Source organism: Burkholderia sp. BCC1988, assembly GCF_905339895.1.
In the GTDB taxonomy this organism is placed as follows: domain Bacteria; phylum Pseudomonadota; class Gammaproteobacteria; order Burkholderiales; family Burkholderiaceae; genus Burkholderia.
In genome coordinates this window covers 171,333-227,931 of sequence record NZ_CAJPHA010000013.1, presented here as the reverse complement: position 1 = coordinate 227,931, position 56,599 = coordinate 171,333, and the positions used below count along the sequence as shown (strand labels likewise).

51 protein-coding genes and 1 other RNA gene (1 of these 52 running past the window's edge) are annotated in these 56,599 nt (G+C 67.1%); 12 read left to right on the top strand and 40 right to left on the bottom strand.

Translation table 11 applies throughout. The features are described from left to right. Positions 1-132: 132 nt before the first annotated feature. The 4 genes from phaC to U4012_RS20335 all read right to left on the bottom strand — a co-directional run bounded on the left by phaC (position 133) and on the right by U4012_RS20335 (position 4,451). The gene (gene phaC / locus U4012_RS20350; protein WP_044848892.1) at positions 133-2,007 is read right to left on the bottom strand and encodes a class I poly(R)-hydroxyalkanoic acid synthase; all 1,875 of its coding nucleotides are present in this window, start codon (positions 2,005-2,007) and stop codon (positions 133-135) included. Positions 2,008-2,139: 132 nt separating this feature from the next. Further along, a complete protein-coding gene (locus U4012_RS20345; RefSeq protein WP_321801033.1) occupies positions 2,140-2,388 on the bottom strand; it encodes a hypothetical protein in 249 nt (82 codons plus the stop codon). After that, positions 2,385-3,224, bottom strand: a complete 840-nt coding sequence (pgeF, locus tag U4012_RS20340; RefSeq protein ID WP_321801031.1) for a peptidoglycan editing factor PgeF — start codon at positions 3,222-3,224, stop codon at positions 2,385-2,387. Before pgeF ends, U4012_RS20345 begins: the two co-directional genes overlap by 4 nt. A gap of 6 nt (positions 3,225-3,230) precedes the next feature. Continuing rightward, a complete protein-coding gene (locus U4012_RS20335; RefSeq protein ID WP_124486310.1) occupies positions 3,231-4,451 on the bottom strand; it encodes an RluA family pseudouridine synthase in 1,221 nt (406 codons plus the stop codon). A 41-nt stretch (positions 4,452-4,492) separates the two neighbouring features. On the opposite strand from U4012_RS20335, the gene U4012_RS20330 reads away from it, so the two are divergent. Continuing rightward, entirely contained in the window at positions 4,493-5,317 is an 825-nt protein-coding gene (locus U4012_RS20330) for an outer membrane protein assembly factor BamD (protein WP_044848889.1), read from the top strand. Positions 5,318-5,398: 81 nt separating this feature from the next. On the opposite strand, the gene U4012_RS20325 is transcribed toward U4012_RS20330, so the two are convergent. The 3 genes from U4012_RS20325 to U4012_RS20315 form a co-directional block, all read right to left on the bottom strand. Continuing rightward, positions 5,399-7,636, bottom strand: a complete 2,238-nt coding sequence (locus U4012_RS20325; protein WP_321801027.1) for an ATP-dependent DNA helicase — start codon at positions 7,634-7,636, stop codon at positions 5,399-5,401. A 55-nt stretch (positions 7,637-7,691) separates the two neighbouring features. Next, positions 7,692-7,907, bottom strand: a complete 216-nt coding sequence (locus U4012_RS20320; protein WP_006755091.1) for a YdcH family protein — start codon at positions 7,905-7,907, stop codon at positions 7,692-7,694. A 77-nt stretch (positions 7,908-7,984) separates the two neighbouring features. Continuing rightward, entirely contained in the window at positions 7,985-8,737 is a 753-nt protein-coding gene (locus U4012_RS20315) for a hypothetical protein (protein ID WP_044848887.1), read from the bottom strand. Between the two features lie 158 nt (positions 8,738-8,895). On the opposite strand from U4012_RS20315, the gene U4012_RS20310 reads away from it, so the two are divergent. Then, entirely contained in the window at positions 8,896-11,223 is a 2,328-nt protein-coding gene (locus tag U4012_RS20310; RefSeq protein WP_321801024.1) for a Tex family protein, read from the top strand. Between the two features lie 115 nt (positions 11,224-11,338). Here the strand turns inward: U4012_RS20310 and U4012_RS20305 are convergent, their stop codons facing one another. The 17 genes from U4012_RS20305 to ndk form a co-directional block, all read right to left on the bottom strand. After that, positions 11,339-13,252: a potassium transporter Kup gene (locus tag U4012_RS20305; RefSeq protein ID WP_321801022.1), complete on the bottom strand. Its 1,914-nt coding sequence runs from the start codon at positions 13,250-13,252 to the stop codon at positions 11,339-11,341. A 273-nt stretch (positions 13,253-13,525) separates the two neighbouring features. Beyond that, complete coding sequence (locus U4012_RS20300) at positions 13,526-14,122, bottom strand: phosphoribosyltransferase (protein ID WP_044848884.1); 597 nt, start codon at positions 14,120-14,122, stop codon at positions 13,526-13,528. Positions 14,123-14,130: 8 nt separating this feature from the next. Next, a complete protein-coding gene (locus U4012_RS20295) occupies positions 14,131-15,477 on the bottom strand; it encodes an adenylosuccinate synthase (RefSeq protein WP_044848883.1) in 1,347 nt (448 codons plus the stop codon). 113 nt (positions 15,478-15,590) lie between these two features. Continuing rightward, positions 15,591-16,739 carry an ATP phosphoribosyltransferase regulatory subunit gene (locus U4012_RS20290; RefSeq protein WP_124486305.1) on the bottom strand — a complete coding sequence of 383 codons (1,149 nt, stop codon included), beginning with the start codon at positions 16,737-16,739 and terminating at the stop codon, positions 15,591-15,593. Between the two features lie 101 nt (positions 16,740-16,840). Beyond that, positions 16,841-17,032, bottom strand: a complete 192-nt coding sequence (locus tag U4012_RS20285; protein ID WP_009687995.1) for a DUF2065 domain-containing protein — start codon at positions 17,030-17,032, stop codon at positions 16,841-16,843. Positions 17,033-17,068: 36 nt separating this feature from the next. After that, positions 17,069-17,968 (bottom strand): protease modulator HflC, encoded by a 900-nt coding sequence (gene hflC, locus U4012_RS20280; protein ID WP_044848881.1) that lies wholly within the window; start codon positions 17,966-17,968, stop codon positions 17,069-17,071. Between the two features lie 15 nt (positions 17,969-17,983). Then, the gene (hflK, locus tag U4012_RS20275) at positions 17,984-19,342 is read right to left on the bottom strand and encodes an FtsH protease activity modulator HflK (protein WP_321801017.1); all 1,359 of its coding nucleotides are present in this window, start codon (positions 19,340-19,342) and stop codon (positions 17,984-17,986) included. A 47-nt stretch (positions 19,343-19,389) separates the two neighbouring features. Beyond that, complete coding sequence (hflX, locus tag U4012_RS20270; protein WP_185500398.1) at positions 19,390-20,565, bottom strand: GTPase HflX; 1,176 nt, start codon at positions 20,563-20,565, stop codon at positions 19,390-19,392. A gap of 72 nt (positions 20,566-20,637) precedes the next feature. After that, entirely contained in the window at positions 20,638-20,877 is a 240-nt protein-coding gene (gene hfq, locus U4012_RS20265) for an RNA chaperone Hfq (protein ID WP_006399927.1), read from the bottom strand. Positions 20,878-21,018: 141 nt separating this feature from the next. After that, a complete protein-coding gene (gene der / locus U4012_RS20260; RefSeq protein WP_044848985.1) occupies positions 21,019-22,356 on the bottom strand; it encodes a ribosome biogenesis GTPase Der in 1,338 nt (445 codons plus the stop codon). Between the two features lie 247 nt (positions 22,357-22,603). Then, a complete protein-coding gene (bamB, locus tag U4012_RS20255; protein WP_044848984.1) occupies positions 22,604-23,749 on the bottom strand; it encodes an outer membrane protein assembly factor BamB in 1,146 nt (381 codons plus the stop codon). Between the two features lie 40 nt (positions 23,750-23,789). Continuing rightward, entirely contained in the window at positions 23,790-24,419 is a 630-nt protein-coding gene (locus tag U4012_RS20250; protein WP_044848983.1) for a tetratricopeptide repeat protein, read from the bottom strand. Positions 24,420-24,474: 55 nt separating this feature from the next. Next, positions 24,475-25,815, bottom strand: coding sequence for a histidine--tRNA ligase (hisS, locus tag U4012_RS20245; RefSeq protein ID WP_044848982.1), 1,341 nt, complete (start codon positions 25,813-25,815; stop codon positions 24,475-24,477). 21 nt (positions 25,816-25,836) lie between these two features. Then, on the bottom strand, positions 25,837-27,141 hold the full coding sequence (gene ispG, locus U4012_RS20240) for a flavodoxin-dependent (E)-4-hydroxy-3-methylbut-2-enyl-diphosphate synthase (RefSeq protein WP_027787235.1): 1,305 nt from the start codon (positions 27,139-27,141) through the stop codon (positions 25,837-25,839). A 106-nt stretch (positions 27,142-27,247) separates the two neighbouring features. Then, positions 27,248-28,309 (bottom strand): helix-turn-helix domain-containing protein, encoded by a 1,062-nt coding sequence (locus U4012_RS20235; RefSeq protein ID WP_321801013.1) that lies wholly within the window; start codon positions 28,307-28,309, stop codon positions 27,248-27,250. A 163-nt stretch (positions 28,310-28,472) separates the two neighbouring features. Continuing rightward, positions 28,473-29,612 (bottom strand): 23S rRNA (adenine(2503)-C(2))-methyltransferase RlmN, encoded by a 1,140-nt coding sequence (gene rlmN, locus U4012_RS20230; protein WP_044848980.1) that lies wholly within the window; start codon positions 29,610-29,612, stop codon positions 28,473-28,475. Between the two features lie 55 nt (positions 29,613-29,667). After that, on the bottom strand, positions 29,668-30,093 hold the full coding sequence (gene ndk, locus U4012_RS20225; RefSeq protein ID WP_006478674.1) for a nucleoside-diphosphate kinase: 426 nt from the start codon (positions 30,091-30,093) through the stop codon (positions 29,668-29,670). 250 nt (positions 30,094-30,343) lie between these two features. On the opposite strand from ndk, the gene U4012_RS20220 reads away from it, so the two are divergent. Beyond that, on the top strand, positions 30,344-31,042 hold the full coding sequence (locus U4012_RS20220; protein WP_006761414.1) for a Bax inhibitor-1/YccA family protein: 699 nt from the start codon (positions 30,344-30,346) through the stop codon (positions 31,040-31,042). 62 nt (positions 31,043-31,104) lie between these two features. On the opposite strand, the gene rlmD is transcribed toward U4012_RS20220, so the two are convergent. Further along, entirely contained in the window at positions 31,105-32,502 is a 1,398-nt protein-coding gene (rlmD, locus tag U4012_RS20215) for a 23S rRNA (uracil(1939)-C(5))-methyltransferase RlmD (protein WP_321801009.1), read from the bottom strand. A gap of 228 nt (positions 32,503-32,730) precedes the next feature. Here rlmD and U4012_RS20210 point away from each other — a divergent pair, with 228 nt between their 5' ends. After that, the gene (locus U4012_RS20210; protein ID WP_321801007.1) at positions 32,731-33,591 is read left to right on the top strand and encodes an endonuclease/exonuclease/phosphatase family protein; all 861 of its coding nucleotides are present in this window, start codon (positions 32,731-32,733) and stop codon (positions 33,589-33,591) included. A gap of 27 nt (positions 33,592-33,618) precedes the next feature. Here U4012_RS20210 and U4012_RS20205 read toward each other — a convergent pair whose 3' ends face one another. From U4012_RS20205 to ffs, 10 genes are all read right to left on the bottom strand, one after another. Further along, positions 33,619-34,395, bottom strand: a complete 777-nt coding sequence (locus U4012_RS20205; protein WP_044848977.1) for a 3'-5' exonuclease — start codon at positions 34,393-34,395, stop codon at positions 33,619-33,621. A 3-nt stretch (positions 34,396-34,398) separates the two neighbouring features. Further along, positions 34,399-35,484 (bottom strand): RNA polymerase sigma factor RpoS, encoded by a 1,086-nt coding sequence (gene rpoS / locus U4012_RS20200; protein WP_040144287.1) that lies wholly within the window; start codon positions 35,482-35,484, stop codon positions 34,399-34,401. Between the two features lie 11 nt (positions 35,485-35,495). Then, positions 35,496-36,377: a peptidoglycan DD-metalloendopeptidase family protein gene (locus U4012_RS20195; protein ID WP_044848976.1), complete on the bottom strand. Its 882-nt coding sequence runs from the start codon at positions 36,375-36,377 to the stop codon at positions 35,496-35,498. A gap of 5 nt (positions 36,378-36,382) precedes the next feature. Then, on the bottom strand, positions 36,383-37,312 hold the full coding sequence (locus tag U4012_RS20190) for a protein-L-isoaspartate(D-aspartate) O-methyltransferase (protein WP_044848975.1): 930 nt from the start codon (positions 37,310-37,312) through the stop codon (positions 36,383-36,385). Beyond that, positions 37,309-38,070 (bottom strand): 5'/3'-nucleotidase SurE, encoded by a 762-nt coding sequence (gene surE, locus U4012_RS20185; protein ID WP_124486298.1) that lies wholly within the window; start codon positions 38,068-38,070, stop codon positions 37,309-37,311. Before surE ends, U4012_RS20190 begins: the two co-directional genes overlap by 4 nt. A 217-nt stretch (positions 38,071-38,287) precedes the next feature. Further along, positions 38,288-39,493, bottom strand: a complete 1,206-nt coding sequence (locus U4012_RS20180) for a CaiB/BaiF CoA transferase family protein (RefSeq protein WP_044847272.1) — start codon at positions 39,491-39,493, stop codon at positions 38,288-38,290. 48 nt (positions 39,494-39,541) lie between these two features. Beyond that, the gene (recR, locus tag U4012_RS20175; RefSeq protein ID WP_044847271.1) at positions 39,542-40,138 is read right to left on the bottom strand and encodes a recombination mediator RecR; all 597 of its coding nucleotides are present in this window, start codon (positions 40,136-40,138) and stop codon (positions 39,542-39,544) included. 31 nt (positions 40,139-40,169) lie between these two features. After that, entirely contained in the window at positions 40,170-40,496 is a 327-nt protein-coding gene (locus U4012_RS20170) for a YbaB/EbfC family nucleoid-associated protein (protein ID WP_006755698.1), read from the bottom strand. 94 nt (positions 40,497-40,590) lie between these two features. Then, entirely contained in the window at positions 40,591-42,966 is a 2,376-nt protein-coding gene (locus tag U4012_RS20165) for a DNA polymerase III subunit gamma/tau (protein ID WP_321800999.1), read from the bottom strand. A 127-nt stretch (positions 42,967-43,093) separates the two neighbouring features. Then, positions 43,094-43,192: signal recognition particle sRNA small type (ffs, locus tag U4012_RS20160), an RNA gene on the bottom strand. A 425-nt stretch (positions 43,193-43,617) separates the two neighbouring features. Between ffs and trxA the strand changes: the two genes are divergently transcribed. The 8 genes from trxA to U4012_RS20120 all read left to right on the top strand — a co-directional run bounded on the left by trxA (position 43,618) and on the right by U4012_RS20120 (position 52,223). After that, entirely contained in the window at positions 43,618-43,944 is a 327-nt protein-coding gene (gene trxA, locus U4012_RS20155) for a thioredoxin TrxA (RefSeq protein ID WP_006402348.1), read from the top strand. A 195-nt stretch (positions 43,945-44,139) separates the two neighbouring features. After that, positions 44,140-45,402, top strand: coding sequence for a transcription termination factor Rho (rho, locus tag U4012_RS20150; RefSeq protein ID WP_006478662.1), 1,263 nt, complete (start codon positions 44,140-44,142; stop codon positions 45,400-45,402). A 133-nt stretch (positions 45,403-45,535) separates the two neighbouring features. After that, positions 45,536-46,036 carry a MerR family transcriptional regulator gene (locus tag U4012_RS20145; protein WP_321800997.1) on the top strand — a complete coding sequence of 167 codons (501 nt, stop codon included), beginning with the start codon at positions 45,536-45,538 and terminating at the stop codon, positions 46,034-46,036. Continuing rightward, positions 46,033-47,589 carry an MFS transporter gene (locus U4012_RS20140; RefSeq protein WP_321800995.1) on the top strand — a complete coding sequence of 519 codons (1,557 nt, stop codon included), beginning with the start codon at positions 46,033-46,035 and terminating at the stop codon, positions 47,587-47,589. Before U4012_RS20145 ends, U4012_RS20140 begins: the two co-directional genes overlap by 4 nt. A gap of 38 nt (positions 47,590-47,627) precedes the next feature. After that, a complete protein-coding gene (locus U4012_RS20135; protein ID WP_321800993.1) occupies positions 47,628-48,458 on the top strand; it encodes a M90 family metallopeptidase in 831 nt (276 codons plus the stop codon). A gap of 161 nt (positions 48,459-48,619) precedes the next feature. Next, a complete protein-coding gene (locus tag U4012_RS20130; RefSeq protein ID WP_044847266.1) occupies positions 48,620-48,880 on the top strand; it encodes a type B 50S ribosomal protein L31 in 261 nt (86 codons plus the stop codon). A gap of 218 nt (positions 48,881-49,098) precedes the next feature. Next, a complete protein-coding gene (locus tag U4012_RS20125; RefSeq protein WP_321800991.1) occupies positions 49,099-50,856 on the top strand; it encodes a glycosyltransferase family 39 protein in 1,758 nt (585 codons plus the stop codon). A 2-nt stretch (positions 50,857-50,858) separates the two neighbouring features. Further along, entirely contained in the window at positions 50,859-52,223 is a 1,365-nt protein-coding gene (locus U4012_RS20120) for an MATE family efflux transporter (RefSeq protein WP_321800989.1), read from the top strand. A 15-nt stretch (positions 52,224-52,238) separates the two neighbouring features. On the opposite strand, the gene lipA is transcribed toward U4012_RS20120, so the two are convergent. The 5 genes from lipA to U4012_RS20095 all read right to left on the bottom strand — a co-directional run. After that, the gene (gene lipA / locus U4012_RS20115; protein WP_321800987.1) at positions 52,239-53,204 is read right to left on the bottom strand and encodes a lipoyl synthase; all 966 of its coding nucleotides are present in this window, start codon (positions 53,202-53,204) and stop codon (positions 52,239-52,241) included. A 2-nt stretch (positions 53,205-53,206) separates the two neighbouring features. Then, positions 53,207-54,322 (bottom strand): acetoin dehydrogenase dihydrolipoyllysine-residue acetyltransferase subunit, encoded by a 1,116-nt coding sequence (locus U4012_RS20110; RefSeq protein WP_044847262.1) that lies wholly within the window; start codon positions 54,320-54,322, stop codon positions 53,207-53,209. A gap of 4 nt (positions 54,323-54,326) precedes the next feature. After that, on the bottom strand, positions 54,327-55,331 hold the full coding sequence (locus U4012_RS20105) for an alpha-ketoacid dehydrogenase subunit beta (RefSeq protein WP_044847261.1): 1,005 nt from the start codon (positions 55,329-55,331) through the stop codon (positions 54,327-54,329). Positions 55,332-55,401: 70 nt separating this feature from the next. Next, positions 55,402-56,385, bottom strand: a complete 984-nt coding sequence (locus U4012_RS20100; RefSeq protein ID WP_321800984.1) for a thiamine pyrophosphate-dependent dehydrogenase E1 component subunit alpha — start codon at positions 56,383-56,385, stop codon at positions 55,402-55,404. A gap of 76 nt (positions 56,386-56,461) precedes the next feature. Continuing rightward, on the bottom strand, positions 56,462-56,599 hold the 3' portion of the coding sequence (locus tag U4012_RS20095) for an SDR family NAD(P)-dependent oxidoreductase (RefSeq protein WP_321800982.1). It continues 639 nt past the right edge of the window; 138 of the gene's 777 nt are visible here — the last part of the coding sequence; its start codon lies beyond the right edge, outside the window; its stop codon occupies positions 56,462-56,464.

Sequence of the window (56,599 nt, the reverse complement as noted above, 5' to 3'; positions counted from 1 at the left end):
TCGCGCGGCCGATACGATCACTACGTCCGTCATTTCCGTTTCCTCCGGGCCCGCACGACACGGCGCATCGCTACCGGCCCTGTTAAAAAAACTGCGGTGCATCGGACAGCGTGCGCCGCTGTCCGGTTTTCGTCAATCGCGCTGCAATACGTAGCGACCCGGCGCCGGCTCGATCACCGGGAACTGCTCGCTCCCGGGCTTGGCGGGCGGCGCGACCTTGCGGCCGCCGTACTGGTCGAGCCACTCGACCCAGGTCGTCCACCAGCTGCCCGGCTGCTCGGTCGCACCGGCAAACCAGTCGTCCGCCGATGCGGGCAGGTCGCTGTCGTTGACCCAGTAGCTGCGCTTCTTCTTCGCCGGCGGATTGATCACGCCCGCGATGTGACCCGACGCGCCGAGCACGAACTTCAGCGGGCCCGTCAGGATCGACGTCGATGCGTAGGCCGTCTGCCACGGCACGATGTGATCCTCGCGCGACCCGTAGATGAAGGTCGGCACGTCGATGCGCGACAGGTCGACGGATTCGCCGCACACCGTCAGCGCACCCGGCACGCGGAGCTTGTTCTCGAGATAGGTATTGCGCAGGTACCACGCGTACATCGGCCCCGGCAGGCTCGTCGAGTCGCTGTTCCAGTACAGCAGGTCGAACGCGGCGGGCGTGCGGCCCTTCAGGTAGTTGTCGACGACGTAGTTCCACACGAGGTCGTTCGGCCGCAGGAACGAGAACGTGTTCGCGAACTCGACGCCGCGCATCAGCCCCGGCGCGGCGCCGTTCTTGCCGCCGATGGTCTGCTCGCGCATCTGCACGTGCGCCTCGTCGACGAACACGTCGAGGATGCCGGTGTCGGTGAAGTCGAGCATCGCGGTCAGCAGCGTCATCGACGCGGCCGGATGTTCGCCGCGCGCGGCGAGCACCGACAGCGCGGTCGCGAGCATCGTGCCGCCGACGCAGAAGCCGAGCGTGTTGATCTGCTCGCGGCCGCTGACCTGCTGCACGGCGTCGATCGCCGCGAGCAGCCCTTCGTTCATGTAGTCGTCCCACGTCTTGTGCGCGACCGACGCATCGGCGTTGCGCCACGACACGAGGAACACCTGATGACCGCTCGACAGCGCATGCGCGACGAGCGAATTCTCGGGCTGCAGGTCGAGGATGTAGAACTTGTTGATGCACGGCGGCACGATCAGGAGCGGCCGTTCGAACACCTTGTCCGTCTTCGGCGCGTACTGGATCAGCTGGATCAGGTCGTTCTCGTAGACGACCGCGCCTTCGGTACACCCGAGGTTCTTGCCGACCACGAACTGCGATTCGTCGGTCTGCGAAATTTTGCCGCGCTGCAGGTCGCCGAGCAGGTTCATCATCCCCTGCCGCAGGCTTTCGCCCTGCGTCTCGAGGATCGATTTCTGTGCGTCGGGATTGAGGGCGAGGAAGTTGCTCGGCGCCGCGGCGGCCGTCCATTGCTGAACGGAGAAACGGATGCGTTCGCGCGTCTTCGGGTCGGTCTCGAGCGCGTCGGCCAGCTCCTGCAGGTAGCGCGCGTTGAGCAGGTACCACGCGGCCGCGAATGCATGCGCGGGCGACGCCTTCCAGGCATCCCCGCTGAAGCGGCGGTCCTTCAGTTCAGGCGACTCGAGCTTCGCGGCGGCGGCCTGCTGCATCAGCGTCATGCAGTCGCGCGCATAGTCGGCCTGCAACTTCTGGAGCCGTTCGGGCGGGATCGCGGCTACCGGCAGCTTCAGCCCCGCGAACGGCGATGCCAGGCCGCCGAAGGCGCCCAGATCGGGCATCGACGGCATCTGGAACGGCACCGATGTCGGGAACTGGAATGCGGCGAATGGATTCGCGCTGGTCGACGCCGTTGCGGCGCGCGCAGGATCGGCGAAACCGCGCCACGCGTTCAGCCATGCCTCGAACATCTGCTGCATCGGCTGGGCAGCCTGGCCGAATCCGGTGCTGCCCGTGGAAGTGCCCGCCTGAGCGGACGTCGACGAATTTTTCGATGCTGTCATTACCTGCCTTACCGGTGATTCGTGAGCGTCAATCGTGAAATCCTGCTCGCGCGCGGCGTGCCGGTTGCGAGCCGGGCCGTCATGCTCTGGAGAGGCGTCTCCAGATTCTGCCGCAGTGCGGTATTTTTATCATTATCGTTTTCCCCATGTGAAGCGCTGCATCAAACCGCTGAACATTTCTGCTCGAAGATAATCCGCGCGCAACAGGCGGGACAAGGCTTCCGGCGAAACATAAAACATTTTGATTGACTTGACTTCGCGATTATTCATTCGGTTGTCCATGCAACGCCGCATTGCCGCGCCAATATCAAGATAACCCGATTTTGCAACGCAGCAAACCGAGCACGCAAGCACGCGCGGCGGGCCGCGGTCAATCGTCAATCGGCCAGCCAGATCGCCGCCGCCATGCGGCCCGTCACGCGATCGCGCCGGTACGAATAGAAGCGCGCGGGTTCAGTGACCGTGCACGCGCGCCGGCCGCTCACGTGCGCCACGCCTGCGCGCGCGAGACGCAGGCGCGCGAGCGCATGGAGATCGGCGAGGTACTTGCCGGGCGCGCCGTCGATCGCGACGAACGCTCGCCGCGTCTCATCATGCTCCGACTGCGGAGCGGTGTCGAGAAACGCCTCGCGCACGTCGGCGCCGACTTCGAACGCCTGCGGGCCGATCGCGGGCCCGAGGTACGCATGCAGCGCATCCGTCGCGCCGCCGGCGAGCGCCGCGACGCGCGCCGCGGTCTGCTCGACGATGCCGGCCGCGAGCCCGCGCCAGCCTGCGTGCGCGGCGCCCACCGCCCGGCCCTGCGCATCGCACAGCAGCACCGGCAGGCAATCCGCGACCATCACGACGCAGACCGCCCCCGTGCGGTCGGTCACGCTCGCGTCGGCCTGCACGGGCGCCGAGGCAGCCGGCGCGGCCTCGATCACCTCGTCCGCACGCACGACCTGCGCGCCGTGAACCTGCTCGAGCCATGCCGCGCGCGCCTGCCCCGCCAGCGCGAGCAGGCGCGCGCGATTCGCCGCGACATGGGCCGGATCGTCACCGGTATGCAGGCCGAGGTTCATCCCGCCCGGCAACGCGGCGCCGTCCTGCCAGCGCCCGTACGGGCCTTCGCTCACGCCGCCGTCGCGCGTCGTGATCAGCGCACGCACGCGCGGCGCCACCTGCCAGTCGGGCTGCACGCAGTCCTGCCACGTCAACGGCGCCAGGTTCGTCATCGGCACTCACTCCTCCTCATCGTCGTAATCGTCGTCGTGATCCTCGTCGTGATCCCGATAATCGCCGGCGAAATCGTCATCGTCGTAGACACCGTCTTCATCGTCGAATTCCTCGTCGCCCTGCCCGAAGCCCAGCGCCGCGACGAGCGCGTTCATGTCGTCCGGCAACGGACAGCGCCACTGCATCGTCTTGCCCGTGACCGGATGCACGAGGCCGAGCCGCCATGCGTGAAGCGCCTGCCGCGCGAACCCGTCCGGCAGCGGCGCGACCGAGCGCTTGCCGCGCGCGCGCCCGTACACCGGATCGCCGAGCAGCGGATGCCCGACATGCGAGCAATGCACGCGGATCTGATGCGTGCGGCCGGTTTCGAGGTCGCACTGGATCGCGGACACCGGCTGACGTTGCCACATGCATGTGTCAACCGTGCGGAAATGCGTGCGCGCGGGCTTGCCCGACGCGCCGGTGACGACGGCCATGCGCGTGCGCTCGCGCGGATCGCGGCCGATCGGCGCGTCGATCGTGCCGTCCTCGGGCATCGTGCCCCACACGAGCGCGAAATAGCGGCGCTTCACCGTACGCGCCTGCAGCTGGCGCACGAGGTCGGTCTGCGCGGCGAGTGTGCGCGCAACCACCATCAGGCCGGACGTCTCCTTGTCGAGCCGGTGCACGATGCCCGCGCGCGGCAGGCCGGCCGCCGCGTCGCCGTAGCGGTGCAGCAGGCCGTTGAGGATCGTGCCGCTCCAGTTGCCGGCGGCCGGGTGGACGACGAGGCCCGCCGGCTTGTTGATGACGACGAGCGCGTCGTCCTCGTAGATCACGTCGAGCGGCACCGGTTCCGGCGTGAACGCCAGCTGCTCCGGCAGCAGGTCGGGCACGAGCTCGATCCTGGCGCCGAGCGGCACCGGCTGGCGGATCTTCGCCGGCGCGCCGTCGACCAGCACGCGTTGCGCCTCGATCCAGCTCTGCAGGCGGCTGCGGGAGAATTCGGGGAACAGTTGGGCGAGCGCCTTGTCGAGGCGTTCACCCGCCAGCGACAGCGGCACTTCGACGACGCGCGGCGCCTCGTCGGCCGCCGCGGACGGCACCACAGGCGGCTGCATCGCGCCTGCAGCCAGATCGTCATCGGGGGAATCCCCCGAGGCAGCGTCGGCGGGCCGATCGCTTGGGCTATAATCTTCGCGATTTGACTTGCCCCGCGGGGCATTCTGCGAACTTGAACGGGTCATTTAGACTGGGTCACCGAGACTTGAAGCTAGGACATGCGAGCATGATGAATTCGACCAAACGTACGGCCAAAACCGTCGCCGCCCGAGCTGCGGTGGTAGCGGCCGCGGCCCTCATCGCCGGCTGCCACGGCTTGCCGCAGAAGCAGGACGAGACGGCTACCTGGTCGAACAACAAATTATACTCAGAGGCCCAGGACGCACTGTCCGGCGGCGACTGGGGCAAGTGCGCGAAATATTTCGAATCGCTGCAAGGCCGCGATCCGTTCGGCCATTTCGCGCAACAGGCGCAGATCAACGTCGCGTACTGCAACTGGAAGGACAACGAAGCGGCAGCCGCCGACCAGGCCGTCGACCGCTTCATCCAGCTGCACCCGGATCACCCGGATATCCCGTACGCGTACTACCTGAAGGGGATGATCCACTTCAACGACGATCTCGGCCTGTTCGGCCGCTTCTCCGGCCAGGACATGAGCGAGCGCGATCCGCAGGCACTGCGCGAATCGTACGACGCGTTCAAGGTCGTCGTCGACCGCTACCCGAAGAGCAAGTACGCGCCGGACGCCGCCGCCCGGATGCGCTACATCGTCAACGCGCTCGCGTCGCACGAAGTGCACGCGGCCGACTACTACTATCGGCGCGGCGCCTATGTCGCGGCGATCAACCGCGCGCAGCTCGCGATCAAGGACTACAAGGGCGCGCCGGCGATCGAGGACGCGCTGCACATCATGATCCTGTCGTACGGCAAGCTGAACCAGCCGGAGCTCGCGGAAGACACGAAGCGCGTGCTCGCGGGGACTTTCCCGGACAGCCCGTACATCACCGGCCACTCGCGCCCCGGCACGAAGAAGTCGTGGTGGCAATTCTGAGCGACGCCCGTGCATCAATAAAAAACCCGGCCATCGAGCCGGGTTTTTTATTGGTGCCGCCCGTAGCAGGCGGCGGTGCGGTCATGCGCGTTTTTCCGCGCGGTGCTCGTCGAAAAAGTCCTGCACGACCGCGATCTCGCGGGTGCGCTTGAACGGCGGCAGGCTCTGCCAGATCCGGCGGCCGTAAGGCTTGTCGACGAGCCGCGTGTCGCAGATCATCAGCACGCCGCGATCGGTCTCCGCGCGAATCAGGCGGCCCGCACCCTGCTTCAGCGTGATCACGGCCTGCGGCAGCTGGTGAACCGCGAACGGGCTCAAGCCCTTCTTGGTCAGCGCGTCGAGCCGCGCGGCCAGCACCGGATCGTCGGGCGGCGCGAACGGCAGCTTGTCGATCACGACGAGCGACAGCGCGTCGCCGCGCACGTCCACGCCTTCCCAGAAGCTCTGGCTGCCGACGAGGATCGCATTGCCGTACGAACGGAAGCGGTCGAGCAGCTCGGTGCGGCTGGCGTCGCCCTGCACCAGCAGCGGCATGTTCCAGCCACGCGACTCGATCACGTCGCGCAGCTTCGACGCGATCCGGTCGACCGCGCGCAGCGTCGTGCACAGCATGAAGACACCACCGCCCGATGCCTCGATCGCCAGCAGCGCGGCATCGAACACGGCGTCGGTAAACGCCGGCGACGACGGCTGCGGCAGGTTGCGCGGCACGTACAGCAGGCCCTGCGTCTGATAGTCGAACGGGCTCGCGAGCGTCATCGAGCGCCGCGAGCTGAGCCCCATCTGGGCCGCGTAGTGCGTGAAGTCGCCGCGCACCGACAACGTCGCCGACGTAAAGACCCACGCGCGCGGCACGCCGGCGCGCTGCTTCGCGAAAATCGGCGCGACCGACAGCGGCGTTTCGTGCAGCTGGACGGTATGCGCGAACACCTCGACCCAGCGCACCTTCTCGTTCGGGTCGTCGGCGCCCGCCTTGTCGCCTGCTGCGGCGGCGTGGGCCTTCGCGGCCGCTTCCGCCGCACCGGGCGCGACCCAACCCGCGAGCAGGTCCTGCAGCTCGCGGGCGCGCCGCAGGCACGCGCCGAGCGATTCCGCCCGTTCGGCCTGGCTCGCAAGCGCCGAGGCAAGCGCATCGAGCGCCACTTCGAGCGCATCGAGCGCGCCGAACATCGGATGATCGTCACCCAGTTGCGCGAGCGACATGCGCACGATCTGGTCATTCGCGAACGCGAGGCGCAGGTCGCGCGCCGCACGTTCGAGATCGCCGCCGAGCTTCACCCACTCGACCGCATCGCGCGCATGGCTCAGGCCCTCGGCGACCGTGTCGCGCGCGAGTTCGAGGATTTGCGTGGTCGACAGCGTCTCGCCGAAGAACAGCGTGGCCGTTTCCGGCAGCTGGTGCGCTTCGTCGAAGATCACCGTGTTCGCGTTCGGCAGCAGTTCGGCCATCCCGGTGTCGCGCAGCATGATGTCCGCGAAGAACAGGTGATGGTTGACGACGACGACGTCGGCCTGCTGCGCCTCGCGCCGCGCCTGCATCACGAAGCATTCCTTGTAATGCGGGCACTCCTGGCCGAGGCAGTTGTCGCGCGTCGACGTAACCATCGACCACACGGGCGCCGTCTCCGGCACGCTCGCGAGTTCGGCCTTGTCGCCGCTCTTCGTGATCTTCGCGAAGCGGACGATTTCCTGCAGGTACGCGGTGTCCTGCCGCGACGGCAGGCGGCCGTTGTCGGCCGTGCGCTGCAGGTAGTAATGGCACAGATAGTTCGAGCGGCCCTTGAGCATCGCGACCGTCACCGGCACCGCGAGCGCGTTGCGCACCGTCGGGATGTCGCGCTGGAACAGCTGGTCCTGCAGGTGCTTCGTGCCGGTCGACACGATCACCTTGCCGCCCCACAGCATTGCGGGCACCAGGTATGCATAGGTCTTGCCGGTACCGGTGCCGGCCTCGACGATCAGCGTGTTGTCGCCGGCGTCGGTGTCGGCGGCTGCGCCGTCCGCGGCGGACTCGGCCGCCTGGTCGCCTTCGCCGAGGCGCCGCGCCGGCCGCTTGCGGGTCTCGAAGATTTCCGGCTCGGGCATCCGGCGCGCGGACGCCTCCATCGCGGACGCGACCGCGCGCGCCATTTCGATCTGCGACTGGCGCGGGTGATAGCCGTCCAGCGCGCGCGCAAGCAGTCCGCCTTCGCCGAAAATCGTGTCGAGTTCGTCGACGCGCTTGCGGCTCAGCTCGAAGGTGCCTTCGGGCGCACGAACGCGCCCGGCGGACGACGCGTCACGCCGGGCATCGGGGTTGGCTTCAAGCGGTGAATTCAAGGCAAGCGTTCCTGTGTCCAGCGCCCGGGCGGCGCCGGCGCTTGCCAGGCCGCGCTCAGGCGCGCTTATCCGGTTCCAGCTGCGATTGCAGCAAAATGATTTTGTCCTTGGCCGCCAGCTTTTCCTTCTTCAGCCGGTGCAGCGTGATGTCGTCGATGTCGGAGTGTCCTTCCTTCAGCTCGATCTCCCGAGCGAGCTGCTGGTGCTGCTCCTGCAATGCTGCCAAACGGTTGTGCAATTCCTGCTGCTGTTCCGTGGGACGGTTTTGCATATGCGCCTCCTCATCGAAGCAGCGCGCCGACTGGCGTGCCGGCACGCACGAGACTGACTCCGGATCAATCCAACACGTTACTGCCCCTGCTGTTGCTGCTGCTTGGCCTTGTCGGCCGCTTCCTGCTGACGCCGTTCGACATCGGCCTTGTGCTGGGCGGCTTCCTTCTGCTTCTGCTCGTAGCGCGCGGCGTTGTCCGCCCGCTCCTGCGCCTTCTGCGCGCCCTGCTGGCGCGCCTGGTCGAGCTTGTGCTGAAAATCCGCCTGCTTCTGGTCGTATGCCTGCTTGTTCGCGGCGCGCTGCGGCCCTTCCGCGCCACGCTGCGCCCGCTTCAGTGCATTCTGCTCCTGCTTGTCGCGGAACGCAGCCGCGTTCGCCGCATCGTTCGCCGCGCGCTGCGGCGCTTCCGCCGCATTCTGCGCCTGCTTCAACGCCTGCTGCTGGTCGCGTTGCTGCGCCCGCACCGCGCGCTGCTCGTCGTCGAGCGCGAGCTGCTCCTGACGGATGCTCGCCCGCTCCTCGCGCATCCGGTCGCGCGCCACGCCGAGACAGTGATTGACGAAGAACTTGCTGTAGCAATCGTGCTCCGCCACGGCATAACGATAATCGTTTTCCGCGGAACGTTGATTGAGCACTTTTTGGCGGGCGTCAAAATCCTGCGTGGCGGAGGCTGCAACGGGCGCGGCGACGGCGGCGTCCGGCGCGGTTGCGCCCGATGCCTGTGCGTACGCGACGGTGGACCCGGCGGACAAAGCCGCGGCAAGCGCTGCGCCGAGCGCGACGAGAGAAATGCGGGAAGTTGGCAACGTCGTAGGAAAGCTGCGGGACATGTGTCAAATTCTATCACCCCCGGCTGGACGCTCCGCCATTTATGGCAAAATGCCCCGCTTCACTCACCCGCGGCATCTGGTCCGGCGGGCCCGTCTCGCAGCCCGCCGCGCGGTCTGCCGGCCCGCGCCGCGATTTCAGCAGGCAGATCATCCACGACATGACGGAAACCGTAGCACTCAAGATCGTACAGCGCATCGCCACCGAACTGTCCGTCCAGCCGCGCCAGGTCGCGGCGGCAGTGCAACTCCTCGACGAAGGCTCGACCGTTCCGTTCATTGCCCGGTACCGCAAGGAAGTGACCGGCAACCTGGACGACACGCAGCTGCGCCAGCTCGAGGAACGCCTCCTGTATCTGCGCGAGCTCGAGGATCGCCGCGCGGCGATCCTGTCGAGCATCGACGAACAGGGCAAGCTGACCGACGAACTGCGCGCCGCGATCGACGCGGCCGACAGCAAGCAGGTGCTCGAAGACCTTTATCTGCCGTACAAGCCGAAGCGCCGCACGCGCGCGCAGATCGCCCGCGAAGCCGGCCTCGAGCCGCTCGCGCAGGCGCTGCTCGCGAATCCGCTGCTCGACCCGCAGACGGAAGCCGCCGCCTACGTCGATGCCGACAAGGGCGTCGCCGACGTGAAGGCCGCGCTCGACGGCGCGCGCGACATCCTGTCGGAACAATTCGGCGAAACCGCCGAACTGCTCGGCAAGCTGCGCGACTACCTGCACAGCCAGGGCGTCGTGTCGTCGGCGGTCGTCGAAGGCAAGGAAAACGAGGAAGGCGAGAAGTTCCGCGACTACTACGACTATGCGGAAACGATCCGGACCGTGCCGTCGCACCGCGCGCTCGCGCTGTTCCGCGGCCGCAACGCCGGCGTGCTGACCGTCAAGCTCGGCCTCGGCGAGGAACTCGACGCGCAGGTCCCGCATCCCGGCGAAGCGATGATCGCGCGCCATTTCGGGATCGCGAACCAGGGCCGCCCGGCCGACAAGTGGCTGTCCGACGTGTGCCGCTGGTGCTGGCGCGTGAAGGTGCAGCCGCACATCGAGAACGAACTGCTCACGCAACTGCGCGAAACGGCGGAAGCCGAAGCGATCCGCGTGTTCGCCCGCAACCTGAAGGACCTGCTGCTGGCCGCGCCGGCCGGCCCGAAGGCCGTGATCGGTCTCGACCCCGGCCTGCGCACGGGCGTGAAGGTCGCCGTGGTCGACCGCACCGGCAAGCTGCTCGCGACCGATACGATCTACCCGCACGAGCCGCGCCGCGACTGGGACGGCTCGCTCGCGAAGCTCGCGCGCATCGCCGCGCAGACGCAGGCCGAGCTGATCAGCATCGGCAACGGCACCGCTTCGCGCGAAACCGACAAGCTCGCAAGCGAGCTGATCTCGAAGCACCCCGAACTGCGGCTGCAGAAGATCGTCGTGTCGGAGGCCGGCGCGTCGGTCTACTCGGCGTCCGAGCTGGCCGCGAAGGAATTCCCGGAACTCGACGTGTCGCTGCGCGGCGCCGTGTCGATCGCCCGCCGCCTGCAGGATCCGCTCGCCGAGCTCGTGAAGATCGAGCCGAAAGCGATCGGCGTCGGCCAGTACCAGCACGACGTGAACCAGCGCGAACTCGCCCGCTCGCTCGACACGGTGGTCGAGGATTGCGTGAACGCGGTCGGCGTCGACGCGAACACCGCGTCGGTCGCGCTGCTCGCGCGCGTCTCGGGCCTGAACGCCACGCTCGCCCGCAACATCGTCGACTATCGCGACGCGAACGGGCCGTTCCCGTCGCGCGACCACCTGCGCAAGGTGCCGCGCCTCGGCGACAAGACCTTCGAACAGGCAGCCGGCTTCCTGCGCATCAACGGCGGCGAGAATCCGCTCGATCGCTCGTCGGTCCACCCGGAGGCCTACCCGGTCGTCGAACGCATCCTCGCGAAGATCAGCAAGCGGATCGACGACGTGCTCGGCAGCCGCGACGCGCTGGCCGGCCTGTCGCCGACCGAATTTGTTGACGAACGTTTCGGCCTGCCGACCGTGCGCGACATCCTGTCCGAACTCGAAAAACCGGGTCGTGACCCGCGCCCCGAATTCAAGACTGCAACGTTCCGCGACGGCGTCGAGAAGGTCTCCGACCTGATGCCCGGCATGCTGCTCGAAGGGGTCGTGACGAACGTCGCGGCATTCGGCGCGTTCGTGGATGTCGGCGTGCATCAGGACGGCCTCGTCCATGTATCCGCGATGTCGACGAAGTTCATCAAGGATCCGCACGAAGTCGTGAAGGCCGGCCAGGTCGTCAAGGTCAAGGTGCTCGACGTCGACGTGAAGCGTCAGCGCATTGCGCTGACGATGCGCCTCGACGACGAAGCGGCCGCGCCCGGCATGGCGCCGCGCGGCGGCCAGGATCGCGGCAACGCCGGCCGCGGCGGCAGCGCCCGTCCGCAGCGTTCGCGCGAACCGGAACCGGCCGGCGCGATGGCCGCGGCGTTCGCGAAGCTGAAGCGCTGAGCACGCGAAGGCTGTTGACGTATAAAAAACCCGCCGAAAGGCGGGTTTTTTATTGCTTCAGCGAGCGCGCAGCCAGATCGGCATGGGCCGCATGCGCGGCCACTGCGCGCACCGGTCAGATCTCGATCTTGGTACCGAGCTCGACGACGCGGTTCGCCGGGATCGAGAAGAAGTCGGTCGGCTTCGCCGCATTCTGGTGCATCCATGCGAACACGCGCTCGCGCCAGATCGACATGCCGGGCAGATGCGTCGGCACGACCGTTTCGCGCGCGAGGAAGAACGACGTGTCCATCAGCTCGAACGTCATGTCGTGCGTGCGGCCGAATTCCTCGAGCACGGCCTTCACGTCCGGCGTCTCGTTGAAGCCGTACTGGGCCTTGACGATGTACAGGCCGCCGCCCGCGTCGCGCGAGCTCAGGCGCTTGTCGTCGCGCACGTACGGAATGTCGCGTGTGACGAACGTCAGGAAAATGGTCCGCTCGTGCAGCACCTTGTTGTGCTTCAGGTTGTGCAGCAGGCTGACGGGCACGAGCTTGTCGTTGCCGGTCAGGTAGATCGCGGTACCCGACACGCGGTGCGGCGGATGCGCGAGCAGCCCCTGCAGGAACGGCTCGAGCGGGATCCCGTCGGCGGCCGTGCGCTCCTTGACGATATGGCGGCCCTTGTACCAGGTCATCAGCAGGAAGAACAGCAGCGCGCCGATGCCGAGCGGCAGCCAGCCGCCCTGCGCGACCTTCAGCAGGTTCGCGCCGAAAAAGCCCAGGTCGACCGCGAGGAACACGGCGATGATCGCGCCGACGAGCAGCCGGTTCCAGTTCCACACCTTCACCATCACGACGGCAGCGAGCACGGTCGTGATCACCATCGTCGCCGTCACCGCGATGCCGTACGCGGCGGCGAGATTGTCGGAGCTCTTGAAGCCGATCACGATGCAGAGGATCACGAACAGCAGCAGCCAGTTCACGACCGGCACGTAGATCTGGCCGATCGCCAGCTCGGACGTGTGCAGCACCTTCATGCGCGGCACGTAGCCGAGCTGGATCGCCTGCGACGTCAGCGAATACGCGCCGGAAATCACGGCCTGCGAAGCGATCACGGTCGCGACCGTCGACAGCACGACGAGCGGCAGCAGCGCCCAGTCGGGTGCCAGCAGGAAGAACGGGTTCTCGATCGCCTTCGGATTCTGGATCAGCAGCGCGCCCTGGCCGAAATAGTTCAGCACGAGCGACGGCATCACGAGCCCGTACGCGGCGAGGCGGATCGGCTTCGCGCCGAAATGGCCCATGTCCGCGTAGAGCGCTTCCGCACCGGTCAGCACCAGCACGACCGAACCCAGCACGACGTAGGCCTGCAGCAGGTGCTCCGACATGAACGACGCAGCGTAATACGGGTTGATCGCCGCGATGATGCCCGGCACGCGCACGATGTGATATACGCCGAGTGCCGCGATCACGACGAACCACAGCACCATGATCGGCCCGAACAGCTTGCCGACCAGCGCGGTGCCGTGACGCTGGATCCAGAACAGCGCGATCAGGATCACGATCGTGATCGGCATCACGAGATGGGACAGGTGCGGCGTCGCGATCTCGAGGCCTTCCACCGCCGACATCACGGAAATCGCCGGCGTGATCACGGCGTCGCCGTAGAACATGCAGGCGCCGAAGATCCCGAGCGCCATCAGCGCGCCCGCGACGCGGGTTTTCGAGTCGAGCGGCCGCAGCGACAGCGCCATCAGCGCGAGCACGCCACCCTCGCCGTTGTTGTCGGCCCGCATCACGAACAGCAGATACTTGATGCCGACCACCAGGATGATCGCCCAGAACAGCAGCGAGATCACACCGAGAATCGAGCCTTCCGTGAGCGGAATGCCGTGTGCGGGGCTGAACGCCTCCTTCAGCGAATACAGCGGGCTCGTGCCGATGTCGCCGAACACGACGCCGATGGCCGCTATCGCAAGCGCCCGCATCGAGTGTTGGTGCGTCGAATGCGCATGGGCTGCGTCGGTCGCCTGGATCGTGTCGTTCATATGAAGCGTAATAATCGGGTCCGGTCGGACAAAACGAGCGCTATTCTACTCGCGCCCCCCTGAAAAACCGTCCTGCCTTGTTGCCCTTAAACCACGTGATCCACGCTGCGCATGCAATCCTGCGCAAGCTGTGGCAGGGCTGCCATCATAGCCGGGGCCGCGCCATCTGCCTACCACGCCCGCCGATCGCCGTGCCCGCCGGCCACGGCGCGCCAATAAAAAACGGCGCCGCAAGCGGCGCCGTACAAGGCTTTCCTTCGATCGGCCGGCCGCTTACGCGCCCGAGCCGTCGCGCTGCGCGCGACCGCGCTTGATCCATGCCTCGAGGTTGTGCGGACGAACCGTGTCCCACTCTTCGAACGGCTGATGAATCCACGGATTCGTCGGCAGATACTGTGCGTGATAGTCCGGCTTGACCTTCGAGCAGCCCTTGTACCAGAGCACGGCCGAACGCACGGCCGTGACCGACGGATAGCGCTCCTTCAGGTGCTCCTGCACGCGCGCGAGCGTGACGCCCGAATCGACGAGATCGTCGACCAGCAGCACGTTGCCCGCGAGACTGCCGCGCGTCATCGTGATGTACTGCGCGATGTCGAGCTCGCCCTGCTCGGTGCCGGCCGCTTCGCGGTACGAACTCGTCGCGAGGATCGCGAGCGGGACGTCGTAGATGCGCGACAGCTGGTCGCCGACGCGCAGACCGCCGCGCGCAAGGCACAGGATCTGGTCGAATTTCCAGCCCGATTCATGCACCTGCAGCGCGAGCAGCTCGATCAGACGATGGTATTCGTCCCAGCCTACCCACAGGTTCTTGTCGTCGTTGCGCGGATCGGTCATCAAGTCTGCCGCCGTCATCGTGATTTGCTGCGTCATGCTGAGAATTACACCTTGAACGGATGGCGAAGCAGGATCGTCTCGTCGCGATCCGGCCCCGTCGAAACCATGTCGACCGGCACGCCGGCCACTTCCTGGACGCGGGTCAGGTAGGCCTGCGCATTCGCCGGCAGCGCGTCCCACGTCTTGATGCCGACGGTGCTTTCCTTCCAGCCGGCGAACGTTTCGTACACGGGCTCGCAACGCGCGACGTCGGCCGCACCGCGCGGCAGGATGTCCACGTCCTTGCCGTCGATCTTGTAGCCGACGCACAGCTTGACTTCATCGAGGCCGTCGAGCACGTCGAGCTTCGTCATGCACAGGCCCGACACGCCGTTGATCTGGATCGAGCGGCGCAGTGCCGCTGCGTCGAGCCAGCCGGTGCGGCGCGGACGGCCGGTGACCGAGCCGAATTCCTTGCCGACGTTCGCCAGCGTGACGCCGACCTGGTCCTGGCGCTGCGGGTTGTCCGCGTCGTACAGCTCGCTCGGGAACGGGCCCGAGCCGACGCGCGTGCAGTACGCCTTCGTGATGCCGAGGATGTAGTTCAGCTTCTGCGGACCGACGCCGGCGCCGGCCGATGCCGCACCCGCGACGCAGTTGCTCGACGTGACGAACGGATAGGTGCCGTGGTCGATGTCGAGCAGCGTGCCTTGCGCGCCTTCGAACAGCAGGTTCTGACCGGCGTTGTTCGCGTCGTACAGGCGGCGCGACACGTCGGCCACCATCGGCTTCAGGCGATCGGCATAGCCGAGCATCGTGTCGAGCGTGGCCTGGAAATCGACGGCCGCGCCACCCAGGTACTGGGTCAGCACGAAGTTGTGGAAATCGAGGTTTTCGCGCAGGCGGTCGGCGAAGGTCTTCGCGTCGAACAGGTCCTGCACGCGCAGCGCGCGGCGGCCGACCTTGTCTTCATACGCCGGGCCGATGCCGCGGCCGGTCGTACCGATCTTGCCCGCGCCCTTGCGCGCTTCGCGCGCCTGGTCGATCGCGATGTGGTACGGCAGGATCAGCGTCGTGGCTTCGGAGATGAACAGGCGATCGCGCACGTTCACGCCGGCCTCTTCCAGCTCGCCGATTTCCTTGAACAGTGCCTCGGGGGACAGGACGACGCCGTTGCCGATGTAGCAGGCGACGCCTTCACGCATGATGCCCGACGGAATCAGGCGCAAGATGGTTTTCTTGCCGCCGATGATGAGGGTGTGGCCGGCGTTGTGACCGCCCTGGAAACGCACGACGCCCTGAGCGTGGTCCGTCAGCCAGTCGACGATCTTGCCCTTGCCTTCATCACCCCATTGCGTTCCCACGACGACGACATTGCGCCCGGGAGTCACGTTCACTGCGCTGGCAGACATGTTGATTCGTTAGCTGGTTAAAAACGTATTCTACCTATGTTCGCGGGCGATTCCGAATTTTTCCGTTTCGCTTCAACGATATGCACGCCGAACGACGGCCCGCGAACGCCTGTTTAACGGGGTTCGACCACCCACGCGCCGTCACGCTCGACGAGCGAACGGTCGCAGGCGAACTCGTCGAGCACGTGGTCGTGTCCCGGCAATGCCTGGATCACGACCTCGCCCGCGTCGCGCAGCGCCGCCACGGCCGCGCTCAGCGCGTCGTCCTGCGCCCATGGCGCCAAAATCGCGGTGCCGCGCGCCTCGACCGGCGAAATCCGCGCGAGCTCGCGCAGGTCGAGCGAGAAGCCCGTCGCCGGGCGGGCGCGGCCGTAGGCCTGGCCCACGTGGTCGTACCGGCCGCCGCGCGCGATCGCGTTCGGCACGCCGTCGATGTACGCCGTAAACATCGCGCCGCTGTGGTACGCGTAGCCGCGCAGGTCGGCGAGATCGATCGCCACCTCGACGCCCTTCGCCTGTGCCGCAAGCTGCGCAAGATCGTCGAGCGCACGCGTGATCTCGGGCAGCACCGGCAGGCGCACACGCGCCTCGTCGAGCACGCTCGCGTCGCCGTACAGATGCGGCAGCGCACGAAGCGCCGCGCGCGTGTCGGCGCCGAGATCGTCGGTGAGTTCGTTCAGCAGCGGCACGTCCTTGCCCGACAGCGCGTCGTACAGCGCCTCGCCGCGCTCGGCAGCCTGCGCATCGCGCGCGAGCAGCGCCGCGAGCACGCCCGCGTGGCACAGGTCCAGGCGGATGCGCGACAACCCCGCGAGGTGTAGCGCGTCGAGCATCAGCTGCTGGATCTCGAGATCGGCTTCCAGCCCGGCGTGCCCGTAGATTTCGGCGCCGATCTGGATCTGTTCGCGCGTCGCGTGCAGCCCGCGAGGACGCGTATGCATCACGTGGCCGGCATAGCAGAGGCGCGTCACGCCCTGGCGGTTCAGCAGGTGCGCGTCGATGCGCGCGACTTGCGGCGTGATGTCCGCGCGCAGGCCGAGCGTGCGGCCCGACAGCTGGTCGACCAGCTTGAAGGTGCGCAGGCGCAGGTCGTTGCCGCCGCTCGTCAGCAGCGATTCGAGGTATTCGAGCAACGGCGGCATCACCATTTCGTAGCCGTACGAACGGAAGCGGTCGAGCAGCCTGCGGCGCAGCTCCTCGATCTTGCGCGCTTCCGACGGCAGCACGTCGGCGATATTCTCGGGAAGTAACCAGGTCGACATCGGTACGGTCCTACGACGGGAAACAGGGCGCGACATGCGCGCCGCGAAATGAATCGGAAATCGGCAATCGGGCGGAACGAACGGCGGGTGCGCCGTCCGGATCAGGTGGCGAGCAGCAGCAGGACGAGCCCGAGCGCCATCACGATGAGCCCGCCGATCCGGATATGATGCGGCGGCCGCTCCGCTATTCTACGAAACGTGTCGCGCCAGGCGACGGGAAACACGAAGGGGAACGCCCCCTCGATGATCAGCATCAGTGCTACCGCGAGCAACAACGAGCCAGCCAGGTCCATGCGAGCGACGGCGCCGCTCGACGCGGCGCCCCAAGGTCAGTGTTTGCGGGGAGCGGGTGCCGCCGGTGCGGCACCGCCCGTCGGGCTGCGCATGAAACGGAAAAACTCGCTGTCGGGGTCGACGACGATGATGTCGTTGCGCTTGAAGGTATTCCGGTAAGCCTGCAGGCTCGCGTAGAACTGGTAGAACTGCGGATCGCGGCCGAACGCATCGGCGGCGATCGACGCGGCCTTCGCGTCGCCCTCGCCCTTGATCGTCTGCGCGGACTTGTACGCATTCGCGAGCACCGCCTGCTGTTCGCGTTCCGCGTCGGCCTTGATCTGCTCGACATCGGCGGCGCCATCCGCGCGCACCTGTGCAGCCTGGTCGCGCAGCGCGGCAATCATCCGCTGATAGACGGCATCCGTCTGCGCAGCCGGCAAGTCGACGCGCGTCAACTGCACGTCGACCACGTCGACGCCGAAGCCCGATGCCGTCGCGCGCACCGCGTCGCGCGCCGCATTGGCGATCTCGCGCTGCCCGCCGAGCGCGTCGTCGAGCGCGCGCTTGCCGAACGCGTCGCCGAGTGCGCTCTTCAGCGCGCCGGCCAGGCGGTCGGCGGCCGCCGCCGGGTCACCGCCCGTCGCCGCGAAATACTTCATCGGATCGCTGATCCGATACTTGACCGCATACGCGACGAGCAGGTCGTGCTTGTCTTCGGTCGCCAGTTGCAGCGGATCCGACGACTCGAGCGATTGCAGGCGCGTGTCGATCAGCGTCGCCGTCTGCAGCGGCGGCGGCAGCTTGAAATGGATGCCGGGGCCCGCGAGTTCGGGTTGCGCGCCGTCGCGGCCCGACAGCACGGCCGCATGGCGCGGATCGACGGTCAGGACGGTCGACGACGCCGCGAAAGCGGCGATCACGATTGCGACGACGAGCGCAATGATTCGGTTCATGTTCTGCGCTCCCCGTTACTTCGTATCGTCTTCACGCGAGCGGCTGCGGAACGCTTCGCGCGACCGCAGCACGTCGCTGCCCGGTGCGGGCGCCGCCGCGGCCGAAGCCGCGCTCGCGGGTGCGCTCGCCGCGGCGGCGGCCGGCGCCGACGTCGCGTCGGGCGCGGCTGCGCCGGCGGGCGTCGCGGCATTCGTCGCATTCGCGGCGTTTTGTCGCCCCTGCTCGACGAGCTTGTCGAGCGGCAGGTACACGACGCTGTTGCCGCCCTTGTTGCCGACGAACACCTTCGTCGCGTTCGAATAGATTTCCTGCATCGTCTCGAGGTACATCCGCTCGCGGATCACCGCGGGCGCCTTCGAATACTGTGCATAGACCTGCTTGAACCGGTCGGCGTCGCCTTCGGCCTGCGTGACCACGCGATCGGCATACGCCTTCGCTTCATCGGCAAGTTTCGCGGCGTCGCCCTGCGCCTTCGGCAGCAGATCGTTCGCGTAGGCCTGCGCGGCACGCTTCGCGGCTTCGCGATCATCGCGCGCCTTCGCGACTTCGGCGTACGCAGCCTGCGTCTGCTCGGGCGCCGCGACGCTCTGCATCGTGACGGCCGTCACCTCGAGCCCCGACTGGTAGCGATCGAGATCGCGCTGGATCGCGGCGGACAGCTGCGCGCGCAGCGCGTCGCGGTCCTGGTTCAGCATGTCGGCCGCGCTGCGCGTGCCGACGATCGCGCGCACCGCGGCCTGGGCGGCCTGCGACACGCTGCGCTCGGGATCGACGCTGCGGAACAGGTAATCGGTTGCCGAACGGATCCGGTACTGGACGACGAAACGCACGTCGACGATGTCGGCATCACGCGTCAGCATCGCCGCTTCCTTCACGTTCGCGAGACGCACGACGTTGTTGCGGCCGATCTCGATCGAACGGACCTGCGACGTGTCGACGATCTCGTGCGACGCGAACGGATACGGCGCGCGCCAGTGCACGCCCTGGCCGACCGTGCCCGACAGCTTGCCGAACTGCAGCACGACGCCCGTCTGGCCTTCCTGCACGACGAACAGCCCGCTGCCCGCGTAGACCGCGACCAGCACGCCGATCACGATGCCGACGCCGACACGCGCGGCCCGGCCGTTGTCGGGCCGGAAGCCGTTGCCGCCCTTGCCGCCGAACAGGCCGCTCAGACGCCGGTTGAAGTTGCGCCACATCTCGTCGAGATCGGGCGGACCGTCACCGTCGCCACCGGGCGGACGCTTCGATTCGTTCACACGCGGACGGGATCCGTCGTTGCCCTTGCCTTCGCCGCGTCCCCAGCGGGGATCGTTGATCGACAGCAAGGCGCGCATCCGCCGCCAGGTACTCCGCTCGTTGTATTCGTTCACCAGAGTTTGTTCACCAGATTAGACGCCGGCGAACCGGCCGGGACCGGTTAGCGCCCGTGTTCGGAAATCGTGTGGTCTTCGTGCGGTTCAGCGGGTGCGCCGTCGAGCGCGACGTTGGGTAACGTCGCGCCGGTAAGGTGTTCCGCGGAGGCGATCTCGGCGATGGCGGCACGCAACGCGTCAAGACCCTGACCGGTGCGTGCGCTCAAAAAGACGCGCGAAATATTACCATACTCGTCCCGCTCGACCGCGTCGCCGCGGGCCGCCAGCTCAGGCACCGCATCGATCTTGTTGAACACCAGCACCTGCCGGATCGTGTCCGCGCCGATCTCGTGCAGCACGCCGTTCACCTGCTCGATCTGTTCGAGCCGCACCGCGCTCGACGCGTCGACCACGTGCAGCAGCAGATCCGCATGGATCGTTTCCTCGAGGGTCGCGCGGAACGCGGCAACCAGCTGGTGAGGCAGTTCGCGAATGAACCCGACCGTATCGGACACGACGATCTGACCGGCCTCGTCGCCGAGGTACACGCGTCGCGACGTCGTATCGAGCGTGGCGAACAGCTGGTCGGCCGCATAGGCCTGCGCTTTCGTCAGCGCATTGAACAGCGTCGACTTGCCCGCGTTCGTATAGCCGACGAGCGACACCGACATCGTGCCGCTGCGTGCGCGCTGGCGACGCTGCGTGCTGTGCTGCCGGCGCAGCCGGTCGAGCCGCGACTTCAGCATCTTGATGCGCTCGCCGATCAGCCGGCGGTCGGTTTCGAGCTGGGTTTCGCCGGGGCCGCGCAGGCCGATACCGCCCTTTTGCCGCTCCAGGTGGGTCCACGCGCGAATCAGCCGGGTCGACAGGTATTGCAGCTGTGCGAGCTCGACCTGCAGCTTGCCTTCGTGACTGCGGGCGCGCTGCGCGAAGATGTCGAGGATGAGGCTCGTGCGGTCGACCACCCGCCTGTTAAGCGCCTGCTCCAGATTACGTTGCTGGGCCGGTGCCAGTGCGTGGTTGAAGATGACGATTTCGACGTTGTGCGCGTCGCAGGCAAGCCGCAATTCTTCGGCTTTGCCGCTGCCGATGAACATCTTGGCATCGGGGCTGGCGCGACGACCTGTGAGGGTGACGGCGGGACGGGCCCCCGCACTGGAGGCGAGAAGACTGAGTTCTTCGAGACTGGCTTCGAAATCGGTCTTGCCGAAGTCGATGCCGACGAGCGCTGCGTTGATCAAATTATCGGGTGTCAAGATAAGGCGGCTGGCATCGGTCGCTCGCGGCGACCGGATGCCGGCCGCTGCGATGGGTTAGGACGAGGCTTCCGCGTCCGGGTGGAAATTCACCGGGCGCGCCGGCACGACCGTCGAGATGGCGTGCTTGTAGACCATCTGGGTCACCGTATTACGGAGCAACACGACGTACTGGTCGAACGATTCAATGTTCCCTTGCAGCTTGATGCCGTTGACGAGATAGATCGAAACGGGAACGTGCTCTTTGCGCAGTGCGTTCAAAAACGGGTCTTGTAACAATTGCCCTTTGTTGCTCATGGCGTACTCCATCTTTTTTTGCAGGTTGATCTGGATTGGCGACGAAGAAAAAGAGATCCGGCGCCAATCGCTACACTATAGCTGATTTTGCCTGCCCCGCCCGGGCGTAGGCCATGCGGCCTATCCCTTGCAGGACCTGCTTCAGCCCTTGTCCGCGTACGGGTTGTTCGACGAACGGAACTCTATGCGCAATGGAGTCCCGGTCAGTGAGAAAGTTTCGCGGAATCGGTTTTCGAGGTAACGCTTGTAGGTTTCCGTCACCGCGTCGAGCGCGTTGCCGTGGATGACGATCAGCGGCGGATTCTGGCCGCCCTGGTGCGCGTAGCGCAGCTTCGGACGCACCGGGCCGCGACGACGCGGCTGCTGGAACTCGACGGCCTCGATCAGCGCGCGCGTGAGCTTCGGCGTCGGCAGCTTCGCCATCGCCGCCGCGTACGCGTCGTCGACCGAACGCATCAGCGCGCCGATGCCCGTCTTCTTCGCGGCCGAAATGTAGTGCGACTTCGCGAAGTCGAGGAATTTCAGCTTGCGGGTCAAATCCGCTTTCGCGCGATCGCGCGCGTGGTCGTCGAGACCGTCCCACTTGTTGACGCCGATCACGAGCGCGCGGCCCTGCTCGACGACGAAGCCGGCGATGTGCGCGTCCTGGTCGGAAATGTCCTGCTGCGCATCCAGCAGAAGAATGACGACGTTCGCATCGGAGATCGACTGCAGCGTCTTCACGACCGAGAACTTCTCGATCGCCTCGAACACCTTGCCGCGGCGTCGCAGGCCCGCGGTATCGATCAGCGTGTATTTCTTGCCGTTACGCTCGAAGTCGACGTAGATCGAATCGCGCGTCGTGCCCGGCATGTCGAACGCGATCACGCGGTCCTCGCCGATCAGCGCGTTCACGAGCGTCGACTTGCCGACGTTCGGGCGGCCGACGATCGCGATCTTGATGCCGCGCGACGGGTCGTCCTCGTCCGCTTCCTCGGGCTGGCCCGCGTACGCGACTTCCAGCGCCTCGTTGATCATGTCGGTCACGCCGTCGCCGTGCGCGGCCGAGATCGCGCGCGGATCGCCGAGGCCGAGCTCGTAGAAGTCGGTCGCGACCGCCGTGTACTTCATCCCCTCGGCCTTGTTGACGACCAGGAAGATCGGCCGGCCGGTCTTGCGCAGGTAGTCGGCGATCGACTTGTCCTGCGGCGCGAGCCCGTTACGACCGTCGACGATGAACACGACGACGTCCGCTTCCTCGACGGCCTGCCGCGTCTGGCGCGCCATCTCGTGCAGGATGCCGTCCTTCGCGACGGGCTCGAAGCCGCCGGTATCGACGACCAGGTACGGCCGTGCGCCGACGCGCCCTTCGCCGTAATGGCGATCGCGCGTCAGGCCCGGCAAGTCGGCGACCAGCGCATCGCGCGAGCGCGTGAGCCGGTTGAACAGCGTGGATTTCCCCACATTGGGGCGCCCAACGAGGGCAATGACCGGTTTCATCTGTGTTTTCTACGGTGATGCGCAGCAGCGGGAGGCCCGCTGCTGCGGGCGGCTGCGCTGAATGAAAATATCACGAATTCGCGCCGCGCCGGATGCGCGCGCCGGGCGCGCGGTGCGCGCCGTCGTCTTTCGTTGCGAACTGCCTTTCAAATACCGAGCGGCCGGGGACACCGGCCGCCTTCATGTCGCGCGACCGCAGCGCGCGGGACAGGCCCGCCGCGCCGCGATTGCGCCTGTTGCGTGCGCGTCAGCGCGGACGGAATCCGTACAGGCCACCGTCCTTGGTCTGCACGACGAGCGTATTGCCCGCCAGGACCGGCGCCGCGGTAATCGCGCTGCCGTCCGTCTTCATCCGGGCGATGAAGCTGCCGTCCTCGCGCGACAGGAAGTGCACGAAGCCCTTGTAGTCGCCCATCACGACCGCATGGCCGAGCAGGTACGGCACGCCGACGTCGCGGCTCTTCAGCTTGTCGTTGCGCCAGAGCGGGTTGCCGCTCGCCGCGTCGTAGGCCGTCACGACCGACCAGTCGTCGCCGCCGGCGACGACCGAATCGTCCTGCGCGAGACCGCTGCGGCTCGAGAACGCCTTTTCCCACAGCGGACGGCCCGAGTTCGCGTCGAAGCAGCCGAGCTGGCCCTGGAACGTGACCGCGCACGCCTGGGCACCGACGAGCGTCGGCGGACCGCTGACGTCGTTGATGCGCTCGACTTCGGTCACGCCCTTCGGGAACGACACAGGCGTCTGCCAGAACGGCTCGCCCGTCTGCAGGTTGATCGCGACCAGACCGCCGCCGGGGAAGCCCGCCAGCACGGCCGCATCGCCCGCGAACGTCATGCCGGCCGACACGCGCAGGTTCAGCGGCACCGCACGGTTGCGGTAGTTCCACTTCTGCTCGCCCGTCTGCCCGTTGAACGCGATCACCTGACCGTCGATCGTGCGCACGATCACGAGGCCGTTGCCGACCAGCGGCGGCGAGAAGATCTCGCCCTGCACGCTCGTCTTCCACAGCTGCTTGCCGTCCGGGCCGAGGACGAACACACCGCCCTTGAGCGCGCCGACGGCGGTCAGGTTGCCGTCGCTGCCGACCCCGGCCGACAGGTCCGAACCGACCTTCGAGCGCCACAGCGTCTGGCCCGTCTTCGCGTCGATCTTCTCGACCGAACCGTTCTCGCCCGCCGCGTAGACGGCGTCGCCCACGGCCACCGGCGAGAACAGGTAGCGCCCGCCCTTGCCGACGCTCGCCTTCCAGACCTGTTGCACGTCCAAGACGGGCTTGAACTCGGTGAGCGGCGTCGGCACGCGGCGCGCGTCCTTCGACGACGAGCAGGCCGCCAATGCCAGGACAGCCGCCGCGCAGGCTACGGGCACAGCGTAACGTTTCAGCAAATTCATCGGTTAGCGAAGCAGAGTTAAGAGGTTGAGGGGGCCGCGATCAGCCGCCGAGCGCATCGAGCTTGAACTGCACGAGCTGGCGCGCGGACTGGTCGTCCTGCGACAGGCCGGCGAGCGCGAGCTTGTACGCGGCGCGCGCATCGTCGGTCTTGCCTTGCGCCGCGAGCAGATCGCCGCGGCGATCGGCCACGAGGCCCTTGAATGCATCCACCGGCGTGCCGGACAGCAGCGCGAGGCCCGCGTCGTACGCCTTCTCGTCGAGCAGCAGCGACGCGAGACGCAGCTTCGCGATCTGCTTGTACTCGTCGTCCTTGGCGTGATCGGCGGCCCATTGCAGCTGCGCCTTCGCGCCGGCGGCATCGCCGGCCGCGTACAACGTCTTCGCGGCCGTGAGCGCGGTCATCTGCGCATACGGCGTGCTGCCGAACTTGTCTTCCATGTCGGCGGCCGCACGGGCCATCGTCGCCTTGTCGTTCGCGGCAGCGGCCTTCTGCACCTGCTCGTACAACCCGGAAGCCTCGGCGGCCTGACGGCGCTGCCAGTAATTCCAGCCGTTGAAACCGGCCGCGACGACCAGCGCCGCGAGCACGATCCACGTCGTGAGGTTGCCCCACCGGGCCCACCACGCCTTCAGACTTTCAATCGATTCTTGTTCGTCGTGATAACTCATCGGCGAGCGATTCCTTCCATTTCAGGCTTTTCTTGTCGAGCGAATGCCAGCGCGATCAGTCGTCGCCGTCTTCGGCGGATGCAACCATCGCATTGATTAGGAATTCGGTCAAGCTTTCGACCGGTACGGTCTGCTGAACGTTCTTTTCCCCGTCCTCGCCCGCGCCGCGCAGCGCTTTCACGCCCACCGTGCCGTTCGCGACCTCTTCTTCGCCGAAGATCACCGCGAACGCGGCACCGCTCGCATCGGCCCGCTTCATCTGCGACTTGAAGCTTGCCGGGCCGCCGTCGGCGCTGCAGTGGAAAATCACGTCGAGGCCCGTATCGCGCAGACGCTCGGCCGCGATGAACGCCTGTTCGCGCGCCGTCTCGCCCTGGTGCACCACGTACACGTCGACACCTTCCTGCTCGGGCGCGAGATCCTCTTCCTTCAGCAGTTCGAGAATGCGCTCGATGCCCATCGCCCAGCCGCACGCGGCGGTCGGCTTGCCGCCGAGCTGCTCGATCAGCGGATCGTAGCGGCCGCCGGCCGCGACCGTGCCCTGCGCGCCGAGCTTGTCGGTCACCCACTCGAACACGGTCAGGTTGTAGTAGTCGAGGCCGCGCACGAGACGCGGGTTGATCTTGAACGGGATGTTGTTCGCGAGCAGCAGGCGCTGCAGCCCTTCGAAGTGGGCACGCGACTCGTCGCCGAGGAAGTCGATCAGCTTCGGCGCGTTCTGCGCGATTTCCTGCAGCGCCGGGTTCTTCGTGTCGAGCACGCGCAGCGGGTTCGTATACAGGCGACGCTTCGCGTCCTCATCCAGCACGTCGGCGAACTGCTCGAGATACTTGATCAGTTCGACGCGGTGCGCGGCACGCTCTTCGGCGAGGCCGAGCGAGTTGATCTCGAGCTTGATGCCGGTCAGGCCGAGGTCGTCCCACAGGCGCTGGCACATCATGATGATCTCGGCATCCGCATCCGGGCCCGCGAAGCCGAGCGCCTCGACGCCGACCTGGTGGAACTGGCGGTAGCGGCCGCGCTGCGGACGCTCGTGACGGAACATCGGGCCGATGTACCACAGGCGCTTCGGGCCGTCGTACAGCATGTTGTGCTCGATCGACGCGCGCACGACCGCCGCGGTGTTCTCCGGGCGCATCGTCAGGTTCTCGCCGTTCAGCGCATCGGTGAAGCTGTACATCTCCTTCTCGACGATGTCCGTGACTTCGCCGATGCCGCGCGTGAAGAGCTGCGTGTGTTCGACGATCGGCGTGCGGATGTTCTGGTAGCCGTACGCGCGCAGCAGCGATTTCACGGTAGCTTCGAAGAACTCCCAGAGGCCGGCATCCTGCGGGAGGATGTCGTTCATGCCCTTGACGCCGGTGAGCTTCTCGATCTTGCGTTTCTGTTCAGTCATCGTTCGTGTGTGTGGACGAATTTAGTTCAGGGCCTCGGTACGGCCGTAATTGCGTGCGACGTAGTCGCTGACGATCTGCTGGAATTCCTCGGCGATCCGCTCGCCGCGCAGCGTCTTGACCTTCTCGCCGTCGATGAAGACGGGCGCGGCCGGGTTCTCGCCCGAACCCGGCAGGCTGATGCCGATGTTCGCGTGCTTCGATTCGCCCGGGCCGTTGACGATGCAGCCCATCACCGCGACGTTCATCTTCTCGACGCCCGGATATTCCTTGCGCCAGACCGGCATCTGCTCGCGCAGGTAGGTCTGGATCTGCATCGCGAGTTCCTGGAACAGCGTGCTCGTGGTGCGTCCGCAACCCGGGCACGCGATCACCATCGGCGCGAACGAGCGCAGGCCCATCGTCTGCAGGATTTCCTGGCCGACGATCACTTCGCCCGTGCGCGACGCACCCGGTTCCGGCGTCAGCGAAATGCGGATCGTGTCGCCGATCCCTTCCTGCAGCAGCACGCCGAGCGCGGCCGTCGACGCGACGATGCCCTTCGAGCCCATGCCGGCCTCGGTCAGCCCGAGATGCAGCGCGAAGCCGCAGCGGCGGCCGAGTTCGCGGTACACCGCGATCAGGTCCTGCACGCCGCTGACCTTGCACGACAGCACGATGCGATCGCGGCCGAGGCCCAGCTCGACCGCGCGCTCGGCGGAGCCGATCGCCGACTGGATCAGCGCTTCGTACATCACGCTCTGCGCATCCCACGGCTGCGAGCGCGCGCCGTTCTCGTCCATCATGCGCGCGAGCAGATCCTGGTCGAGGCTGCCCCAGTTCACGCCGATCCGCACCGGCTTGTCGTACTTCGCCGCGGCTTCGATCATCTGCGCGAACTGCGTGTCGCGCTTCGCGCCCTGGCCGACGTTGCCCGGGTTGATCCGGTACTTCGACAGCGACTCCGCGCAGCCCGGGTAGTCGCGCAGCAGCAGGTGGCCGTTGTAGTGGAAATCGCCGACGAGCGGGACGGTCACGCCCATCCGGTCGAGCTGCTCGCGGATCGCCGGCACGGCGGCCGCGGCCTCCGGCGTATTGACCGTGATGCGCACCAGTTCGGAGCCCGCGTTCGCGAGTTCCTTGATCTGGATCGCCGTGCCGATCGCGTCGGCCGTGTCGGTATTCGTCATCGACTGCACGCGCACCGGCGCATCACCGCCGATCGTCACGAGCTGCCCGCCCCAACGAACATCCACCGCATGCGACACGCGACGCGGCTGATGCCCGCCGAACACCGGCTCGGTTGAACAAATCTGACTGCTGCGTGGGGATTGAGCTTCGGATTGCATCGATAGATCCATTTACGCGGAATGCGCCGCGAGGCGGCGCATGAATTGAAAAAGCGCCGTGCCCTCGCGGCCTGTCCAGGACAGGCCTGCGCCACGGCGCTTGACGTCAGGGCAGCGTGAACCGCGCCACGTTACCCCGCGCTGCCGAATATTTTGCCGGATCGACCGGCTTTCCGTCGAACGCGACCGTATCAAGGCCTGCCTTGTTGCCGATCGTGACCTTGAACGGACCGTCGCCGGCGACCTGCTTCGTCTCGCCGGCCCGCACCAGCGCCGAGAACAGTTCCTTGCCGCTCTTGTCGCGCACGCTGAACCAGCAATCCTGCTTGACCTTCAGTTCGACCATCGACTGGCCTGCCGCGACCGCGACGCTCGCGGGCTGGGCCGGCACGGCCGCGCTGCTCGCCGCGGCCGGCGCGACGACCGGTTGCGACGCGGGCGCGACGACCGGTTGCGACGCGGGCGCGGCGGCCGTCGGGGCCGGGGCCGGGGCCGGGGCCGAGGCCGGAGCCGGAGCAGCCGACGCAACGGCCTGCGGCGCCACGGCGGATGCCGCAACCTGCGCCGGGGCTTCGTTGACGGCTGCCGCCGACGCGCCGCCCGCGGCTGCCGCTTCGACGGAAGACGCCGCCGGCGCGCTGGCCGCCGATGCGTGTTCCGTGGCGCCGCCCTTGAAGCGCGCGAGCCAGCTCGACGAATCGCCGCCAGTGTGCCACATGAGTACCGCGATCACCGCGACGACGACGATCGCCGTCCCCCACAGCCACGGATGATGGTGCGACGACCCGCCAAGCGGAATCGACACGCGGCCGCGCGGCAGATCCGTCCCCGACGACGCGGGCATCGACAGATCGACTTCCTGCACGCCACGCTCGCGGCGCAATGCGTGGGCAAACGGCTCCGGATCGACACCGAGCATCTTCGCGTAGCTGCGCACGACGCCGAGGGCAAACGTCACGCCGGGCAAATGACTGATGTCGCCGGCCTCCAGCGCACGCAGCTTCTGCGGAGCGACCTTGAGCCGCGCCGACACGTCGTCGACCGTCCAGCCCTTCGCCTCCCGGAGCTGCGCCAGCCGGCTGCCGACGGCCGCCAGCGTTTCAAGCCCCGCCGGTGCCGGCTTCGCGGCATTCGTCTCTGCGCCGTTGGTCGGCTGCGGCTCACTCATCCTTGTCCTCGCGTCGATTCTTCTTCACTGGCGGGCGCCGCCGGCTCCCGCAACTGTCCACATCATGCGCGGCGCCGAGGCGCCGCGACCGATCGCTATTCGCGTGTTGTACCGCAAGAAGTCCAGGCATCCGCACCCATGCGGCCCCGACCAGGCGTCCCCGTCAGATCGCCCGAACTTCGATGATTTTTGCTGCTGCGCCCGTTCGCTCCGCCAGGCGCGTGCGGTCCTTCACGGCGCCGGCCAGCTGGCCGCACGCGGCGTCGATGTCGTCGCCGCGCGTCTTGCGCACGGTCGTGACGACACCCGCGTCGATGAGGACCTGTGCAAAGCGCTTGATCTGCTCCGGCTTCGAGCGGATGAGGCCCGATTCCGGAAACGGATTGAACGGGATCAGGTTGAACTTGCAGGGCACGTCACGCGTGACGGCCAGCAGTTCGCGCGCATGCGCTTCGGTGTCGTTGACGCCGTCGAGCATGCAGTATTCGAAAGTAATGAAGTCGCGCGGTGCGACTTTCAGATAGCGCTGGCACGCGGCCATCAGCTCGCGAAGCGGATGCTTCTTGTTGAGCGGCACCAGTTCGTCGCGCAGCGCATCGTTCGGCGCGTGCAGCGAAACGGCGAGCGCGACCGGCAATTCGGCGCCGAGGCGGTCCATCATCGGCACCACGCCGGACGTCGACAACGTGACGCGGCGGCGCGACAGGCCGTACGCGTTGTCGTCGAGCATCAGCCGCATCGCGGGCACGACCGCGCTGTAATTCAGCAGCGGCTCGCCCATACCCATCATCACCACGTTGGTGACGACCCGTTCGGCCTTGCCGTTCGGACCGGGTGCGCGACCCAGCGACGCACGCAGCGCAAACTCGGCCATCCGGAGCTGACCGATGATTTCGGCTGTCGACAGGTTGCGGGAGAAGCCCTGCTTGCCCGTCGAGCAGAAGCGGCAGTTGACCGCACACCCGGCCTGCGACGACACGCACAGCGTGCCGCGCGTCTCTTCCGGAATGAAAACGGTTTCGACCGCATTGCCGTTTCCGACGTCGATCAGCCACTTGCGCGTGCCGTCGGTGGAAACGTGATCGCTGACGATATCGGGCATCACGATCGACGCGCGGCCCTTGAGCTTTTCTCTCAGGGACTTCGCGAGATCGGTCATGCCGTCGAAATCGCCGGCGTTGTACTGATGGATCCAGCGCTGCAACTGCTTGGCGCGGAACGGCTTCTCGCCGAGGCTGCCGCAGTACGCGACAAGACCCTCGGCATCGAAGTCGAGAAGATTGACGGAAGTTTCGCTCGTCATGATGTGCTGCCTTGCCGCGTGCGCTGAATCCTGCCTACTTGTTGCCAGCCAGGGCTTAGCGCGAGTAGACGTTCATTTCCGGGAAGAAGAACGCGATTTCGACCGCAGCCGTTTCGGCAGCGTCCGAGCCGTGCACGGCGTTCGCGTCGATGCTGTCGGCGAAGTCGGCGCGGATCGTGCCCTTTTCCGCCTTCTTCGGATCCGTCGCGCCCATCAGGTCGCGGTTCTTCAGGATCGCGCCTTCACCTTCCAGAACCTGGATCATCACCGGGCCCGAGATCATGAAATCGACGAGGTCCTTGAAGAACGGACGTGCTGCGTGAACTGCGTAGAACTTCTCTGCGTCCGCACGCGACAGGTGTGCCATGCGCGATGCGACGATCTTCAGGCCGGCGCCTTCGAAACGGCTGTAGATCTGGCCGATCACGTTCTTTGCCACCGCATCCGGCTTGATGATCGACAGGGTGCGCTCGATTGCCATAAAAACTCCAAGAAATTAAGAAGTTACAGGTTCAAATGAATCCGCTATTGTAGCACGATCCCGTGTATCATTGCGATTGAACCCTTACACGAGCGAAAGGTTCCAATTCCATATGTTTTTTGCGCCGCCCGGCATTGAAACCTCGCGGCACGGAACGTATCTTAGCCATAGCTGCTCCGGTTTGCTGCGCCGCACACCGCGCGCGCCGAACCGGCCCCGGACGCCCACGCGTTCAATGTTAGGAGAAACCATGAACGACTATCCGTACAATTTCGGCCGCGGCGGCTCCGTCAGCACCGCGGAGGTTCGCAATCGCGTGCTGCGGAACACGTACTGGCTGCTCGCGCTGTCGATGGTGCCGACGGTGCTGGGGGCATGGGTCGGCGTCGCGACGGGCTTCTCGCTGTTCGCGGCCACGAGCCCGATGATGAGCCTGCTCGCGTTCTTCGCAATCGCGTTCGGCTTCATGTTCGCGATCGAGCGGACGAAAAACAGCGCAGCCGGCGTGTTCGTGCTGCTCGGCTTCACGTTCTTCATGGGCCTGATGCTGTCGCGCCTGCTGAGCTTCATCCTCGGCTTCTCGAACGGACCGTCGCTGATCATGCTCGCGTTCGGCGGCACCGGCATCATCTTCGCCGCGATGGCGACGATCGCCACGGTCAGCAAGCGCGACTTCTCCGGGCTCGGCAAATGGCTGTTCATGGGCGTGATCGTGATCCTGCTGGCGTCGGTCGCGAACATCTTCCTGCAACTGCCGGCGCTGATGCTCACCGTGTCGGTGCTCGCGATCGCGATCTTCTCGGCCTACATGCTGTTCGACGTCCAGCGCGTCGTGAACGGCGGCGAGACGAACTACATCTCGGCCACGCTCGCGATCTACCTCGACCTGTACAACGTGTTCACGAACCTGCTCGCGCTGCTCGGCATCTTCGGCGGCAACCGCAACTGACGTTCGCCGTACCCGATGAAAAAACCGGCCCTCGGGCCGGTTTTTTTACTTCCGCCGCCCGCTCAGTCGCGCTCGAACAGCGCGATCGATTCGACGTGCGACGTATTCGGGAACATGTTCACGACGCCGGCGCCCTTCAGCCGGTAGCCGGCCTCGTGCACGAGCAGGCCTGCGTCGCGTGCGAGCGTCGACGGGTTGCACGACACGTAGACGATGCGCTTCGGCAGCGGGCCTTCGCCGCTCTGCGCGATTTCGGCCAGCGCCTTCGACACCGCGAGCGCGCCTTCGCGCGGCGGGTCGATCAGGAACTTGTCGAAGGCGCCGAGCGCACGCAGGTCGTCGCCCGTCACCTCGAACAGGTTCCGGCACGCGAACGTCGTGTGGCCGTCGACGCCGTTCTCGCGCGCATTCGCGAGCGCGCGGGTCGTCAGCGTCTCGCTGCCTTCGATGCCCATCACCTCGCGCGACAGCCGCGCGAGCGGCAGCGTGAAGTTGCCGATCCCGCAGAACAGGTCGAGCACGCGATCGTCGCGCGACGGCGCGAGCAGGCGCAGCGCGCGACCCACCAGCACGCGGTTGATCTGATGGTTGACCTGCGTGAAGTCGGTCGGCTTGAACGGCATGCGGATGCCGAACTCCGGCAGCGTATAGTCGAGCGGCACGTCGAGCGGATAGAACGGCGTCACCGTGTCCGGGCCCTTCGGCTGCAGCCAGAACTGCACCTTGTGCTCGTCGGCGAACGCGCGCAGCAGCGCCTCGTCGTCCGCATTGATCGGCTCCAGCACGCGCAGCACCAGTGCCGTGACTTGCGAACCGACCGCGAGCTCGATCTGCGGCATCCGGTCACGGATCGACAGCCCCTCGACCAGCCGGCGCAGCGGCACGAGCATCGCCGACACGTGCGGCGGCAGCACTTCGCAGCTCGTCATGTCGGCGACATAGCTGCTCTTCTTTTCATGGAACCCGACCAGCACGCCGCCCTTCTTCGCGACGTTGCGCACGGTCAGGCGCGCACGATAACGGTAGCCCCACGACGGGCCGTGGATCGGCGCGAACATCGTCTCGGCGCGCAGCTTCGACAGGTGCCACAGGTTGTCCTCGAGCACGCGCTGCTTGATCGCGACCTGCGCGCGCATGTCGAGGTGCTGCATCGAGCAGCCGCCGCACGTGCCGAAGAATGCGCACTTCGGCTGCGTGCGCAGCACGCTCGGGCGCAGAATGTCGACGACGGTCGCCTGCTCGTAGCTCGGCTTGCGACGGTAGCTCGAATAGGTCACGCGCTCGCCGGGCAGCGCACCCTCGACGAAGATGACCTTGCCCGGCGTGCCGTCCTCGGTCGCCGTGCGGCCGACACCGCGCGCTTCCATGTCGAGCGATTCGATCTCGAGAACCGGGGCAGGCCCGGGCGCGACGGGCGCATTTTTCGATTTGCGCGCAGAAGTGGGGACGGCTTCGGACACCAGCTTTTCCTGACAAAACGTTGAAGAAGGCGAGATTGTAGACGACGAAAGCCCGCGTCGCCCGCTTTCGTGGCGCAAGCGTCGATACTGACGCCTCTGCCGCGCCGCGTCATGCGGGAACGACCTGCAGGCCGCCCGCCGCAGGCCCGCATGCGCGGCCTCTCGCGAACTCAGCCGGCGGCACACGTTCTGCTCACGACAGACTCAGGAGATTCGGGAGACTCGACCATGCGACTGATCGACTGGAACATCCAATGGGGTCGGGACGCGGACGGCGTCGTCGACCTGCCGCGCACGATCGCCGCCGCTCGCCGGCTTGGCGACTTCGACGTGCTGTGCCTGCAGGAAGTCACGCGCGGTTTCGGCGCACTGCCCGGCCAGCCCGGCCCCGACCAGTTCGCCGAACTGGCGGCGTTGCTGCCCGGTTATACGATCGTCGAAGCGGTCGGCGCCGACCTGCCGCCGCTCGAACCCGGCGCACCGCGCCGCCAGTTCGGCAATGCGGTCGCGACCCGGCTGCCGATCGGGCGCGTGCTGCGCCAATTGCTGCCGTGGCCGGCAGACGCCGACGCGCCTTCCATGCCGCGCGTCGCTCTCGACGTCGAACTGGTGTTACCGTCGGGTCGGCTGCGGGTCGTCACGACGCATCTGGAATTCTATTCGGCGCGCCAGCGACTCGCGCAGGTCGACGCATTGCACGCCCGGCACCGCGAAGCGTGTGCGCATGCGGACCAGCCTGCGCCGGCCGAAAATGCCACGGGGCCGTTCAGCGAGACCGTCCAGCCGCGTGATGCCATCCTCTGCGGCGACTTCAACAGCGCGTTCGGCAGCGACGCGTACCGGCGCATGCTCGAGCCGATCGCCGACGCACCGTCGTTCGTCGATGCGTGGATCGCCCGGCACCCGGGCCGCACGCCGCCGCCGACCGCCGGCGTCTACGACACGGCGCAATGGTCCGACGGGCCGCTCGCATGCGACTTCGTGTTCGTGACCGATACGCTGCTGGCGCGCGTCACGCGCTGCGAAATCGACGGCGACGCGCGCGAATCGGATCACCAGCCGGTCGTGCTCGAACTCGATCGAAATTGATCGCGGCCGCCATGCGGGCCGCCCGCGTCACGCGTCGAAACCGGCCAGGTATTCGGCCCAGTGCGACGCGGGCTCCTGCGCGAGCGAATTCTTCACGAGCAGGATCTCGTCCGCATATTCGCTCGGCGTCAGGCCGCCGCGCATCAGCTGGAACCGGCAATACAGCAGGTAGGTATTGACGACGTCCGTTTCGCAATAGTTGCGGATTTCCTCGATCCGGCCATCCTGGAACGCCGGCCACACCTGGCTGCCGTCCATTCCGAGCTTGCCCGGGAAGCCGCACAGCTTCGCGAGCGCGTCGAGCGGCGCATTCGCGCGCGCCTGATACATCGCGAGCACGTCCATCAGGTCGGTGTGCCGCGAGTGATAACGCGAGATGTAGTTGTTCCACTTGAACTCGCGGTCGTCTTCGCCCAGATCCCAGTAGCGCGTCGCGGGGATCCCGTGTACGAGCGCACGGTAATGGAGCACCGGCAGATCGAAGCCGCCGCCGTTCCACGACACGAGCTGCGGCGTGTATTTCTCGATCACGCGATAGAACGACTGGACCAGCGTCGCCTCATTGTCCTGGGGTGTGCCCAACGACCGAACGCGGAAACCGTTGTTGTCGCGGAACACGCAGGAGATCGCCGCGATGCGCTGCAGGTGATGCGGCAGGAAATCGCTGCCGGTCTTCTCGCGGCGCGCGGCGAACGCATGTTCGGCCACCGCGGCATCGTCCAGTGTCGCGGGCAGGTCTTCAAGACGGCGAATGCCGTCGACATCGGGAATGGTCTCGATGTCAAAAACGAGAATCGGTGTCATCAGTTACAGAACGGCGTCCTTGCGCACGCCATTGGAGGCAAAGAACCGCTTGAGGCGCACCAGCGCTTCCTGCTGGATCTGCCGCACGCGCTCGCGCGTGAGCCCCATCTCGTCGGCCAGCTCCTCGAGCGTGGCCGGTTCGATGTGGTTCAGGCCGAAGCGGCGCTCGATCACGTGCCGATGCTTGTCGGACAGCCGCGACAGCCATGCGCGCGTGAGCGTCTCGAGTTCGCGGTGCTGCACCTCCGCGTCGGGCGACTGGCTCTGGTCGTCGGGCAGCAGGTCGAGCAGGCTGCTCGCGGGATCGAGATCGAGCGGCGCGTCGAGCGACGCGGTGTGCTCGTTGAGCGCGAGGATGTCGGTGACTTCCTCGGCGGTCTTGCCGGTGAGATAGGCGATGTCGTCGATGCTGGCTTCACGGCGCTCGGCCGCCTCGCCCGTCGACATCGAATTCTTTTCGAGGTGGCGCTTCGCGCGCAGCACCTGGTTCAGTTCGCGGATCACGTGCACGGGCAGACGCACGGTGCGAGCCTGGTTCATGATCGCCCGTTCGATGCTCTGCCGGATCCACCACGTCGCGTAGGTCGAGAACCGAAAGCCACGCGTCGGATCGAATTTCTCGATCGCGTGCATCAGGCCGAGGTTGCCCTCCTCGATCAGGTCGAGCAGCGGCACGCCGCGGTTCAGGTAACCCTTCGCGATACTGACGACGAGACGCAGGTTGCGCTCGATCATCACCTGCCGCGCCTCGAATTCGCCGGCCTTCGCAAGACGCGAATAGCGCTGCTCCTCCTCGACGGTCAGGAGCGGCTTCACGCTGATACGGTTCAGGTAATGCTGGATCGTGTCGGCCGTGAGTTCGGCCTGCAGCAATGCGCGGAAATCGTCGACGTCGGGCGCGGCTTCCGCCCGACCTTCGTGCTCGTCGTCGCCGTCCGCTTCGGCGTCGCGTGCCTCGAGATCGCGTTCGTTTTCCGCGACGTCGTCTTCGTCGTCCGTCGAAGCGCCAGCTCGCTCCACCGATGCTTGCGTGGCACGACTGATCTTCTCAGATTCGGCTTGCGGCTCGTGGCGCTTCGATTTCGGCATGGTCGTCTCGGTTATTGAGGCGGCAAATACTTCAGCGGATCGACAGGTTTACCCTGCCGGCGAACCTCGAAATGCAGCATCACGCGGTCGGCATCGCTATTACCCATCTCGGCGATCTTCTGCCCCTTCGTTACCGCGTCCCCCTCTTTTACCATCAAAGCGCGATTGTGTGCATACGCCGTGAGGTAAGTTGCATCGTGTTTGATGATAATGAGGTTGCCATAGCCACGCAGGCCGTTGCCCGAGTAGACGACGCGGCCGTCGGCCGCCGCCTTCACGGCCTCGCCGGACGTGCCGCCGATATTGACGCCCTTGTTCTTCGCGTCGTCGAAACCGTTCAGCACCGGACCGCGCACGGGCCATGCGAACGTCACGGGGCCGCTCGGCGCGGCTGCCGTATCGCTCGATGCGGCGGCAGCCGGCGGCGTGCTCGCGGACGACGAGCCCGCGGCCGGCGTCGCGGGACCGCTGCTGAGCGGCGCGGTCGCGACGGCGGCGCCGGTGATCGGTGCGGCAGCCGGCGAGCCGGCAAGCGCGGCACCGCCCGGCGGCGCGACACGCAGCAGCTGGTCGACTTCGATCTGATTCGGGTTCGCCAGGTTGTTCCAGGTGGCGATGTCGCGATAGTTCTGCCCGTTCTCGAGCGCGATCCGGTACAGCGTATCGCCCGGTTTCACACGGTAGAAGCCGGGCGGCGGCGGGCCGAGCGGCACTGCGGGCTGCGCGGCGGCGGTCGTGCCGAGCGATCCGGAGCGGTCGACGACGGGCGCGTTGTCGAGCCGCGTCGCACAGGCGGCCAGCAGCGTGGAGAACGCAGCCACACAGATCGCGCGCTGGGCGAACGTGAGCGGTTCCCTGGTTCGGTTGTTTTGCATCGCGCGCAACATACTCATCGGTTTCAAATCACTCCGGATTTTAAAGGGACAAAGAAAACGCGATCAAGCCGGGACTCCCGCCATTGCGCGTGCGCGACGCGCTCGACGAGCGTGAGCACCTGAGGCTGCCCGCTCTGCGCGCCGACCGGCGCGACGAGCCGCCCGCCGATCGCGAGCTGCTCGAGCAGCGCCTGCGGCACGTCGAGCCCCGCCGCCGCGATCACGATCGCGTCGAACGGGCCCGCGGACGGCAGGCCGACACGCCCGTCGCCGTAATGCAGACGGATGTTCGGCACGCGCAGCGGCCGCAGGTTCAGCTTCGCGCGCTCGTAGAGCGGCTTGATGCGTTCAATCGAATACACGTCGCGTGCCACGTGACTCAGCACCGCGGCCTGGTAGCCGCAACCGGTGCCGATCTCGAGGACGCGCTCGAGCGTGCGGCCGGCCATCGCGAGCTCGATCATGCGCGCGACGACCGACGGCTTTGAAATCGTTTGCTGGTGGCCGATAGGCAACGCGGCATCCTCGTACGCCTGCGTCGCGAGCCCGGGATCCACGAACAGGTGGCGCGGCACCGCGGCCATCGCATCCAGCACGCGCGCGTCGGTCACGCCGTTCGCGCGCAGGCGTTCGACCATGCGCTCGCGCACACGTTCCGACGTCAACGCGAATGCACCGGCCGGCGCGACGCTCGGCGCCGCCGGCTTCGGCATCGCGGGCTTCAGCGCGGTCGGCTTCGGTGCGCTCGCCGGCTTCGCGGCGGCCGCACCGGGCACCGTGCGCGCGACGCCCGCCTTCACCGCCACCGGCTTCAGCACGGCAGCGGGCTTGTCGACGGCCTTCGGCACCGCGCTCGCCGCATGGCGTTCACCGGCCCGGCCCTCCGATTTGCGTGGCGCTCGCTTGAGATCTTCGAGCGCGAGCGGGAACCGCTTCGCGCGCTCGCCGCTCATGAAGCCCGCCCTCCTGCGCGCGCCCATTCGCGCGTTGCAGGCAGCATTTGCGTATGCGTGAGATCGAGCTGCAGCGGCGTGATCGAGACGAAACCGTTTGCGACGGCGTGGAAATCGGTGCCTTCGCTCGCGTCCAGCGCCGCGCCTGCGGCGCCGATCCAGTAGACCGGCTCGCCGCGCGGGTCGGTCTGGCGAATCACCGGCTGGGACGGGTGACGCTTGCCGAGGCGCGTGACCTGCCAGCCTTTCAGTTCGTCGTACGGCAGATTCGGGATATTGACGTTCAGCAGCGGCTGACCGGGCAGCGGATGCGCGAGAAAGTGCTCGACGATTTCCGCGGCGACGCGCGCCGCATCCGCCAGATGCGCCCAGCCCTTGTCGGCCAGCGAAAACGCGATGGCCGGCACGCCGAACATGATGCCTTCGGTGGCGGCCGCAACTGTCCCTGAATAGAGCGTGTCTTCGCCCATGTTCTGGCCGTTGTTGATCCCGGACACGACGAGGTCGGGCCGCGCGTCGGCCATCCCGGTCAGCGCGACGTGCACCGAATCGGTCGGTGTGCCGTTCACGTAGAAGAAACCCGTATTCGTCGCGCGCTGCACCGACAGCGGCCGCGACAGCGTCAGGGAATTCGACGCGCCGCTGCAATTCTGCTCGGGCGCGATCACCGTGAGGTCGGCAAGCGGCTGCAGCGCGTCGCTGAGCGCGGCGAGACCGGGGGCGAGATAGCCGTCGTCGTTGCTGAGTAGGATTCGCATCCGGCGATTGTAACCGAGGAAAGATGGCGCGAGAGCGACAGTCCGGCGGGTGCGGACAGGCCCGCACGCACGACGCGCGCGCGGTGCGCCGTCGCATCGCGCGGCGGCGTTTGCAGGTTCGGGAAAACGCGGTGCCGCCCGGGTTTTCCCCTCGAAGGGCCGCCGTGACGAGATGCCCGTTCGGCAAACCTGACGCGCAGCGTCGAGTGCGCGGCGCTCAGATCGCGCCGGCCTCGCGCAGCGCGGCGATCGCCTGCGCGTCGTAGCCGAGACTGTGCAGCACCTCGTCCGTATGCTCGCCGAGTTCCGGCCCGAGCCAGCGTGTTTCGCCCGGCGTGCCGGACAGCTTCGGCGTGATGTTCGGCAGCGGAATGTCGGTGCCGTCGGCCAGCTTGAAACGCTGGATCATCTGCCGCGCGATGAACTGCGGATCGGTGAACATGTCGGCGGCGCTGTAGATGCGCCCGGCCGGCACGTCGGCCGCGTTGAGCACGGCCAGCGCGTCGTCGATCGTGCGCGGCGCGAGCCACGCGGCGATCGCGTCGTCGATCTCCTGCGTGCGCGGCACGCGGCCGTCGTTGCGAGCGAGCGCGGGATCGTCGGCGAGGTCGTCGCGTTCGATCGCCTTCATCAGCCGCTTGAAGATCGGGTCGCTGTTGCCGCCGATCACGATGCTGCCGTCGCGGCACGCGTAGGTGTTCGACGGCACGATGCCCGGCAGCGACGCGCCGGTACGCTCGCGCACCATCCCGTACACGCCGTACTCGGGCACCACGCTTTCCATCATGTTGAACACCGCTTCGTACAGCGCAACGTCGACCACCTGCCCCGCGCCGCCGTTCACGTTGCGGTGGTGGAGCGCCATCATCGCGCCGATCACGCCGTGCAGCGCGGCGATCGAGTCGCCGATCGAGATGCCGATGCGCGGCGGCGGCAAATCGGGATAGCCGGTGATGTGGCGCAAGCCGCCCATCGATTCGGCGATCGCGCCGAAGCCGGGCCGGTCGCGGTACGGGCCGGTCTGCCCGTAACCGGACAGGCGCACCATCACGAGCCCGGGGTTGTCGGCCGACAGCACGTCGTAGCCGAGCCCGAGCTTCTCGAGCAGGCCCGGGCGGAAGTTTTCGATCACGATGTCGGCCTCGCGCGCGAGTTGCCGCGCGATCGCCTTGCCGGCATCGGATTTCAGGTTGAGGGTGACCGATTTCTTGTTTCGTGCCTGGACCGACCACCACAGCGACGTGCCGCCCTGCTCCGGATGCAGCTTGCGCCACTTGCGCAGCGGGTCGCCGCCGTTCGGATCCTCGATCTTGATGACTTCCGCGCCGAATTCGGCAAAGAGGCGCGACGCGAACGGCCCCGCGATCAGCGTCCCGAATTCGAGCACTTTGACGCCCGCGAGCGGGCCCTGGCTGGTGCTCATGTGTCTCCCTGGCATGAGGAACGGCGCCGCCGGCCGGCGGCGCCCGGCTTACATCGTGCGGCGGTCGAGCATCGCGCGGGCGATGGTGCCCGCGTCGACGTATTCGAGTTCGCCGCCCACCGGCACGCCGCGCGCGAGGCGCGTGACCGCGAGCCCGCGCGCCTTCAGCGTCTGGCCGAGGTAGTGCGCGGTGGCTTCGCCCTCGTTCGTGAAGTTGGTCGCGAGCACGACCTCCTTGACGACACCGTCGGACGCACGCCGCACGAGGCGGTCGAAATGGATTTCCTTCGGGCCGATCCCGTCGAGCGGGCTCAGCCGCCCCATCAGCACGAAATACAGCCCGCGGTACGTCATCGTCTGCTCGAGCATGATCTGGTCGGCCGGCGTCTCGACGACGCACAGCAGCGTCGGATCACGCTCCTCGTCGCTGCACACCTCGCAGATCTGCGCCTCCGTGAAGGTATTGCACTTCTCGCAGTGCTGCAGGTGCTCGGTCGCGAACAGCAACGACCGGCCGAGCCGTTCCGCGCCCTCCCGATCGTGCTGCATCAGGTGGTACGCCATGCGTTGCGCGGATTTCGGCCCGACGCCGGGCAATACGCGCAACGCTTCGACGAGCGCGGACAGGGCGGACGGCTGTTTCATACGGCGGCTGAAAGCTGAACGGAGGCTGCGCTCAGAACGGCAGCTTGAAACCCGGGGGCAGCGGCAGGCCCGACGTCATGCCGCTCATCTTTTCCTGCGACGTCGCCTCGGCCTTGCGCACCGCATCGTTGAACGCGGCCGCGACCAGATCCTCGAGCATGTCCTTGTCGTCCGCGAGCAGGCTCGGGTCGATCGCCACGCGACGCACTTCGTTGCGGCAGGTCATCGTTACCTTGACGAGGCCGGCACCCGACTGCCCTTCGACTTCGATCTGCGCAAGCTGCTCCTGCATCTTCTTCATGTTTTCCTGCATTTGCTGCGCTTGCTTCATCAGTCCGGCGAGGTTGCCTTTCAACATGGGAATACTCCTTCTTGATCGTGTGAAAACCGGCACGCGGCGCGTGCCGGTCAATGTGTGCGGGCGTGATTGTGCCTGTCGCAGTGCGATTCGTTCAATGCAGCGTCGGCGGCGTGCCGTCCGGCGCCGGATCGGCGAGCGGCCGCACCGAGCCTTCGACGATACGCGCGCCGAAGTCACGCACGAGCTGCTGGACGAACGGATCGCCATGGATGTCCTGTTCTGCCTCGCGCTGGCGTGCCGCACGTGCAGCCGCATCGAGTGCCGCCGCGGTGCGCCGCGCGGGCCCGACCTCGACCGCGACCTCGACGGCCTTGCCGAGCGCATCGGCCAGGGCCGCCTTCAGTTTCGCGACCTGGGCGGCGTCCGCATACTGCGGCACCGGCACGGACAGTTTCAACGTCGTCGCGTCGACGGCCGTCAGCTCGCTGTTGAATGCAAGCTGATACGCGACGCCCTTCAGCGGCAACCGCGCGGCCAGCGCCGGCCATTCGCCGTCGAAGCCGACCGGGTCGAGCGCGATCGCGGGCGGCAGCGGGCGCGTGTCGACCGGCGCGGACGGACGGGCCTCCACTGCCTTCGGCGCAATGCGCACGTCGTCGGGGCCGCTGTCGAACACGGGCACGAAGCCGTCGTCCGCCGCACCGCCGAACATCTCGTCGGCGCTGAGCGGCACGTATTCGTCCGGCGGAATGTCTTCCCACGGCGGCGGGGCCTGGCGCGTGTCGGCAACCTGCGGCGCGCGGGCCGCCGCACGCGGCGTCGGTACCTGCACGGCAGGACGTGATGCCGCCGGCTTTTCGACGGCCGGCTGGGCCGCCGCCGGCTTGGGCGCGGCGCCCGCACGCGCGCGGTCGGACGACACGCGCATGCCGGCGTTGCGCAGCACGTCGAGTGCGGCAGCTGCACCGCCGCGGGCAGACGGGCGCGCGGCGGGTTCGGCCGGCGCAGCACGCGGCGCCGGTTCGGCAGGCAGCGCAGGTTCGTCGTTGCGCTTGGCGGCGGCAACCGGCGGTTCAGGTTCGTTGCGGACAGCCGGCGGTGCATCGCTCGGCGGTACCGCCTGAGGTGCCGGGATCGCTTGCGGCTGCGGTGCGGCCGGCGCTGCGGTCGCAGCCGATGTTGCCGCGGATGCAGATTCAGATGCCGGTGTCGAAACAGCCTTCACTGCCGACGCAATCGCCGCATCGTCGGACTGGACCGCTGCCGGACGCGCAGCGGGCGCAGCCGCTTGCGGACGTGCGGCCGCCACGGCTGCCGGCTGCGGCGCCGACGACCTGGGTGCCGCAGCCGACGCAACGGCAGCGGCCGCACGCGGCGCGGATGCTGGTGCAGGCACGGCACGCGGCACGGCAGGCTGACCTCCCGGCGCACTGCCGGCGCCGACGGCCGGCTCGAACGCGAGCATCCGCAGCAACGTCATGGTGAAGCCGGCGTATTCGTCCGGCGCAAGGCCGAGCTCCGCGCGCCCGACCGTCGCGATCTGATAGAACAGCTGAACCTGCTCGGGGCTCAGCGTCTCCGCGAAGCGGCGCAGATCGGCCGCTTCCGGCCATTCGTCGAGCACCGACCCCGGCGCGAACTGCGCCCAGGCGATCCGGTGCAGCAGGCTGGCGAGATCCTGCAGCGCGGTGGAAAAGGACAGGCTGCGCAGCGACATCTCGTCGGCGATCGCGAGGATCTCCGGGCCGGCGCCGGCCGCGAGCGCATCGAGCAGGCGCACCATGTAAGTCTGGTCGAGCGCGCCGAGCATGCCCGACACCGCCGATTCGGTCACTTCGTTCGCCGAGTACGCGATCGCCTGGTCGGTCAGCGACAGCGCATCGCGCATGCTGCCCTGCGCGGCGCGCGCGAGCAGACGCAGCGCCTGCTGCTCGAACGAGATCCGCTCTTCGCCGAGGATCCGTTCGAGGTGCGACACGATGTGCCCGGCCGGCATCTGCTTCAGGTTGAACTGCAGGCAGCGCGACAGGACGGTGACGGGAATCTTTTGCGGATCGGTGGTCGCGAGGATGAACTTGACGTGCGGCGGCGGCTCCTCGAGCGTCTTCAGCATCGCGTTGAACGCGTGGTTCGTCAGCATGTGCACTTCGTCGATCATGTAGACCTTGAAGCGCGCATCGACGGGCGCGTACACCGCGCGCTCGAGCAGCGCGGCCATTTCGTCGACGCCGCGGTTGCTCGCGGCATCCATTTCGACGTAGTCGACGAAGCGGCCTTCGTCGATCTCGCGGCACGCGCGGCACACGCCGCACGGCTGCGACGTGACGCCGGTTTCACAGTTGAGCGCCTTCGCGAAGATCCGCGACAGCGTCGTCTTGCCGACGCCGCGGGTTCCGGTAAACAGATAGGCGTGATGGAGACGCCCGCCGTCGAGCGCGTGCGTGAGCGCCCTGACGACGTGCTCCTGGCCGACGAGCGAAGCGAAATCCTTCGGACGCCACTTGCGTGCGAGAACTTGATAGGTCATCGGGAAATTGTATCAGTAACGCTGCGTCGCGCCGACACGCGAAACGGTGCGGAAAACGAGCAAGACGCAGGTAAAACGGAGAATGACGCAGAAATAAAAAACGCCCGGCGAACGGGGCGAGAGGAAAGGTGACGAGCCCGACCCTCGGCACTGGCAGAAAACGATTGTGGCTGCTTCGTTCCCGACCTGACCAGGTTCACCGCCCCACCATGCGAGGAGGCCCGTCACGGCATATTCTATCACCGCTTCCGGCCAAATGCGACCGTTTGTTCGCAACAATGCGCACGATCGAGCGAACCGGCGCGCGTACGGGCCCGTCGATCCGGCGCGAACAGGCGCGAACAGGTGGACGGATTCCGCGATAGAGACCGTGACTCTTGTATTTTGCGAGGCGGCCTCCACGTTCGGATCACAACGGTCGAACGGCGCGTCGTACCCCTACTCGCGTAGCGGCTACTATCGCCGCCCGCAGCAGATAGCAATTTAGGCTAATATGACGCCCGAACGACCCGCGAGCCGCGCCAAGCAGCGCTTACGCCCCTCCTTCCGGGGAGCGGAGTGACCTGCCGCAGCGGCCGGCAGCCGACAGGCCGCCGGAGCGCCGCAACGCGCCAAGCAGGCAGTCCCCGAACCGTAAGAGGTATTGACCCAATGAGCGAACAGATCAAACACATCAGCGACGCATCGTTCGAACAGGACGTCGTCAAATCCGACAAGCCCGTGCTCGTCGACTTCTGGGCCGAATGGTGCGGCCCGTGCAAGATGATCGCCCCGATCCTCGACGAAGTCGCGAAGGACTACGGCGACAAGCTGCAGATCGCGAAGATCAACGTCGACGACAACCAGGCAACGCCTGCGAAGTTCGGCGTGCGCGGCATCCCGACGCTGATCCTGTTCAAGAACGGCGCGGCCGCCGCACAGAAGGTCGGTGCGCTGTCGAAGTCGCAACTCACCGCATTCCTGGACAGCCACCTGTAATACCGGCCGTTCCGCGGACGTGTTGTCAACCGACAACACGTCCGCCGTCAAGCCGCTGATCGGCCGCTCAGGCGCGAATCGGCGTATGCTAGAATCAAAAAACGTCTACAAGACGCATTAAGTCTCAGAGCGCCTCCGCTCGCCCCTCCTCCCTTATTTCTTTTCGTCGCTTCTCCTCCCTGGCGGGTTCTCCGTATGCATTTATCCGAGCTCAAGTCTCTGCACGTGTCCGAACTGATCGAAATGGCCAATGGCCTGGAGATCGAAAACGCGAACCGCCTGCGCAAGCAGGAGCTGATGTTCGCCATTCTCAAAAAGCGCGCCAAGACGGGAGAGACGATCTTCGGCGACGGTACGCTCGAAGTGCTGCCGGACGGCTTCGGCTTCCTGCGCTCGCCGGAAATGTCGTACCTCGCGAGCACCGACGACATCTACATCAGCCCGTCGCAGATCCGCCGCTTCAACCTGCACACCGGCGACACCATCGAAGGTGAAGTCCGCACGCCGAAGGACGGCGAGCGCTACTTCGCGCTGGTGAAGGTCGACAAAGTCAACGGGCAGCCGCCCGAGGCCTCGAAACACAAGATCATGTTCGAGAACCTCACGCCGCTGCACCCGAACAAGCCGCTGTCGCTCGAACGCGAAATGCGCGGCGAAGAAAACGTCACGGGCCGCATCATCGACATGATCGCGCCGATCGGCAAGGGCCAGCGCGGCCTGCTCGTCGCGTCGCCGAAGTCGGGCAAGACCGTGATGCTCCAGCACATCGCACACGCGATCAAGCAGAACCATCCGGACGTCATCCTGTTCGTGCTGCTGATCGACGAGCGCCCCGAAGAAGTGACCGAAATGCAGCGCTCGGTCGCCGGCGAAGTGATCGCATCGACCTTCGACGAACCGGCCACGCGTCACGTGCAGGTCGCCGAAATGGTGATCGAGAAGGCCAAGCGCCTCGTCGAAATGAAGCACGACGTCGTGATCCTGCTCGACTCGATCACGCGTCTCGCACGCGCATACAACACCGTGATCCCGGCGTCGGGCAAGGTGCTGACGGGCGGTGTCGACGCGAACGCGCTGCAGCGTCCGAAGCGCTTCTTCGGTGCCGCGCGCAACATCGAGGAAGGCGGCTCGCTGACGATTATCGGCACCGCGCTGATCGAGACCGGCAGCCGCATGGACGACGTGATCTACGAAGAGTTCAAGGGCACCGGCAACATGGAAGTGCACCTCGAGCGCCGCCTCGCGGAAAAGCGCGTCTATCCGTCGATCAACCTGAACAAGTCGGGCACGCGCCGCGAAGAAATGCTGATCAAGCCCGAGATCCTGCAAAAGATCTGGGTGCTGCGCAAATTCATCCACGACATGGACGAAGTCGAGGCCATGGAATTCCTGCTCGACAAGATCCGCCAGACGAAGAGCAATTCCGAGTTCTTCGACCTGATGCGCCGCGGCGGCTGATCGCCCTCGCCCCGCACCGAACGGCCGCCCGCGCGTTTCGCCCGGCGGCCGTTTTTTCGCGCCAACCCGTACGTGAACGTACAGGTTGATCTATAATCGCGCCATCGTCCCGACCGAAGCCCCTGCCATCCCGATGCCGAACGACGCCTCCCCCTCGTTGCTGACCGTGAGCGACGCCGCGTCGCGGCTCGGCGTCACGCCGCGAACGCTGAAGTACTACGAAGAGCGCGGACTCGTCACGCCGTCGCGCAGCGGCGGCCGCTATCGCCTGTACGACGAAGCCGATCTCGAACGCTTCGCCCGCATCCTGCGGCTGCGCGCGCTCGGCTTTTCGCTGCACGGCATCACCGAGATGCTCAAGCGCCCGCTGGAAGAAACGGGAGACGGCCGGCGCCGCTATTCGGACGCATCGTTGCGCGAGATCCGCGCGGGGCTCGCCGAACAGATCGACACGCTCGATGAGCGGATCGCGGCCGTCCAGCGCGAGTTGAAGGAAGCGGTCGCGCTGCGCAAGGAACTGCAGCACGACATCGACTACGTCGAACGGCGCCTCGCCGGCGAAAACCCCGACGCGCTGATCGCGCAACGGCAGGCCGAGGCCGGCGCGCGGCGTACGCGCAAGGACCGTGAATGAACGTCGCGCCGGGTCGCTCGCCGCTCTGGAGCCGCGCGAACCTGCGCGCGGACCTGTTCCCGTGGGCGCTCGCGCTCGTCACCGGCATCGACTATTTCGACAACGCGGCCTTCTCGTTCTTCGCGAGCTACATCGCGGGCGGCGTCAACGCATCGCCCGACGAACTCGTGTGGTCGTCGAGCGCGTATGCGGTCACGGCCGTGCTCGGCATCCTGCAGCAGCAATGGTGGGTCGACCGGCTCGGGCATCGCCGCTACGTCGCCGGCTGCATGCTGATGTTCTCGTTCGGCGCGATCGCGGCCGCGCTCGCCGACACGTCGCTCGAACTCGCGTTCGCGCGCGGCTTCCAGGGCTATTTCATCGGCCCGATGATGGGTGCCTGCCGGATCCTGATCCAGGTCAGCTTCAAGCCGCAGGAGCGGCCGCCCGCCACGCGCGCGTTCCTGATCATGATCCTGCTCGGCAGCGCGCTCGCGCCGATCGTCGGCGGGCTGCTCGTCGCACATTCGACGTGGCGCGCGCTGTTCGCCTGCACCGCGCCCGCGGGCATCGCGTTCGCGATCCTCGCGCTGCTCACGCTCCCCGATTCCGGCAGGACGCCCGACGACGAACGCGGCTCCGGGCATTTCTGGCCATACGTCGTGTTCGCGCTCGCGCAAGGCGCGCTGCAGATCGTGCTGCAGCAGGTGCACTACCAGCTCTACAGCGGCTCGCCGATGCTGATCCTGCTGACGATCGCCGGCCTCGGCGCGCTCGCGTGGTTCGCCTATCACCAGTGGAACCATCCGACGCCGCTCGTGCGGCTGCACGCGTTTCGCGAACGCACGTTCCAGGTCGGGCTGCTGCTGTACATGTTCTATTACTACGAGTCGACGGGCTTCAGCTACCTGACGTCCCGCCTGCTCGAAGGCGGGCTCGGCTACCCGGTCGAGAACGCCGGGCGCCTGGTCGGCACGATGTCGCTGATCTCGGCCACCGCGCTGTTCGCCTACCTGCGCCATGCGAAGCGCGTCACGCACAAGAAGTGGTTCGTCGTGCCGGGGTTCGCGATCGCGGTCACGGCCGCGCTGTGGATGACGCGGATGACGCCCCAGGTCGGCGAGGCCGCGCTGATCGTCCCGCTGCTGCTGCGCGGGCTGTTGCTGCTGTTCATCGTGCTGCCGGTCGCGAACCTGACGTTCCGCATCTTCGCGATCGACGAATACACGCACGGCTATCGGCTGAAGAACATCGTGCGGCAATTGACGATCTCGTTCGCGACGTCGTCGGTGATCATCGTCGAGCAACACCGGCTGGCCCTGCACCAGACGCGGCTCGTCGAGCGCGCGAACGTGTTCGATCCGCTGTTCCAGCAGACCGTCGACGCCCTCACGCGCGGTTATGCGGCCGCCGGCCATGCACTGAACGACGCGCACGCCCTCGCGATCGCATCGATCGCGCGGATGGTCGCGCAACAAGCGTCGTTCCTCGCGTCGCTCGACGGTTTCTATTTCCTCGCGGGCGTCGCGCTGGTCGGCGGCCTGTTCGCGGCATGGCAAAAAGAGATCGATTGAGTTAAAAGACAGGCTTTGGATTTCCCCGCGCTGCTTCCATGCTCTCGAAACTGACCCGCTGGTTCGACGACCGCCGCCGCGACCGCGCGCTGCGCAGCCACCCGATTCCCGATGCGCTGTGGCAGGACACCGTCGCACGCCTGCCGTTCCTCGCTACGCTGACGCCCGCCGACCTGGGCCGCCTGCGCGAGCTGACGAGCCTGTTCATCGCGAAGAAATCGTTTTCGACCGCGCACGGGCTCGAGCTGACCGACGAGATGATCGTCGCGATCGCCGCGCAGGCGTGCCTGCCCGTGCTGAATCTCGATCTGTCGCTGTACGACGGCTGGGTCGGCGTCGTCGTGTATCCGGGCGAATTCGTGATCCGCAAGACCGTGCAGGACGAGGACGGCGTCGTCCATGAAGTCGAGCAGGACGCGAGCGGCGAAGCGTGGGAAGGCGGGCCGGTGATCGTGTCGTGGGAAGACGCGCAGATGACGGACGGCCGCGACGCGTACAACGTCGTGATCCACGAGTTCGCGCACAAGATCGACATGGTCAACGGCGAGGCCGACGGCTATCCGCCCCTCTTTCGCCGCTGGCACGCGCCGCACCTCGACGCGCAGGCGTGGGCCGACGTGTTCGAGCACGCGTACGACCAGTTCTGCGCGCGCGTCGATGCGGTGCCGGATCGCGCGTGGGCGCGCTTCGAGCGCGACTCGCTGATCGATCCCTATGCGGCCGATCACCCGTCGGAGTTCTTCGCGGTGTGCAGCGAGGCGCTGTTCGTGCGACCGCGCGCGTTCGAGTCCGAATTTCCGGAGCTCTACCGGCTGCTCGCCCGCTATTACCGGCAGGATCCGGCCCGCACGGGCGCCCTCGACGCGTGATGAAAATTATTCGTCAACCGTCTGATTTTCTGGCATAATCGCCGTTTTTCGACCTTAGGCAAGTGGCTCGCGCCGGGCTTGACGTCGGCTGAAATCGCGCAACTGTGTGCGGTCCGGCACGGCAAGCGGCGGGTTGGCTACCGCTCTCACCAAGGAACATCATGAAACCTGGCATTCACCCGGACTACCGCGAAGTCGTCTTCCAAGACATGTCGAACGGCTTCAAGTTCATCACGCGCTCGACGATCCAGACGCGTGAAACCATCGAACACGAAGGCAAGACCTACCCGCTCGCCAAGATCGAAGTGTCGTCGGAATCGCACTCGTTCTACACGGGTCAGCAAAAGATCATGGACACGGCAGGCCGTGTCGAGAAGTTCAAGAACAAGTTCGGCGTTCGCGCCAACGGCAAGGCGAAGTAAGCTTCGCACCGATCCGGTGGTTGCAACGCACCGGTACCGCACGAAAGGGCAGCCCAGGCTGCCCTTTTTTGTCGCCGCTCGCCGGGACAACGCCGCACGGCCGCCGGGCAATCGTCTGACGCGCAACGGCCGGCGCGTCTACAATGCCGGATGCTCGAATCCGCGCCGTCGGCGCATGACCGCACCGGCCGCCCGCTCATAACAAATCGCTCATCTGCATGAAGCCTGTCGTTCGCCTCACCGCCTCCGCCACGCGCGCGCTGCCGCGCTGGCTGCTGCTCACGCTCTGCCTCGTCTACGCGGCGTTCGGCCTGTTCGGCCGCGACCCGTGGAAGAACGAGGACGCGGCGGGCTTCGGCGTGATGTGGACGATGGCCACCGGCGGCTGGCACGACTGGCTGCTGCCGAATCTCGTCGGCAAGTTCATCACGACCGACGGGCCGCTCGCCTACTGGCTCGGCGCGCTGTCGATCCGCGCGCTGGCGCCGTGGGTCGACGCGAGCAACGCGTCGCGCGTCGACACGGGCGTGCTGTTCTGCGTCGCGTGCGCGTTCGTCTGGTACGCGGCCTATCTGCTCGGCCGGCGTGCGGAGGTCCAACCGTTCAAGTACGCATTCGGCGGCGAGCCGGAGCCGCGCGACTACGGCCGCACGCTCGCCGACGGCGCGCTGCTGGTCCTCGTCGCATGCTTCGGGCTCGCGGAGCGCGGCCACGAAACGACGCCGCAGCTCGCGCAGTTCGCGTGGATCGCGATGTTCGTGTACGGCATCGTGCGCGGCATCGACAAGCCGCTGCAGGGTGCGCTGTGGTGGGGCGCCGCGATCGGCCTCGTCACGCTGTCCGGCAACCCGGTGCTGGTCATCGCGCTGCTCGCCGGCACGGCCGCGCTGTGGCTCGTCACGCCGGAGATGCGCAACCTGCGCCTGCCGCTGATCGGCCTGCCGCTCGCGGCCGCGATCTTCGCGCTGTGGCCGCTCGCCGCCTTCCAGGCAGCGCCGGACGACGCCGCATGGTTCTTCAATCAGTGGATCCACGGCAGCCTGATGCGCTTCTCAGGCCCGCCGACCGCGGTGCTCGCGTATGCGGCAAAGAACCTGCCGCTGTTCACGTGGCCCGCGTGGCCGCTCGCGATCTGGGCCTGGTGGAGCTGGGCCGGCATGCGCCGCCGCGCGCACATCGCGATTCCACTGTCGGTCGTGGTGCCGCTCGTCGCGCTCGTGATCCTGCAGAGCCAGCAGTCGAACCGCATGTACATGCTGTTGCTGCCGCCGCTCGCGGTGCTCGCCACCTTCGCGCTGCCGACCCTCAAGCGCGGCGCGATCAACGCGTTCGACTGGTTCGCGGTGCTGAGCTTCACGATCCTCGGCACCTTCGTGTGGCTCGTGTGGCTCGCGTCGCTCACCGGCTTCCCGCATCCGCTCGCGCGCAACCTCGCGCGCCTCGTGCCGGGCTACGAACCGCACTTCAAGATCCTGTCGTTCGTCTGCGCGGTGATCGTCACCGTGTGCTGGTGCCTGCTCGCGCGCTGGCGCGTCTCGCGCCAGCCGAAGGTGCTGTGGCGCAGCGTCGTGCTGTCGGGTGCGGGCACCACGCTGATGTGGGTGCTGCTGATGACGCTGTGGCTGCCGATCGTCAACTACGGCCGGACCTACAGCGACGTCGCACAACAGATCGCGTCGCACCTGCCGAAAGACTATGAGTGCATCTCGCCCGTGCGGCTCGGCGATGCGCAGATCGCGACCTTCGCTTATTTCGGCGACATGCACTTCGAATTCTCGGGCGACTGCGACGTGATCCTGCGCCAGGACCGCTCCGACTTCGGCGAGCCGAGCGCGATGTCGCAATACGTGTGGCGTCTCGTATGGGAAGGCCGCCGCGTGGCCGACCGCGACGAGCGCTTCCGCCTGTACGAGCGCATCGAGCGGCCGGCGGCGCCCGTCAAGCGCCGTGGCCCGCGCCACCGGGCGGTCGATTGACGATGTTCGCCGACATCCGCCGGATCGTCGGCCTCGCGTGGCCGGTGCTCGTCGGCCAGCTCGCGATCATCGCGTTCGGCGTGATCGACACGGCGATGGTCGGCCGCTACTCGGCCATCGACCTCGCCGCGCTCGGGCTCGGTTCGTCGATCTACGTGTCGGTCTACATCGGGTTGACGGGCATCCTGTCCGCGCTGCAGCCGATCACCGGGCAGCTGTACGGCGCGCGGCGCTATGCCGAGATCGGCGAGGAAGTCCGCCAGGCGCTGTGGCTCGCGCTGATGCTCGCGGTGCCCGGCTTCCTGCTGCTGCATTTTCCCGAACCGCTGCTGCACATCGCCCACGCGCCGCCCGCGTTACACGACCGCACGGTCGATTACCTGCGAATCCTGTCGTACGGCCTGCCGGCGAGCCTCGTGTTCCGGATCTACAACGCGCTGACCAACGCGGCCGGCAAGCCGCGCCTCGCGATGATCCTGCAGGTCGGCGCGCTGCTGCTCAAGTTTCCGCTCAACGTGTGGTTCATCTTCGGCGGGCTCGGCGTGCCGGCCCTCGGCGGCCCCGGTTGCGGGCTCGCCAGTACGCTGATCAACTGGGCGCTCGCGTTGATCGGCTTCACGCTGCTCGCGAAGCTCGACGTGTTCTCGCCGCTTTCGATCTTCTCGCGCTTTTGCTGGCCCGTCTGGGCGCGCCAGAAGGCGATCCTGAAGCTCGGCGTGCCGATGGGCCTGTCGTACCTGATCGAGGTCACGTCGTACACGTGCATGGCGCTCTTCATCGCGCAGTTCGGCACGACGACGCTCGCCGGCCACCAGATCGCCGGCAACATCGGCGCGGTGCTGTACATGACGCCGCTGTCGATCGGGGTCGCGGCGTCGACGCTGGTGGCCCGCGCACTCGGCGCCGGCCGCCCGGACGAGGCGCGGCTGCTCGGCCGGCACAGCGTGATGCTCGCGTGCGGGATCGCGGCCGCGTACGGCGTGCTCGTGTTCACGCTGCGTCCGCTGATCGTCAGCGGTTACACGCCGAATCCGGCCGTGGCCGCCGCCGCGCTGCCGCTGGTCGCGATCGTCACCTGCTACCACTTCTTCGACGCGCTGCAGATCACGTCCGCCTTCGTGCTGCGCGCGTACAAGGTCGCGGTCGTGCCGACCGTGATCTATGCGGTCGCGCTGTGGGGCGTCGGACTCGGCGGCGGCTACGTGCTCGGCTTCGACGTCGGCGGCCTCGCCCCCGCCTGGCTGACCGGCGCGCGCGGCTTCTGGTTCGCGAACACGATCAGCCTGATGCTGGCGGGCGCGGGCCTCGCGCTCTACCTGCGCCGCGTCAGCCGCGCGCAACCGGCCGTCGGCGCATTTGGCGCATGACGCACGGCGTGCGGCCTACGCGTCCTCCAGCACGTCGGCCGCGTGGTACGAGGACCGCACGAGCGGTCCGGCAACGACTTCCCTGAAACCGAGCGCCAGCCCCTCGTCGCGCCACGCGGCGAACGCATCGGGGCTCACGTAGCGTCGCACCGGCAGATGGTGCGCGGACGGCGCGAGATACTGGCCGAGCGTCAGCACGTCGACCTCGTGCGCGCGCAGGTCGCGCAGCGTGTCCCGCACCTCGTCGTCGCACTCGCCGAGCCCGAGCATCAAGCCCGATTTCGTCACGAGCGTCGGCCGCGCGGCCTTCGCGTGCGCGAGCAGTTCGAGCGAGCCGCGATAGTCGGCGCCCGGCCGCGCCGCCCGATACAGCGACGGCACCGTCTCGATGTTGTGATTGAACACGTCCGGCCACGCCGACGACAACGCATCGAGCGCACGCGCGACGCGGCCGCGGAAATCGGGCGTCAGCACCTCGACGCCGATGCCCGGCACGCTCGCGCGCACCGCCGCGATGCAGGCAGCGAAATGCGCGGCGCCGCCGTCGCGCAGGTCGTCGCGATCGACCGACGTGATCACGACGTAGCGCAGCCCGAGCGCCGCGACCGCGGCCGCGAGCCGCGCGGGCTCGTCGGGATCGAGCGGCTCGGGACGGCCGTGCGCGACGTCGCAGAACGGGCAGCGCCGCGTGCACAGCCCGCCCATGATCATGAAGGTCGCGGTGCGCTGCGCGAAGCATTCGCCGATGTTCGGGCACATCGCCTCCTCGCAGACGGAATGCAGCCGATGCTCGCGCAGCACGGCCGCCATGTCGGCGACCGCCCCGCTCATCATCGGCCGCGCCCGCAGCCACGGCGGCTTCGGCAGCGCCGCGCCGCCCGCGGGCTCGACGCGCACCGGAATGCGCGCGAGCTTGTCGCGGCTGCGCGCGCCCGGCTGGCCGAGCGCGGTGAGGCTGGGTCGTTCGAGCGCGGCGGTCATCGTCAGTCTCCGAGGAACGCGACGATCAGGCGGTTCACGTCGGCAGCCGCCTCCATCTGCACCATGTGGCCGCTGCCGGCAATCACCTCGGCACGCACGCCGTCCGGCAAGCCCTGCGCGTGCCGCGCCGGAATCACCTGGTCGTGCTCGCCCCAGATCACGAGCGTGCGCGGCGCGAGCGACCCGACGCGGTCGCGGAACACGCGCCGCTGGGCCGCACCGTCGAACGCGGCGCTCGCGATCTTCTCCAGCGCGGCCTGCACGCCTTCGAGCCGCTTGTACTTGACGAGATCCTCGACCAGTTGCCGCGTGACGAGCGCGTGGTCCGCGAACAGCGCGCCGAGGTGCGGCTTCAGCGTGTTGCGGCTGTTGCCGGCGACGAAGCCGTCGATGTAATCGCGGTTGATGTCGGCGCCGAGCCCAGCACTCGCGATCAGCGTCAGCGATGCGACGCGCTCCGGCGCGCTGTCGGCCAACGTCATCGCCACCGCGCCGCCCATCGAATGGCCGATCAGGTGCGCGCGCTCGATGTGCTGCGCATCGAGCAGCGCGAGCACCGCATCGGCCAGTTCGTCGAGGCTGCCGGTGTCGACTGCCTTGCCCGACTCGCCATGCCCCGGCAGATCGAGCGCCCAGACGGGCCGGTGCGCGGCGAGCTCCGCGTGGTTGAACAGCCAGTTGTTGAGGTCGCCGCCGAAGCCGTGGATCAGCACGGCGGGCGTGCCCGAGCCGTCGCCGAGCTTCAGGAACCGGACCGTGCGTCCGCCGATCTGCGCCTTCTCGGGCTGCGGGCCCGCCGCGTCGTCGGCGGCCGCGGCCGGCACGAAATCGCGCTGGAATTCGGCGATCGCCGCGTCGATATCGGCATCGCTCGCCTCGGCCGCGGCTACCACGCCGAGCAGCGCGCCGACCGGCAGCGTCTCGCCCTCCTGCGCGACCTGCCGGCGCAGCGTGCCGTCGAACGCGCACTCGACGCCCGACGAGATCTTGTCGGTCTCGACGTCGAGCACTTCGTCGCCCTTCGTCACGCGCTCGCCGATCGCCTTCAGCCAGCCGTTGACCTGCCCCTGCTCCATCGACAGCCCCCACTTGGGCATCGTGATCATGTGAATCGACATCGTGTCAGCTCCTGGTCTTGAGTACCGCCTGCGCGATCGCGTCGGCGGACGGGATGTAAAGGTCTTCCAGCACGCCGGCGAACGGCGCAGGCGTATGCGGCGCGGTGACGAGCTCGATCGGCGCCTTGAGCGTTCGGAACGCGCGCTGTGCGACGAGCGCGGCGATGTCGGTCGCGATCGAGCAGCGCGGGTTCGCTTCATCGACCACCACCACGCGCCCGGTGCGCGCCGCGCTTTCGAGGATCGTTTCCTCGTCGAGCGGCGACGTCGTACGCAGGTCGATCACGTCGACGTGAATGCCGTCCTTCGCGAGCTTCGCGGCCGCGTCGGTCGCGAGATGCACCATCCGGCCGTACGTGACGATCGTCGCGTCGTCGCCTTCGCGCACGACGTTCGCCTCGCCGAACGGAATCGCATAGGATTCCTCAGGTACGTCGCCTTCGCGCGTGTAGAGCAGCTTGTGTTCGAGGAAGATCACGGGATCGTTGTCGCGGATCGACTGGATCAGCAGCCCCTTCGCGTCGTAAGGCGTCGACGGGCACACGACCTTCAGCCCCGGAATGTGCGTAAACAGCGACGTGAGCATCTGCGAATGCTGCGCGGCCGCGCGCAGGCCCGCGCCGTACATCGCGCGGATCACGACCGGCGTCACGGCCTTGCCGCCGAACATGTAGCGGAATTTCGCGGCCTGGTTGAAGATCTGGTCGAAGCACACGCCCATGAAATCGATGAACATCAGCTCCGCGACGGGCCGCATCCCGCATGCGGCCGCGCCGACCGCCGCGCCGATGTAGCCGCCTTCCGACAGCGGCGTATCGAGCACGCGGCCCGGAAACTTGTGAAACAGCCCCTTCGTCACGCCGAGCACGCCACCCCATGCGTCGTCCTCGCCCGGCGCACCCGCGCCGCCCGCGTTGTCCTCGCCCATCACGATCACGCTGTCGTCGCGCGCCATTTCCTGCGCGAGCGCCTCGTTGATCGCCTGCGAATAAGTGATCTTCCTTGCCATGTCTGTCTCCTGGGATATTCGGTTCGCCGTGCCGGCTGCGCCGGCCGCTGGCGGCTATGTCAGAGCGCGCTCACGGGTACGACACGTACACGTCGGTCAGCAGGTCGACCGCGTCGGGCAGCGGCGCGGCCTTCGCCTGCGCGACCGCATCGTCGATCAGCGCCTTCACCTGCGCATCGACCGCGCGCAGATCGTCCGCCGTCAGCACCTCGGCACGCACGACGCGCGCTTCGAAATGCTTCAGGCAATCCTTCTCGTCGCGCAGCTTCTGCACTTCGCCCGGCGCGCGGTAGGTCTGCGCATCGCCTTCGAAATGGCCGAAGTAGCGCGTGAACTTCACCTCGACGAGCGTCGGGCCGCCGCCGTTGCGCGCGCGCGCAACGGCTTCGCCGAGCGCCTCGTGCACCGCGAAGAAGTCGAAGCCGTCGACGATCACGCCCGGCATCCCGAAGCCGTTCGCGCGGTCGGCGATGTTGTCGGTCGCGACCGACCAGCTCGACGACGTCGCTTCCGCATAGCCGTTGTTCTCGGCCACGAAGATCGCCGGCAGGCGCCACACCGACGCGAGGTTCATCGATTCGAAGATCACGCCCTGGTTCGACGCGCCGTCGCCGAAGAAGCACACGCCGACGCCGCCGGTCTTCTTGTGCTTGGCCGCGAGCGCCGCGCCGCACACGAGCGGGCCGCCCGCGCCGACGATCCCGTTCGCGCCGAGCATCCCCATCGCCAGGTCGGCGATGTGCATCGAGCCGCCCTTGCCGTGGCAGACGCCCGTCTTCTTGCCGTAGATCTCGGCCATCATCCCGTGCACGTCGACGCCTTTCGCGATGCAGTGGCCGTGCCCGCGGTGCGTGGTGGCGACGTAGTCTGCAAGTCCGAGATGCAGCATCGTGCCGACCGCGGAAGCCTCCTCGCCCGCGTACAGGTGAACGAAGCCGGGGATTTCGCCGGTCGCGAACTCGACGTGCAGGCGCTCCTCGAATTCGCGGATCGTGCGCATCAGCCGGTAGGCGTCCAGCAGCGTGTCCCTGCTGAGCTGTGTCGAAACGGTCATGTGTGTCTCCTGGATAGGTCTGACTGCGAATGCCGCCGCGGCAACGCCCCGGCGACGGATTGCACGGCGTGCGCCGTCAATGGAACGTGAAGCCGCCGTCGACGTTCACGGCCTGGCCGGTCACGTTGTCCATCGTCGCGAAGAACAGCGCGAGCCGGCCCATGTCTTCCGGCGTCTGCGCGCGGCCCTGCGGGATCAGCGTCAACTGGTGCCG

What these genes read in the sequence shown, in the direction of transcription:
- phaC (WP_044848892.1), bottom strand. Translation starts at nt 2,007, where the DNA reads ATGACAGCATCGAAAAATTCGTCGACGTCCGCTCAGGCGGGCACTTCC.
- pgeF (WP_321801031.1), bottom strand. Translation starts at nt 3,224, where the DNA reads ATGACGAACCTGGCGCCGTTGACGTGGCAGGACTGCGTGCAGCCCGAC.
- U4012_RS20335 (WP_124486310.1), bottom strand. Translation starts at nt 4,451, where the DNA reads ATGACCCGTTCAAGTTCGCAGAATGCCCCGCGGGGCAAGTCAAATCGC.
- U4012_RS20330 (WP_044848889.1), top strand. Translation starts at nt 4,493, where the DNA reads ATGATGAATTCGACCAAACGTACGGCCAAAACCGTCGCCGCCCGAGCT.
- U4012_RS20320 (WP_006755091.1), bottom strand. Translation starts at nt 7,907, where the DNA reads ATGCAAAACCGTCCCACGGAACAGCAGCAGGAATTGCACAACCGTTTG.
- U4012_RS20315 (WP_044848887.1), bottom strand. Translation starts at nt 8,737, where the DNA reads ATGTCCCGCAGCTTTCCTACGACGTTGCCAACTTCCCGCATTTCTCTC.
- U4012_RS20310 (WP_321801024.1), top strand. Translation starts at nt 8,896, where the DNA reads ATGACGGAAACCGTAGCACTCAAGATCGTACAGCGCATCGCCACCGAA.
- U4012_RS20305 (WP_321801022.1), bottom strand. Translation starts at nt 13,252, where the DNA reads ATGAACGACACGATCCAGGCGACCGACGCAGCCCATGCGCATTCGACG.
- U4012_RS20300 (WP_044848884.1), bottom strand. Translation starts at nt 14,122, where the DNA reads ATGACGCAGCAAATCACGATGACGGCGGCAGACTTGATGACCGATCCG.
- U4012_RS20295 (WP_044848883.1), bottom strand. Translation starts at nt 15,477, where the DNA reads ATGTCTGCCAGCGCAGTGAACGTGACTCCCGGGCGCAATGTCGTCGTC.
- U4012_RS20290 (WP_124486305.1), bottom strand. Translation starts at nt 16,739, where the DNA reads ATGTCGACCTGGTTACTTCCCGAGAATATCGCCGACGTGCTGCCGTCG.
- U4012_RS20285 (WP_009687995.1), bottom strand. Translation starts at nt 17,032, where the DNA reads ATGGACCTGGCTGGCTCGTTGTTGCTCGCGGTAGCACTGATGCTGATC.
- hflC (WP_044848881.1), bottom strand. Translation starts at nt 17,968, where the DNA reads ATGAACCGAATCATTGCGCTCGTCGTCGCAATCGTGATCGCCGCTTTC.
- hfq (WP_006399927.1), bottom strand. Translation starts at nt 20,877, where the DNA reads ATGAGCAACAAAGGGCAATTGTTACAAGACCCGTTTTTGAACGCACTG.
- der (WP_044848985.1), bottom strand. Translation starts at nt 22,356, where the DNA reads ATGAAACCGGTCATTGCCCTCGTTGGGCGCCCCAATGTGGGGAAATCC.
- bamB (WP_044848984.1), bottom strand. Translation starts at nt 23,749, where the DNA reads ATGAATTTGCTGAAACGTTACGCTGTGCCCGTAGCCTGCGCGGCGGCT.
- U4012_RS20250 (WP_044848983.1), bottom strand. Translation starts at nt 24,419, where the DNA reads ATGAGTTATCACGACGAACAAGAATCGATTGAAAGTCTGAAGGCGTGG.
- hisS (WP_044848982.1), bottom strand. Translation starts at nt 25,815, where the DNA reads ATGACTGAACAGAAACGCAAGATCGAGAAGCTCACCGGCGTCAAGGGC.
- ispG (WP_027787235.1), bottom strand. Translation starts at nt 27,141, where the DNA reads ATGCAATCCGAAGCTCAATCCCCACGCAGCAGTCAGATTTGTTCAACC.
- U4012_RS20235 (WP_321801013.1), bottom strand. Translation starts at nt 28,309, where the DNA reads ATGAGTGAGCCGCAGCCGACCAACGGCGCAGAGACGAATGCCGCGAAG.
- rlmN (WP_044848980.1), bottom strand. Translation starts at nt 29,612, where the DNA reads ATGACGAGCGAAACTTCCGTCAATCTTCTCGACTTCGATGCCGAGGGT.
- ndk (WP_006478674.1), bottom strand. Translation starts at nt 30,093, where the DNA reads ATGGCAATCGAGCGCACCCTGTCGATCATCAAGCCGGATGCGGTGGCA.
- U4012_RS20220 (WP_006761414.1), top strand. Translation starts at nt 30,344, where the DNA reads ATGAACGACTATCCGTACAATTTCGGCCGCGGCGGCTCCGTCAGCACC.
- U4012_RS20210 (WP_321801007.1), top strand. Translation starts at nt 32,731, where the DNA reads ATGCGACTGATCGACTGGAACATCCAATGGGGTCGGGACGCGGACGGC.
- U4012_RS20205 (WP_044848977.1), bottom strand. Translation starts at nt 34,395, where the DNA reads ATGACACCGATTCTCGTTTTTGACATCGAGACCATTCCCGATGTCGAC.
- rpoS (WP_040144287.1), bottom strand. Translation starts at nt 35,484, where the DNA reads ATGCCGAAATCGAAGCGCCACGAGCCGCAAGCCGAATCTGAGAAGATC.
- U4012_RS20195 (WP_044848976.1), bottom strand. Translation starts at nt 36,377, where the DNA reads ATGAGTATGTTGCGCGCGATGCAAAACAACCGAACCAGGGAACCGCTC.
- U4012_RS20190 (WP_044848975.1), bottom strand. Translation starts at nt 37,312, where the DNA reads ATGAGCGGCGAGCGCGCGAAGCGGTTCCCGCTCGCGCTCGAAGATCTC.
- surE (WP_124486298.1), bottom strand. Translation starts at nt 38,070, where the DNA reads ATGCGAATCCTACTCAGCAACGACGACGGCTATCTCGCCCCCGGTCTC.
- U4012_RS20180 (WP_044847272.1), bottom strand. Translation starts at nt 39,493, where the DNA reads ATGAGCACCAGCCAGGGCCCGCTCGCGGGCGTCAAAGTGCTCGAATTC.
- recR (WP_044847271.1), bottom strand. Translation starts at nt 40,138, where the DNA reads ATGAAACAGCCGTCCGCCCTGTCCGCGCTCGTCGAAGCGTTGCGCGTA.
- U4012_RS20170 (WP_006755698.1), bottom strand. Translation starts at nt 40,496, where the DNA reads ATGTTGAAAGGCAACCTCGCCGGACTGATGAAGCAAGCGCAGCAAATG.
- U4012_RS20165 (WP_321800999.1), bottom strand. Translation starts at nt 42,966, where the DNA reads ATGACCTATCAAGTTCTCGCACGCAAGTGGCGTCCGAAGGATTTCGCT.
- trxA (WP_006402348.1), top strand. Translation starts at nt 43,618, where the DNA reads ATGAGCGAACAGATCAAACACATCAGCGACGCATCGTTCGAACAGGAC.
- rho (WP_006478662.1), top strand. Translation starts at nt 44,140, where the DNA reads ATGCATTTATCCGAGCTCAAGTCTCTGCACGTGTCCGAACTGATCGAA.
- U4012_RS20145 (WP_321800997.1), top strand. Translation starts at nt 45,536, where the DNA reads ATGCCGAACGACGCCTCCCCCTCGTTGCTGACCGTGAGCGACGCCGCG.
- U4012_RS20140 (WP_321800995.1), top strand. Translation starts at nt 46,033, where the DNA reads ATGAACGTCGCGCCGGGTCGCTCGCCGCTCTGGAGCCGCGCGAACCTG.
- U4012_RS20135 (WP_321800993.1), top strand. Translation starts at nt 47,628, where the DNA reads ATGCTCTCGAAACTGACCCGCTGGTTCGACGACCGCCGCCGCGACCGC.
- U4012_RS20130 (WP_044847266.1), top strand. Translation starts at nt 48,620, where the DNA reads ATGAAACCTGGCATTCACCCGGACTACCGCGAAGTCGTCTTCCAAGAC.
- U4012_RS20125 (WP_321800991.1), top strand. Translation starts at nt 49,099, where the DNA reads ATGAAGCCTGTCGTTCGCCTCACCGCCTCCGCCACGCGCGCGCTGCCG.
- U4012_RS20120 (WP_321800989.1), top strand. Translation starts at nt 50,859, where the DNA reads ATGTTCGCCGACATCCGCCGGATCGTCGGCCTCGCGTGGCCGGTGCTC.
- lipA (WP_321800987.1), bottom strand. Translation starts at nt 53,204, where the DNA reads ATGACCGCCGCGCTCGAACGACCCAGCCTCACCGCGCTCGGCCAGCCG.
- U4012_RS20110 (WP_044847262.1), bottom strand. Translation starts at nt 54,322, where the DNA reads ATGTCGATTCACATGATCACGATGCCCAAGTGGGGGCTGTCGATGGAG.
- U4012_RS20105 (WP_044847261.1), bottom strand. Translation starts at nt 55,331, where the DNA reads ATGGCAAGGAAGATCACTTATTCGCAGGCGATCAACGAGGCGCTCGCG.
- U4012_RS20100 (WP_321800984.1), bottom strand. Translation starts at nt 56,385, where the DNA reads ATGACCGTTTCGACACAGCTCAGCAGGGACACGCTGCTGGACGCCTAC.